Below are 57,671 nucleotides of genomic sequence, written 5' to 3'. Positions count from 1 at the left end.
TACGCCGTTCGTCAGCAGCCGGGCCCGCTTCTCGTCCACGTTCCAGCGCGGGAACGCGGCGGTGGCCGCGTCGGCGATCGGCATCACCGTCAGTTCCTGCTGCAACTGGTCGAGCGTGCGGGCCGCGTCCAGCTTGTACGGGCCGACGCGCGTCCGGCGCAGCGCGGTGAGGTGGCCGCCGACGCCCAGGTCGGCGCCCAGGTCGCGGGCCAGCGCGCGGATGTACGTTCCGGACGAGCACACCACCGACACGACCAGGTCGAGTACGGGGGTGCCGTCGGCCGCGACGGCTTCCCTGACGTCGTACACCGCGAAGGACGAGACGGTGACCGGGCGGGCCGGGATCTCGAACTCCTCGCCCTCGCGGGCCCGCTTGTACGAGCGCACGCCGTTGATCTTGATGGCGCTGACCTTGGACGGCACCTGCATGATGCGGCCGGTCAGCTTGGCGACGCCGGCGTCGACGGCCTCGCGGGTGATCCCGGAGGCGTCGGTGGAGGAGGTGATGTCCCCCTCGGCGTCGTCGGTGAGCGTGTTCTGTCCTAGGCGGACGGTGCCGAGGTACTCCTTCTCGGTCAGCGCGAGGTGGCCGAGGAGCTTGGTCGCGCGCTCGACCCCGAGGACGAGCACGCCCGTGGCCATGGGGTCGAGGGTGCCGGCGTGTCCGACGCGGCGGGTCCTGGCGATCCCGCGCATCTTGGCGACCACGTCGTGCGAGGTGAAGCCCGACGGCTTGTCGACGATGACAAGCCCGTCGGGCGTCCTGGTGTTCTGCTGCGTCATTCGGCGGTGTCGTCCTCGTCGTCCGGCTTCTTGTACGGGTCCGCGTCACCGGCGAACGCGGCGCCCGCGGACGCCTGGCGCACCTGGGCGTCGGAGGCCCGGGCCTTGTCGAGGAGGTCCTCGATCTTCTTGGAGGTGTCCGGGAGGGCGTCGGCGACGAAGGCCAGGGTCGGCGTGAACTTCACGCCCGCGGCCTGGCCGACGGCGGAGCGCAGGACGCCCTTGGCGCTCTCCAGGCCGGCGGCAGCGGCCGCCCGCTCCTCGTCGTCCCCGTACACCGTGTAGAAGACGGTCGCCTCCCGGAGGTCCCCGGTGACCCGGGTGTCCGTGATGGTGACGTGGGTGCCGAGGCGCGGGTCCTTGATCCCGCGCTGGAGCTTCTGGGCCACCACCTCTCGGATGAGGTCAGCCAACCTCTTCGCCCGCGCGTTGTCGGCCACTGGTCCGTCTCCCGTTCTTTTCTGTTCCGCGTTCCGCGTTCTGCGTTCTTGCAGGTCGTTCAGGTCGTTCAGGTCGTTCGTTTGTTCGCTAGTCGTCGTCGCCGTGGAGCCGTCGTCGTACGGACAGCAGTTCCACCTCGGGACGGCCGGCGACCAGTCGCTCGCACTGGTCCAGCACATCGGTGATGTGTGCCGTGTCGCCGGCCACCACCGCGAGGCCGATGCCTGCTCTGCGGTGCAGGTCCAGGTGTTCGACCTCGGCCGCGCTCACCGCGTACTTGCGCTGGAGTTCGGCGACGATCGGGCGGACGACGGAGCGCTTCTCCTTCAGCGAGCGTACGTCGCCGAGCAGGAGGTCGAAGGACAGAGTCCCCACGTACATGTGTGTATCCGGATGACCCGCCGGTGCGGGATCGATGGCCCCGCCGGCTGTATGGGCGGGGACATCAAGAACGGTACAGCGTACGGGGCGGTGGCTCGACGGGATTGTTCTTCGCCCCCGCCGCCCCTACCCGTCCCATCCCTGGGGGCTGCGCCCCCAGACCCCCGCTGTCGCGCTGAACGCGCTCGTCCTCAAACGCCGGACGGGCTGGTATGTCACCCTGCCCGGCATTCAAGGACAAGGCGCGCACCTCCAGCCCGTCCGGCGATTGAGGACAAGGCCCGTTCAGGGCCGGAGCGGGGGTCCGGGGGCGGCAGCCCCCAGCAGACGCCCAGCTGGCCGGCGGGGACTTCTCCCTGCCGGCCAGCCGGACTGCACGTACTACCTACCGCTTAGCCGCGCGGCTTCTCCCGCATCTCGTACGTCGCGATGACGTCGTCGACCTTGATGTCGTTGAAGTTGCCGAGGTTGATACCACCCTCGAACCCTTCGCGGATCTCGGTGACGTCGTCCTTGAAGCGACGCAGACCGGAGATGGTGAGGCTCTCCGCGATGACCTTGCCATCGCGCAGCAACCGCGCCTTGGTGTTGCGCTTGACCTCGCCGGAGCGGACCAGCACACCGGCGATGTTGCCCAGCTTGGACGAGCGGAAGACCTCGCGGATCTCCGCCGTACCCAGCTCGACCTCTTCGTACTCCGGCTTGAGCATGCCCTTGAGGGCCGCCTCGATCTCCTCGATGGCCTGGTAGATCACCGAGTAGTAGCGGACGTCGACGCCCTCGCGCTCCGCCATCTGCGCCGCGCGGCCCGCAGCGCGGACGTTGAAGCCGATGACGATCGCGTCGGAGCCGGTCGCCAGGTCGATGTCCGACTCGGTGACCGCACCCACACCGCGGTGCAGGACGCGGATGTCGACCTCTTCGCCGACGTCGAGCTGGAGCAGCGAGGACTCGAGAGCCTCCACCGAACCGGACGCGTCGCCCTTGATGATGAGGTTGAGTTCCTGCACCAGACCGGCCTTGAGCGCCTCGTCCAGGTTCTCCAGGGAGAAGCGGACTCCACGCCGGGCGAAGTTGGCGTTGCGCTCGCGCGCCGCCCGCTTCTCGGCGATCTGACGCGCCGTACGGTCCTCGTCGACGACCAGGAAGTTGTCGCCTGCGCCCGGGACGTTGGTGAGACCCAGGACCAGGACGGGAGTCGACGGAGTCGCTTCCTCGACGTTGTTGCCGTTGTCGTCGAGCATCGCCCGGACGCGGCCGTACGCGTCGCCGACCACCATCGTGTCGCCGATGCGCAGCGTGCCGCGCTGGACCAGGACCGTCGAGACGGCACCGCGGCCACGGTCGAGGTGGGACTCGATCGCAATACCCTGCGCGTCCTGCTCCGGGTTGGCCCGCAGGTCGAGCGAGGCGTCCGCGGTGAGGACCACGGCCTCCAGGAGAGCCTCGATGTTGAGGCCCTGCTTGGCGGAGATGTCGACGAACATCGTGTCGCCGCCGTACTCCTCGGCCACCAGACCGAACTCGGTCAGCTGACCACGGACCTTGGTCGGGTCCGCGCCCTCGACGTCGATCTTGTTGACCGCGACCACGATCGGCACGTCGGCCGCCTTGGCGTGGTTCAGCGCCTCGATCGTCTGGGGCATCACACCGTCGTTGGCCGCCACCACGAGGATCGCGATGTCGGTCGACTTGGCACCACGGGCACGCATGGCGGTGAACGCCTCGTGACCCGGGGTGTCGATGAAGGTGATCTTGCGCTCTTCGTCGTTGACCTGAGTCGTGACCTGGTACGCACCGATGTGCTGCGTGATACCGCCGGCCTCGCCCGCGACGACGTTCGTCTTGCGGATGGTGTCGAGGAGGCGGGTCTTGCCGTGGTCGACGTGACCCATGACGGTCACGACCGGCGGACGCGCGACGAGGAACTCCTCGCCACCCTCGTCCTCACCGAACTCGATGTCGAAGGACTCGAGCAGCTCGCGGTCCTCCTCCTCCGGGCTGACGATCTCCAGGACGAAGTTCATCTCGTCCGCGAGGAGCTTCAGCGTCTCGTCGGAGACGGACTGCGTGGCGGTGACCATCTCGCCGAGGTTCATCATCACGCCGACGAGCGACGCCGGGTTGGCGCCGATCTTCTCGGCGAAGTCGGTGAGCGAGGCACCACGCGACAGGCGGACGGACTGTCCGTTGCCGCGCGGCAGCATCACGCCGCCGACCGACGGGGCCTGCATGGCCTCGTACTCCTGGCGCCTCTGCCGCTTCGACTTGCGACCACGACGCGCGGGACCACCGGGACGACCGAAGGCGCCCTGCGTGCCACCACGGCCACCCGGACCACCGGGACGACCACCGAAGCCGGGACGACCGCCGCCACCGCCACCGGGACCACCGGGACGGCCGGCGAAACCGCCGCCACCGCCACCGCCGGGACCGGCCGGACGACCGGCGAAGCCGCCACCGCCGCCACCGGGACGACCGGCGAACCCGCCGCCACCGCCACCGGGACGACCGCCGCCACCGCCACCGGGACCACCGGGACGACCGCCACCCGCACCGGGACCGCGGCCACCAGGGCCACCGCCGGGACGCGGGCTGCCGGCAGCGGGACGCTGCGGCATCATGCCGGGGTTGGGACGGTTGCCGCCGGGGCCGCCGCCGGGACGCGGAGCGCCACCGGGACCACCCTGCGGACGAGGCATGCCGCCCGGACTCGGACGCCCGCCGCCCGCACCCTGCGGACGGGGAGCACCCTGGCCGCCGCCCGCACCCTGCGGACGCGGACCACCGGCACCGGGAGCGCCACCGGGGCCACCCTGGCCACCGGGACGCGGAGCGCCCTGCGGACGGGGCGACTGGGGACGCGCCATGCCGGTGGAGCCACCGGACGTGAAGGGGTTGTTGCCCGGACGCGGACCGGACGGACGGGCACCGCCGGGACGCGGGGCGCCCTGGCCACCCGGACGCGGGGCGCCCGGACGCTCACCACGGCCCTGGCCACGGTCCTGACCGCGGTCCTGGCCCTGCCCACGGTCCTGACCGGGACCCGAGGGACGGGCACCGGGACGCGGGGCGCCGGGACGGGCACCGGTGGTGGGACGCGGCGCCTGGGCGGCGGCCGGCGTGACCGGTGCCGACGGCGGAGCGGTGAACTCCGGCGTGGTGGGTGCCGCGGGGGCCGGCTTCGGCGCGGGCTTGGGGCCCGGCGTCGGACGTGAACCCTGCGGGGCCGGGGTCACCGGGGTGACCGGCGCACTCGGCGCGGCGGGCGCCGCGGGGCGCTCGGCCACGGCGGGCTTGGGAGCCGGCGGCCGCGGGGCAGCCGGACGGGCCGACTGCGCCGGGGAGGGCGCGCCGGGCTTGGGAGCCGCCTTGCGGGGGGCGCCGGGCTTGGCGCTGCTCCCGCCCTGGAAGGCATCTGTCAACTTGCGTACTACGGGCGCCTCGATCGTCGAGGATGCCGATCGGACGAATTCACCGAGTTCCTGGAGCTTGGCCATGACGGCCTTGCTCTCAACCCCGAACTCCTTGGCGAGTTCGTATACCCGGACCTTAGCCACTTCGCTCCTTTTAGGTCCGGGTTGCGGCCGGACCGTCGCTACTTCATGGGCGTACTCATCGCGTGCTCATCGAGTGCTCATCGCAATCTCGACCTACTTCCAACTCGCGGGGGGTACCAGAGCCGCACGGGGGTTCCGTGCGACGCGTCTTACGGTGTTGCCTGCTCGACGTACCGGCGCAACGCCGCCGTGTCGAGCGCTCCCGGGGCACGCAGTGCCCGTGGGAACGCCCGGCGGCGAACCGCCAGGTCGAGACAGACCAGGGCGGGGTGCACATACGCACCCCGGCCGGGCAGCGTACCGCGATGATCGGGGGCGCATTCACCCTCGATCGCCACGATGCGCAGCAGATCCTTCTTGGCCGCTCGCTCCCGACACCCCACACAGGTGCGTTCAGGGCATACGCGGGCACGCGTCCGGCCAGACACTCCTAAGTCTACCTCCCCGTACGGACCTCACTCATTCGAGATAAGGATCGAACGGTTGTTGTCGTGATCTCAGCCACCTGCGGCTTGGATCTATTCCCCCGCAGGACGACCCTGGCCCCGTGGCTGCTCGGCGGGCCGATCGGACGGCTGCTCGGTGTCCGGGCGGATGTCGATGCGCCAGCCGGTCAGCCGGGCTGCGAGGCGGGCGTTCTGGCCCTCCTTGCCGATCGCCAGCGACAGCTGGTAGTCGGGGACCGTCACGCGCGCGGAGCGGGCCGCGAGGTCGACGACCTCGACCTTGGTGACCCGGGCCGGGGACAGCGCGTTCGCCACCATGTCGGCCGGGTCGTCCGACCAGTCGACGATGTCGATCTTCTCGCCGTTCAGCTCGGCCATGACATTGCGCACCCGGCCCCCCATGGGGCCGATGCAGGCCCCCTTGGCGTTCAGACCGCTGCGCGTCGACCGGACGGCGATCTTCGTACGGTGGCCGGCCTCGCGCGCGATGGCCGAGATCTCCACCGAACCGTCGGCGATCTCGGGCACCTCCAGCGCGAAGAGCTTCTTCACCAGGTTGGGGTGCGTGCGCGAGAGGGTGACGGACGGACCGCGCACGCCCTTCGCCACTCGTACGACGTACGACCGCAGCCGCAGCCCGTGCGTGTAGGTCTCGCCGGGGACCTGCTCCTGCACCGGCAGGATGGCCTCCAGCTTGCCGATGTCCACGAGCACGTTCTTCGGGTCGCGGCCCTGCTGGACGACACCGGTGACGATGTCGCCCTCGCGGCCCGCGTACTCGCCGAGCGTCGCGTCGTCCTCGGCGTCGCGCAGGCGCTGCAGGATGACCTGCTTGGCGGTGGTGGCGGCGATCCGGCCGAAGTCCGACGGGGTGTCGTCGAACTCGCGTGCCTCCTGCCCCTCCTCCAGCTCCTGGGGGTCCTCCTTCGCCCACACGGTCACATGACCGGTCTCCCGGTCGAGCTTCACGCGCGCGTGGCGGCGGCTTCCCTCGGTGCGGTGGTAGGCGATGAGGAGGGCCGACTCGATCGCCTCGACCAGCAGGTCGAAGGAGATCTCCTTCTCCCGCACCAAGCCCCGCAGGGCACTCATGTCGATGTCCACGGCTACGCCTCCTCTTCTTCCGTCATGTCCTGCTTGTCTTTGGTGTCCTTGCGGTTGAACTCGACCTGGACGCGGGCCTTGTCGACGTCGCCGAAGGCGAGCCGGCGGGCGGTGGCCTTGCGGCCCTTCACGCCCGGCACTTCGAGGTCCATGCCCTCGTCGTCCACGGTCAGGATCCGGGCGACCACTTCGCCGCCGCCCTCGGTGAGCTGGAACCGCACCAGCCGCTCGACGGCGCGTACGTAGTGCCGGTGCTCGGTGAGTTCGCGCTCGGCGCCGGGGGTGCCGACCTCCAGGGTGTACTCCCCCGCGCCCATCGCGTCCGTCTCGTCGAGCTTCGCCGAGAGCGCGCGGCTCACATCGGCGATCGCGTCCAGATCGGCACCGTCGTCGGAATCGACGACGACCCGCAGCACTCTCTTGCGCCCGACGGACTCCACTGCGATCTCTTCGAGATCGAGACCCTGCGAGCTGACGAGCGGCTCCAGGAGCTCTCGAAGCCTCTCGCTCTGGGTGGTGCTCATCCGGGTGACTCCTCGGCCGCGTGTGCTGTTGTGGGTAGGTCGCGTGTCAGGTCAAAGGGTATCCGGTCCCGGGGGGTGTTGCCGTCCACCGGAACGCCCCCGGTGGCCCGGCTGCGCCGGTGGCGGGTGCCGGGCCGGGGCGCGGGTACGGTGATCACGGGCGTGCCGCCCTTCTCGTTGTTTTCCGTGGTCTCCCGTTCGTACGAGCCCTCCGAGGACGTCTGTCGTGCCGTTCCCCCCGCCCTCGCACACCCCGCCGGGAGTCCCCGCGGGTCCGCGCAGAAGAACCCTGCTCGCCTCGGCCGCGGGCGCAGCCCTCCTCGTGGGCTGCACCTCCGAGTCCGACTCGACGGCCACGAGTTCCGGCAGCCCGTCGGTGGCCGAGCGCACGCGCGCGCGTGCGGCGAGCGACAGCACCGGGCTCGCACAGCAGTACGACACGGCGATCGCCGCGTTCCCGGTGCTTGCGGACCGCCTGTCGGAGCTACGGGCGGAGGCCGTACGGCACGCGGAGGCCTTCGGGGGCGCAGAGCCGACGCCGGCATCGACACCGACCTCCGCCTCGCCTACGGCTTCGGCATCTGCGGCGCCGCCGACCGAGCAGGACGCCCTCGCCGGGCTCGCCGCCGCCGAGCGGATCCTCGTGGACCGGCGTACGAAGGCGCTCCTCGAAGTGCCGGGCGAGCTGGCGCGGCTGCTGGCCTCGGTGGCCGCCGCCGGGGCCGCGCATGTGTATCTGCTGACGGAGGGCGCGAAGTGAGCGGGGCGAAGTCGAACGAGGCCGAGAAGGACACCGCCGAGCTGACCGCGCTCCAGGCCGCCCTGGGCGCCGAACACGCGGCGGTGTACGGGTACGGGGTCGTCGGCGGGCTGATCGGCGAGGCCCGCCGGAGCGAGGCGCGGGCCGCGTACGACGCCCATCGGGCCCGGCGCGACGAACTGGCGCGCGCGGTGCGGGCCCTCGGGGGCACGCCGGTGGCGGCGGCCGCCGGGTACGCGCTGCCGTTCCCGGTGACCGACTCGGACGCCGCCGTCCGGCTCGCGGCCGAGCTGGAGGAGCGGGTCGCCGGGGTGTACTCCGACCTGGTCCGGGCAGCTGAGGGCGAGCGGCGCCGGACGGGGGCCGAGGGGCTGCGGGAGGCCGCGGTGCGGGCGGTGCGGTGGCGGGGCGGGAGCGTACCCTTCCCTGGGCTCGCCGAGCGGGCGAGCACTGTGTCGGCGTCGGCGACGCCCCCGGCGTAGGCCGGATCGCACACCCGCGTACGGACGGAAGGAAACGACTCGCGTATGGCATTCGCACCGCCGCCCCGTCTGGTGAGGGCGCTCGGCGAGACGGCACCGGACGGTGACGAGTGGCTGGCGCGGGTGCCTGCGGCGGCTCAACAGGCCGTGGATCTACGCGTGTTGACCGTGGAGCGGGTACAGGTTCCGGGTGGTCGGAGCAGTCTGGTGGTGCTGGTGCGGCGGGCGGACGGCACGCCCGCCGTTCTGAAGCTCGCGCCTCGCCGGGCCCGGCCGGAGAGTGAGCGGGCCGCGTTGGCGCACTGGGGTGGGGTGGGGGCGGTTCAGTTGCTGGAGCCGGCCGCCGGCTCCTCCGGCTCCCCCGGCTTCGCCGAGGAGGGCGTGCTGTTGCTGGAGCGGTTGCATCCGGATGTGTCGGTGCGGTCGCTGCCCGAGGCGAAGGCGTTGCTGGAGGCTGCGGGGACGTTGCGGCGGCTGTGGGTCGAGCCGCCTGTTGGCTCCGACGTCGTCTTCGAGACGGTGGCCTCGCGGACCGGGCGGCAGGCGGAGGCGATGGCGGCGAGCGCCGGTGCGGAGGTGGCGCCGCTGGTCTCGGCGGCGCTTGCCGCCCGGGAGGAGTTGTTGGTCGCGCCGGCCGAGGTTCGGTTGCTGCACGGGACGTTTCGGCAGAGCAAGGTGTTGGCCGGTGAGCGGATGCCGTGGCTGGCGGTGGGGCCGGATCCGGTGGTCGGGGAGTGTGCGTTCGATCTGGCTCGGTTGGTTCGGGATCGGGTGGAGGATCTGATCGCTTCGTCTTCGGGGGCGGCGATTACTCGGCGGCGGGTGAAGAGGCTTGCTGAGTCGTTGGATGTGGATCAGGAGCGGTTGCGGGGGTGGACGTTGTTTCGGGCTGTGGAGTCTGGGGTTCGGGCGCTTCGGGTGGGGCGGCCCAGGGATGCGGAGTTGTTGCTGGAGTTCGCGGGGTGGCTTTGAGGGTTGAGGGTTTGCTGCGGGCCGGTGGGGGCTTGTCGCGCAGTTCCCCGCGCCCCTGAGGTGGGTCACCTTGCCGTTAGTTTGAGGGCTAGGACTGGGCAGTCCGCTGCTGCTCTGCGGGCTCGTTTTGCTGTGCGGGTCGGGATCGGGGCGCCGTCTATGAGTGGGTAGCCCCACTCGTCCAAGGTGATGTGTTCCGGGAGTAGTTCGGCGCAGAGGCCGTGGGCCTGGCACGCCGTCCAGTCGATGTCGATCGTCGTCGTCTCGTGGGTCATGTCAGGTCCGGTCGTTGGGGACTGGCAGCAGGGGGGTTTGGGTCGTTGCCGTGCAGAAGCCTCTTGCGTGGGCGTCGAGTTCGGGGGCGAAGGTGGTCAGGGCCGAGCGGACCAGGCGGATCGTGCCGTCGGGGTGGTGGCAGGCGCCTCGGCCCTCGACCAGGCCCGACCAGCGGGCGACGTCCGTGCGGGTCGTGCCCTGGGGGCCGGGGGCGGCCAGGGTCTGGAAGGCGGCGGCGATTCGGGGCAGGCCGTTGAGGCAGGGGCCGCACTGGCCGGCCGACTCCAGGGCCAAGTACCGCAGGACGCGGGCGGTTTCGGCCAGGCCGCAGTGGTCGGCGGGGAGCACGGCGAGTACGCCCGCACCCAAGTAGGTGGAGGTCAGGGGGAGTTGGGCTGCCTCGGCGGCCGGGAGCCAGGTGCCGTGGTAGCCGCCGATCAGGACCGCTCCGGTGGGGCCCAGCGGCAGCAGTCTGCCTATGGGCATCCCGAACGGGGCCTCCACGACCCGTACTTCACGTCCGGGCACATGCACCGTGCACAGCGCGCTGCCGGGTTCCGAGGGTGTGCCCGCCGCGCGGAACCAGTCGGCGCCGTAGCGGGCGATCAGCGCGAGGTGGGCCAGGGTCTCGACGTTCTGGACGAGGGTCGGGGCCCGGTTCACTCCGCGTTCCCGCACCGGCGGGCTCTGGTGCTGCGGAAGGCTGGCGCCGCCGGAGACGTACGAGGTGAGGGCGGACGACTGGCCCGACAGGAACCGTTTGGGGACGCGGACGACCTTGACGGACAGGGGATCGCGGCGGCGCTCGGCCAGGGCCGCCTCCAGGTAGCTGCCGCCCGCCTCCACCGCGAGGTACGCCTCTCCGGCGCCGATCGCCTCGGCCGCCAACTGGAGTCCGTCCAGGACGAGATGGGGCGAGAATTGGAGGAGCGTCTTGTCCTTGTGGCTCGCGGGCTCGCCCTCGGCGCCGTTGGCCACGACCACCGGGGCACGGTCTGTGCGACGGCCCGCGTCAGCGACGGAGACGAGTTTGCGGTACGTGGCGAAGGCGGCTCCGCCTCGTCCGGTGAGGCCCGACTGGGCGACGGTATCCAGGAGTTGGGCCGGGTTGCCGTACGAGACGGGCCCGTACCGCTGCTCGTGCGTGCCGAAGTCGGCCGGGGCGCCGCCGGGGGCCAGCAGGCGGGGCGGCATGAAGATGTCGGTGTAGGTGGTGGTCATGAGCGGGCCCCTTCGAGCGGGCGTTCCGGTGTGCGGAGCAGGGCGGTTGGGGTCCGGTGGGAGGCGCGTACGGCGTGGGCCGTGCGGATGCCGAAGGCGGCGAGTACGGCGGCCACGCAGGACACGGTCAGCCAGGTCATCCAGTCGGCGCCGGTGTCCGTACCGATGCCGATGCCATGGACGAGGGCGATCGGCCAGGAGGCGTACGCGAGCCAGTGCACGGCACGCCAGGTGCGGTGGCCGAGACGGGCGCGGAGGAGGCTGGTGACCAGCACCGCGAGCATCAGGTCGAGGGCGACCGTGCCGAGGCCCAGCCAGAGGGGCTGGTAGTCGGAGACGAAGGGGACGACGGCGTCGAGGAGCGTGATGTCGACGTAGCCGTCGATCACGGCTGCGGCTATGTGGAGCGCGAGGAAGGCGGTGGCGGAGAGGGAGAGGGTGCGGTGGAGGGAGACCGTGCCGAATCTCGGCAGGCCGGGGAGTCTGGCTCGCAGGCGGACCGCGATGCCGAGCAGGACGACGACCGTGAAGAGGACCAGGCACACGGCGCCTGTGGCGCGGTTGGCGTACCAGAGGGTTTCGGAGGTCATGGCGTTGCCTCCGGGGGTGTGGTGGTGCGGGTCGTGCTGGGGGCTGTGCCCCCAGACCCCCCTTCGGCCTGGACGGCCTCGTCCTCAATCGCCGGACGGGCTGACAAAGGCCAACCCGGCGTCGTGACAACTGTCCCGTCACTCGTCACCAGCCGCGCCGGGAGGCCTAGCCCCGTCAGCCAGCGTTCCGCGCCCCTCCCCTTCACCAGGGCCGCCGTGCTCGCCGCGTTGGCGTCGGCGCAGTTCGCCGCCGCCACGGAGACCGTGCGCCAGGGGGTGTGGACGGGGAGGCCCGTGTCCGGGTTGATGATGTGGTGGAGGGTGTGCTCGCCCCGGCGCCAGTGGCGGGCGGCCGTGCCGGAGGTGGCGAGGCCGCCGCTGTGGAGGCCGATCGTGGCGTACGGGCCCTGCGTGGGCGCTTCGTCCACGGGGCCGGTGATGTCCTGGACGCGGATGCGCCAGCCGCCGGCCGGCGGGTCGCCCGCGACCGCCGTGTCGCCGCCCAGGCTCACCAGGACTCCGCAGCCTGCCGTCCGAGCCAGCGTCCGCGCGGCCCGGTCGGCGGCCCATGCCTTCGCGGTGGCGCCCAGGTCGAGGCGGATGCCGGACGGGACGCTGACCGTGCCGGTCGCCCGGTCCAGGTGGATCCGGCGCCAGCCGGGAACGCGCCGCACAGTGAGCCGTACCGGACGGTCGTCCTCCTGGACGAGGGTGAAGTCGCGGTCGTAGCCGAGGGCTTCCAGTGCCGAGCCGACCGTCGGGTCCACGGCTCCGTCGGTCGCCTCGGCCGCGCGCAGGGCCACCGCCAGGGCCTCGGCGAGCAGCGGGCTGACCCGGGTCGGGCGGCCGTCGGTGTCGTCCAGGGCGGAGAGTTCGGAGTCGGCGCGGAAGCGGCTGCACGTCGCGTCGACCTCGGCCAGCTGGCGGGCCAGGAGCAGATTGCAGGAGTCCAGCAGGGCCGGGTCGGTGGTGACGAGCCGGACGCTGGTCCCGAGGGCACGCCAGTCGGCGGCGGCCGTGGGGCGGACGGCGGTGGTCGTCACGACGCCCCCGAGGTGGAGTCGGCGGAGCCGCTGGAGTCGGAGGAGGTGACGCCGTCGGAGGAGGACTGGAGGTCGCTGGACGACGAGGAGTCCGAGGACTCCGAGGAGGAGCTGTCCGTCGTGGACGAGTCCGTCGACGAGGACGACGTGTCCGTACTGGTGTCGGTGCTGGTGCTCGTGTCCGTGCTGCTGCTCGAACCGGAGGACGTCGAACTGGACGTCGAGTCCGAGGTACTGCTCGCGGCCGTCGTCGCGTCCGACTCCATCGTGCCGACGAGGGCGAACACCCCGGCCGCCGCGGCCAGCGACACCGCCGCCGCCACGGCCGCCGTACGCCGTACCCCTCTGCGCACCGCCGCTGCGGCTCTCCGCTCCCGCTCCCTGACCGTCATGGCCGTTCCCCTCCCATAGGACGTGACTCTGTGTCACGCCCTACGTTCGGGGACCGGCCTGAGAGAAGTCTGTGAGGCGCCCATATGGCTCACGAGAACTTCCTGAGAGCGGGATTTAAATAATCAGGCGGTTCCGGTCAGGCGGGCGATCGCCTCGTCCACCGTCAGCTCCTCGCGCTCGCCCGTCCGGCGGTCCTTCAGCTCCAGGACGCCCTCGGCGGAACGGCGGCCCGCCACCAGGATCTTCGGTACGCCGATCAGCTCGGCGTCCGTGAACTTGACGCCCGGTGAGACGCCGGCGCGGTCGTCGACCAGGACGCGGGCGCCGGCCGCGGCCAGCTTGTCGGAGACCTCCAGGGCCAGTTCGGTCTGGAGGGCCTTGCCCGCGGCGACGACGTGGACGTCGGCCGGGGCGATCTCCTTGGGCCAGCACAGGCCCTGCTCGTCGGCGTGCTGTTCGGCGAGGGCCGCGACCGCGCGGGAGACGCCGATGCCGTACGAGCCCATGGTCACGCGGACCGGCTTGCCCTGCTGGCCGAGGACGTCGAGGCTGAGGGCGTCGGCGTACTTGCGGCCGAGCTGGAAGATGTGGCCGATCTCGATGGCGCGGTCCAGCTTGAGGCCGGTGCCGCAGGCAGGGCAGGGGTCACCTTCCTGGACGACCACGGAGTCGACGTACTCGTCGACCTCGAAGTCACGGCCCGCGACGACGTTCTTGGCGTGCAGGCCCTCCTTGTTGGCGCCGGTGATCCAGGCGGTGCCGGGGGCGATGCGCGGGTCGGCGAAGTAGCGGACCTTCTCCAGGCCCTGCGGGCCGACGTACCCGCGTACGAGGTCGTCGCGGCCGGTGAAGTCCTCGGCGGTGACGAGTTCGACGGCGGCGGGCGCGAAGTGCGCCTCGACCTTGCCCAGGTCGACCTCACGGTCACCCGGAACACCGATCGCGACGATCTCGCCGTCCACCTTGACGAGGAGGTTCTTGAGAGTGGCGGAGGCGGGGACCTCCAGATACGCGGCGAGCGTCTCGATGGTCGGGGTCTCGGGGGTGGGGATCTCTTCGAGGGCGGGGACGGCCGAGCCGTCGACCGGCCGGAGCGCGTACGTGATCGCCTCGGTGTTGGCGGCGTAGTCGCAGTTGGGGCAGTCGGCGAAGGTGTCCTCGCCGGCGGCGGCCGGGGCGAGGAACTCCTCGGACTTGGAGCCGCCCATCGCGCCCGCGGTGGCGGCGCAGATGCGGTAGTCGAGGCCGAGGCGCGCGAAGATCTTCTGGTACGCCTCGCGGTGCAGGGCGTACGACTGGGCCAGGCCCTCGTCCTCCGTGTCGAAGGAGTACGAGTCCTTCATCAGGAACTCACGGCCGCGCAGGATGCCGGCGCGCGGGCGGGCCTCGTCGCGGTACTTGTTCTGGATCTGGTAGAGGATCACGGGCAGGTCCTTGTAGGACGTGCACTGGTCCTTGACCAGGAGGGTGAAGATCTCCTCGTGGGTCGGGCCGAGGAGGTAGTCGCCACCCTTGCGGTCGTTGAGGCGGAACAACTCGGGGCCGTACTCGTCCCAGCGGCCGGTCGCCTCGTACGGCTCCCTCGGCAGCAGCGCGGGGAGCGTGACCTCCTGGGCGCCGATGGCGTCCATCTCCTCGCGGACGACCCGCTCCACATTGGCCAGGACCTTCTTGCCGAGCGGCAGCCAGGACCACAGACCGGCGGCGGTACGGCGTACATAACCGGCCCTGACCAGCAGCTTGTGGCTGAGCACCTCGGCGTCGGCGGGGTCGTCACGCAGTGTCTTGACCATCAAACGGGACATGCGCTGGACCTGGGCCTGGGCCATGATTCTCGACTCCTGCTGCGTAAGGGTGATGGCAGGAGGTTAGCCGGGGGGTGCGGGGCTGTGGAAATCGACCGGACGGTCCCGCTACCGCCTGCGCAGGGGAAGGGGGGCGCCCATCACCGCGTACGGCTTCGGGGCGCTGGGGAAGAGGACCTGGCGGGCCAGGTCCTCGTAGCCGAGGGAGTGGTAGAGGCCGCGGGCCGGGCTGTCGGTGTCGATCGCGGAGAGGATCGAGCGGGGTTCGGCGGCGCTGTCGGTGATGGCGGTGATCAGGGCGCGGCCCACGCCGACGTTCTGGAAGCTCGGGTGGACGTGCAGTTCGGTGATCACGAAGGAGTCGTCGAGCCAGCCGTCGTGGCCCTGTCTGCGCAGATACGGCTCGACAACCGTGGACCACCAGTGCGTACGGTCGTTCGGCATGCCGTAGACGAACCCCGCGAGCCGTCCGTCGGGGGTGGTCGCGCCGAGTGCGCGGGCCCCGGGATAGGTCAGGTGCCGCAACACGATCTGCCTGCGTACGGCGACCTCGTCCGCGCCGAGTCCGAACGCCACGGCCTGGACGGCGAGCGCCTCGTCGACCCGGGCGGTGAGGTCCAGGGGGCCGACGACCACGTCGTGGGGGCGGGGGTGATGGCGGCCATGACCCGGGAAGCGCGGCATGTCGGGAGACTACAGGGGGTGCGGAGGGCGCCGTTCGGAAGAGTCGGGTCGCTGTCGGGTAGCTGTCCGGTCGCTTCGGATCAGGATCAGAACAGGACGCTCATGAACGCGCCGACTTCCTGGAAGCCCACCCTCAGGTACGTCCTGCGGGCGGGGGTGTTGAAGTCGTTCACGTACAGGCTGACCACCGGGGCCACGTCCGCGAGGGCGTAGCGCAGTACGGCGGCCATGCCGGGGGCGGCCAGGCCCTGGCCCCGGTATTCGGGGGCCACCCAGACGCCCTGGATCTGGCAGGCCTGAGAGGTCGCGGCGCCGATCTCGGCCTTGAAGGCGACCCTGCCGTGCTCGTCGAGGCGGGCGAAGGAGCGGCCGGAGCCGACCAGTTCGGCGACCCTGGCCTGGTAGAGGAGGCCGCCGTCACCGGCGAGTGGCGAGATTCCGACCTCCTCGGTGAACATCGCCACGCACGCCGGCATGATCGTCTCCATCTCGTCCTTGCGGACGCGGCGGACGTACGGATCCGGGGCGACGAGGGCAGGGTCGGGCAGGCGGTCGGTCACCATGAGGGGCTGGTGGCGGCGGACCTCGCGGGCGGGGCCCCAGCTCGGTTCGAGCAGCCGCCACAGCTGGGTGGTGGCCTCGGCGGGGCCGACGATGGAGGAGCAGCGGCGGCCCGCTCGCCTGGCTCGGTCGGCGAAGGCGCGTACGGCGCGGGGGGTGGCGCAGATCGGGACGAGGTTGGCGCCCGCGTAGCAGAGGCTGGTGAGCATGCCGTCCTCGTACCAGCCCCACATCTCGCCGCCGAGGCGCCAGGGGTCGAGGCCCGCGATCTGGACACGGGAGGTCACGAAGGCGTTCGCCACCGGCTCGCGGCCGAGGACAGCGAGTGCGGCGTCCAGGTCGCCCGGTTCGAGCACCCGGGAGGTGGTCTGCGTCAACACGTGCGGGCCTCACCATGCGGTCTGCTGATCTCCGCACTGTACCTGCGGAAGCTGAGCGGCGCCGCCCTGTCTTTGGCGCCGCCTGCTTGCCGGTGACCGTGGGATCGACCCGCCGTCCCTGGGGGCTGCCGCCCCCAGACCCCCGCTCCGGCCCTGAACGGGCCTTGTCCTCAATCGCCGGACGGGCTGGGTGGCTCAACCTGTCCGGCGTTCAAGAGGCACCGCCGGTCCACCCCAGGCCGGGGCATTTCAGCCCGTCCGGCGTTTGAGGACGAGCGCGTTCAGCGCGATAGGGGGGTCTGGGGGCGCAGCCCCCAGGGATGGGAACGGGTAGGGGCGGCGGGGGCGAAATCAACCCGCCACGGACACCGACGGCTCGCCGGAAGCGATTCCGTCCGCCTCCATCTGTTCGGCGATCTTCATCGCCTCCTCGATCAGCGTCTCCACGATCTTCGACTCAGGGACCGTCTTGATGACCTCGCCCTTCACGAAGATCTGCCCCTTGCCATTGCCGGAGGCGACACCCAGGTCCGCCTCCCGAGCCTCGCCGGGGCCGTTCACCACACACCCCATGACCGCGACCCGCAGCGGGACCTCCATGCCCTCTAGGCCCGCCGTGACCTCCTCGGCCAGCTTGTACACGTCGACCTGGGCCCGCCCGCACGACGGACACGACACGATCTCCAGGCCGCGCTGGCGAAGGTTCAGCGACTCCAGGATCTGGTTGCCGACCTTGATCTCCTCGACCGGCGGCGCCGACAGCGAGACCCGGATCGTGTCCCCGATGCCCTCGCTGAGCAGCGCGCCGAAGGCCACCGCCGACTTGATCGTGCCCTGGAAGGCGGGACCGGCTTCCGTCACGCCCAGGTGGAGGGGGTAGTCGCACGCCGCTGCCAGCTGGCGGTAGGCGTTGACCATGACCACCGGGTCGTTGTGCTTGACCGAGATCTTGATGTCCCGGAAGTCGTGCTCCTCGAACAGCGAGGCCTCCCAGAGGGCCGACTCGACGAGTGCCTCCGGCGTCGCCTTGCCGTACTTCTGAAGCAGTCGGCGGTCCAGCGAACCCGCGTTCACGCCGATACGGATCGGCGTGCCGTGGTCCTTCGCGGCCCGCGCGATCTCCTTCACCTGGTCGTCGAACTGCTTGATGTTGCCGGGGTTGACGCGGACCGCCGCGCAGCCCGCCTCGATCGCGGCGAACACGTACTTCGGCTGGAAGTGGATGTCGGCGATCACCGGGATCTGCGACTTGCGGGCGATCGTCGCCAGCGCGTCCGCGTCGTCCTGCGTAGGGCACGCCACCCGCACGATCTGGCAGCCGGACGCCGTCAGCTCGGCGATCTGCTGAAGCGTGGCGCCGATGTCCGACGTACGCGTCGTCGTCATCGACTGCACCGACACCGGCGCGTCTCCGCCCACGGCCACCGAACCGACCTGGATCTGCCGGCTCTTCCGGCGTTCGGCGAGCTTGGTCGGAACGGACGGCATGCCGAGAGAAATCGCAGTCATCTGCTGTGCAACCCCAAGTTGTGGTTCAAGGTCCGGTCCCGGGAACGGCGGGCTCCGGCCTTCGAGATTACGGCACCCGCCCAGACCCGAGCACATCCCGCACCTAAACCCACCCATTGGGGAACGGCCGGGCACAGTGGGTCGCGCCCACTGTGCCCGGCCGTCGTGAACCTCGCGGCGAACCCCGGGTGGCTACGAGATGCGCACCGGGTTAACCACGTCCGCCACCAGCACCAGCAGCGTGAAGCAGATGAAGATGCCCGCCACCACATAGGCCACCGGCATCAGCTTCGCCACATCGAACGGGCCCGGGTCCGGGCGCTTCAGCACCTTCGCCGTGTTCCGTCGCAGCGCCTCCCACAGCGCGCCCGCGACATGGCCGCCGTCGAGCGGCAGCAGCGGGAGCATGTTGAAGAGGAACAGGGACAGGTTGAAGCCCGCCACCAGCATCAATGCCATCGCGAGTTGTTGGGTCGGCGGGATGTCCAGGGTGAAGATCTCGCCGCCCACGCGGGCCGCGCCGACCACGCCCATCGGGGAGTCCGCCTCGCGTTCGCCGCCGTCGAAGGCCGCGTTCCACAGGGCGGGGATCTTGCCGGGCAGGCTCGCGATGGAGTCGACGGCCTCGCCCATGCGGTCGCCCATCCAGGTCAGCGAGTCGCCGAAGTCCTGGCGGACGATGCCGGTGGCCGCGCTGAAGCCGAGGAAGCCGGCCGTGACGTACTGGCCCTGGACGATCTGGCCGCTGGAGTCCTTCTTCGCGACCTGGTTGGTGGCGATCTTCGCGTTCAGGGTGACCTGCTCGCCCTTGCGTTCGACGACGATCGCGACGTCCTTGCCGGGGTTGGCGCGGATCTCGTCCGAGAGCTTGTTCCAGCTGTCGACCTGGACCCCGCCGAAGGAGAGGATCTTGTCGCCCGCCTGGAGGCCGGCCGCGGCGGCCGGGGAGGCCGCGTCGGTCTTGCGGCAGTCGTCGCGGCCCTCGCTCTGGGCGATGACGCACTTGGAGACCGAGCTGACGCTGGTGGTCTGCTGGGAGACTCCGAAGCCCATCAGGACGGTCAGGAACAGGGCCACCGCGAGGATCAGGTTCATGAACGGGCCCGCGAACATCACGATGACCCGTTTCCACGGCTTGCGGGTGTAGAACAGGCGCTTCTCGTCGCCCGGGAGCAGTTCCTCGAAGGACTGGGCGCGCGCGTCCTCGATCATCACGCGCCAGGGGGAGGTCGAGCGGGCCTCGATCCGGCCGTCCGGGCCCGGCGGGAACATCCCGATCATGCGGATGTAGCCGCCGAACGGGATCGCCTTGATGCCGTACTCGGTCTCACCCTTCTTGCGCGACCAGATCGTCGGGCCGAAGCCGACCATGTACTGCGGTACGCGGATGCCGAAGAGCTTCGCCGTGGAGAGATGCCCCAGCTCGTGCCAGGCGATCGACACCAGCAGGCCGATCACGAAGACGACTATGCCGAGAATCATCATCAGTGCCGTCATGCACGGGCCTCCGCCATCGTCTTCGCCTGTCCTGTCAGTTCTCGGGCCCTCGCCCGCGCCCAGGTCTCCGCCTCAAGGACGTCCGCCACGGTCAGGGAAGTTCCCGTACGAGGGGTGCCGTGCTCCTCGACCACCCGGGTCACGGTCTCCATGATCCCGTTGAAGGGCAGTCCGCCGCTCCGGAACGCCTCCACGCACTCCTCGTTCGCCGCATTGAACACTGCCGGAGCCGTGCCCGCGAGCTGCCCCACGTGTCGGGCGAGGCCGACCGACGGGAACGCCTCTGTGTCGAGCGGGAAGAACTCCCACGTCGACGCCTTGCTCCAGTCGAACGCGGGTGCGGCGTCCGGGACGCGCTCCGGCCAGCCGAGGCCGATCGCGATGGGGCCGCGCATGTCTGGGGGCGTGGCCTGGGCCAGTGTCGATCCGTCCGTGAACTCAACCATCGAGTGGACATACGACTGCGGGTGCACGACCACCTCAATGCGTTCGAAGGGAATGTCGTAGAGGAGGTGTGCCTCGATCACCTCCAGCCCCTTGTTGACGAGGGTCGCGGAGTTGATCGTGATCACCGGGCCCATCGCCCAGGTGGGGTGCGCGAGCGCGTCCTCGACCGTCACGTCGGCCAGCTGTGCCTTCGTACGGCCGCGGAAAGGGCCGCCGGACGCCGTGACCACAAGCTTGCGCACATCGGACCGGGTGCCGGCCGCCAGGGCCTGGAACAGGGCCGCGTGCTCGGAGTCGACCGGGATGATCTGGCCCGGCTTGGCGAGCGCCTTGACCAGCGGGCCACCGACGATGAGCGACTCCTTGTTGGCGAGCGCTAGGGTGCGGCCCGCCTCCAGGGCGGCGAGGGTCGGGGCGAGGCCGATGGAGCCGGTGATGCCGTTCAGCACCGTGTGGCAGTCGGCCGCGGCGAGGTGGGTGGCCGCGTCCGGTCCGGCGAGTATCTCGGGGAGCGGCTCCCCTGCGCCGTACCGTGCGCTCAGTGCCTCGCGCAGGGCCGGTACGGCGTCCTCGCGGGCGACCGCGACCGTGCGCACGCGCAGCCGGTGCGCCTGCTCGGCGAGGAGCTCGACCCGGCCGCCCGCGGCGGAGAGCCCGCTGACCCGGAAGCGGTCCGGGTTGCGCAGCACGAGATCGATGGCCTGGGTGCCGATCGACCCGGTGGAACCGAGGATCGCCACGTCCCGCGGGCCGTCTCCGGCGACGGGGTCGAAGACGAGGTGCGGGTCTGCGAGGGGGGCTGGACTGTCGGTCATCTCTCCATTGTGGCCGCAACCACCGACAGTGAGGACAGTGCGTCCCTCGGGTGAGCGTCCATAAGTGAAACTGACATACAGATCATGTGATATCACTTCTGCCCTGACCGGTGGACGACCGGTCAGTCGTGGACGAAATCCTGGGGGGATCTCGATGCGCATCCGACGTACAGCCCTGCCCGCGCTCGCGGGCGCGGTCGCCCTGACCGGCGCGGTTCTCAGCACTCCGGCCGAGGCGGCCGGGGGTGTGGTCATCCGGCATGTGTGGTTCGACAGTCCGGGCTCGGACAACGGCTCCAACGCGTCCCTGAACGGGGAGTGGGTGGAGATCAAGAACACCAGCTCGGCGTCCATCTCGCTCAAGGGCTGGATCCTGAAGGACGTCGCCAATCACAAGTACACCTTCGCCAATCTGAAGATCGGCGCGGGGAAGACGATGAAGATCCGGACGGGCAAGGGGACGGACACGGCGGCTACCAAGTTCCAGAAGCGGAGCTGGTACGTGTGGAACAACACGAGTGACACGGCGATTCTGACCAGAGCGAACGGGTCGAAGGTGGATGACTGCAAGTGGACGACCAGTGATCCCAGTGACAAGAAATGCTGACAGGTAGTTCGTTGGCTGCCGGCCGGTGGGGGCTTGTCGCGCAGTTCCCCGCGCCCCTTTAGGGGCGCTTGCGCGCATCCCGCTCCACTACCCCGTCCGCCGTGTCCAGTGTCGGGGCGCTGAAGTGGAGGGACTCCGTGCGGTGGGGGTCCGGTTGTAGGTCGGTCGGGGTCGTTTCGATCTCCAGGTTGAAGACGAAGCCGACCGACTCCTCCTTGATGGCGTCCGTCATCGCGCCGAACATGTCGTAGCCCTCGCGTTCGTACTCCACGATCGGTTCGCGGCCGAGGGTCCAGCGCAGGCCGATGCCGTCGCGCAGGTAGTCCATCTCGTACAGGTGCTCGCGCCATTTGCGGTCCAGGACCGACAGCATCACGCGGCGTTCCAGTTCGCGGGTCGTGTCTGAGCCCAGTTCCGCCTCGCGGTCGTCGTAGCGGGCGTGGATGTCCGCCACGACCGCGTCGGCCAGGTGGTCGGCGGTCAGGTTGGCGAGGCCGTCGTACTCCTCCTCCAGGTCCTCCACCGTCAGCTTCGCCGGGTAGAGCTGGCGGAGGGCGCCCCAGAGGCGGTCCAGGTCCCACTCCTCCGGGAAGCCCTCGCTCGTCTCCTGGCGGACGTACGCCCGGACGGTGTCGTCCATGAAGTGCTGGAGCTGTTCGCGCAGGTCACCGCCCTCCAGGACTCGGCGGCGCTCTGCGTAGATCAGGGTGCGCTGGCGGTTGAGTACCTCGTCGAACTTCAGTACGTCCTTGCGGGACTCGAAGTGCTGGCGTTCGATCTGGGCCTGGGCGGAGGCGACGGCACGCGTGACGACCTTGTTCTCGATGGGGACGTCCTCGGGGAGGTTCGCCGCCGACATCACCCGGTCGACCAGCTGGGCCTGGAAGAGGCGCATCAGGTCGTCCTGGAGGGAGAGGTAGAAGCGGGACTCACCGGGGTCGCCCTGGCGGCCGGAGCGGCCGCGGAGCTGGTTGTCGATACGGCGGGAGTCGTGGCGTTCGGTGCCGAGGACGTACAGGCCGCCGAGGTCGGTGACCTCCCGGCGTTCGGCGGCGACCCGGTCGAGCACCGCCTGGCGGGCCTCGGGGCTCGCGTCCTCGGGCAGCTCGGCCTCCACCAGCGCCTCCGGGTTGCCGCCGAGCATGATGTCCGTACCCCGTCCGGCCATGTTGGTGGCGACCGTGACCGCTCCCCTGCGGCCCGCCTGGGCGACGATCATGGCCTCCCGGTCGTGCTGCTTGGCGTTGAGGACCGCGTGCCGGATGCCCCGCTTGGCGAGCCGGCGCGAGAGGTACTCGGACTTCTCAACCGAGGTCGTGCCGACCAGGATCGGCTGGCCCTTCTCGTGCTTCTCGGCGATGTCGTCGACAACCGCCTCGAACTTCGCGACCTCGGTGCGGTAGATCAGGTCGGAGCGGTCGGTGCGGACCATCGGGCGGTTGGTGGGGATGGGGACGACGCCGAGTTCGTAGATCTGGTGGAACTCGGCGGCCTCCGTCATGGCCGTACCCGTCATGCCGGAGAGCTTGTCGTACAGGCGGAAGAAGTTCTGGAGGGTGACCGTCGCCAGGGTCTGGTTCTCCTCCTTGACCCGGACGCCCTCCTTGGCCTCGATCGCCTGGTGCAGCCCCTCGTTGTAGCGGCGGCCGGCGAGCATACGGCCCGTGTGCTCGTCGACGATCATGACGTCGCCGTCGACGACCACGTACTCCTGGTCCCGGCGGAACAGCTCCTTCGCCTTGAGGGCGTTGTTGAGGTGGCCGATGAGGGGGGTGTGGTCGGCTTCGTAGAGGCTGTCGATGCCGAGCTGGTCCTGTACGTGTTCCACGCCCCGGTCGAGGATCGCGACCGTACGTTTCTTGGGGTCGAACTCGTAGTCGTACGCGGCCCGCAGCTCCTTCAGGCGCTCCTTCTCCTCCAGCCTGATGAACTGCTCCTCCTGGATGGCGGTGCCCCGCATGGTCTTCACGATCCGGGCGAACGCCTCGTACCAGTGGGTGGCCTGGTCGGCGGGGCCCGAGATGATCAGCGGGGTGCGGGCCTCGTCGATGAGGATGGAGTCGGCCTCGTCGACGATCGCGAAGTGGTGGCCGCGCTGCACGAGTTCGTCCTTCGACCAGGCCATGTTGTCGCGCAGATAGTCGAAGCCGAACTCGGTGTTGGTGCCGTACGTGATGTCGCAGGCGTACGCCGCCCGCCGGTCGGCCGGGGTCGACTCCGAGCGGACCACACCGACCGTCAGGCCCATGAAGGCGTACGCCCGCCCCATCCACTCGGCGTCGCGCCGGGCCAGGTAGTCGTTGACCGTGACGAGGTGAACTCCCTTGCCCGACAAGGCGTTCAGGTAGGCGGGGAGGGTGGCGACCAGAGTCTTGCCCTCGCCTGTGTGCATCTCGGCGATGTTGCCCTCGTGCAGGGCCGCGCCACCCATCACCTGGACGTCGAAGTGACGCATGCCGAGGGTGCGCCGGGCCGCCTCACGCATGGCGGCGAATGCCTCGGGGAGCAGCTCGTCGAGGCCGGCGCCGGTGGCGTGGCGGTCCTTCAACTCCGGTGTCACGGACGCCAGTTCCTCGTCGGTCATGGACTCGAAGTCCGCTTCGAGGGATGCCACCTGTTCGGCGGTGCGCTGCAGCCTGCGCAGCACCCGCCCCTCGCCGGCCCGCATGATGCGGCCGGTGATGTTGTCGAGCCCGAGAGACGGCACTGGAATTACCCCCACTACACCGATCTTTGTTTTGCTATACGGCGTCCGTCAGCATGCTGATCCAGTGGTTGGCCCGCTGGAGAATATGGACGCCCTGCTGATTCGCTCTGATCACTTCGCGCAGGACGGGGTCCTTCACGTAATCCGCGGCGCTGCGGAAGAGTTGTTGGATCACGGGCCGTTCGCCCGGCCGTCCGGCGTCGAGCAGACCGTCGAGGTCACGGATGTCGATGCGCCGGACGGCCGGCGGTTCGAAGGTGGGCAGCGGTGCCCTCGGTTCGCCGTCGACCACGGCGAGCGCGCAGTCGTTCAGGAGGACAGCCAGTTCGTCCCGGTGCAGGTCGAGGGCGTCCGGCTGGGTCGCGCGCAGCTTCTCCGCGAGGGGCAGCACCTCGTTGCGAACCGTCCGCAGTGCCCCCACGAGATCCGCCTCGACGAGCTGCCGGCGGGCATGCGTGAGCAGACCCGGAAATCCATGAGCGAATTCCTCGCCGATCCCTTTCCCCGTGCCTTGGCGCATCTGCCGTCCCCGTTCGCCATCCTTTTCATTGTTGACGCACCTGTTCGGTGTGGCAAGCAACAGAATGACGGCGGGGACGACAGTGAATTCCCGGGAAAAGAAACACCGCCTGGCAGGAGTCAGCGGATGGGACGGTGCACGTTCTCCTGTTTCGCCGGGCCCGGTGTGGCGTCCGCGATCCAGGGGCCCTCTCCCGAGAGGTCGACGACGCCCTCCTCCAGCCAGGTGTACGTGCCGGCGAGGACGCCCTTGACCACCGCGCGGTCGACGTCGTCGGTGTTGGTCCACAGGCGGCCGAAGAGTTCCTCGACGCGGACGCGGGCCTGGCGGCAGAAGGCGTCGGCGAGTTGGTAGGCCTCGCGGCCGTTCTCGCCCTGGGCGCGCAGGAGTTCGGCCCGTACGCAGGCCGCGCTCATCGCGAACAGTTCGGCGCCGATGTCCACGATCCGGCCGAGGAAGCCCTGCTTGGTCTCCATCCGGCCCTGCCAGCGGGACATGGCGTAGAAGGTGGAGCGGGCCAGCTTGCGGGCACTGCGCTCGACGTACCGCAGATGCGGCGAGAGATCGACCTCGTGCTTGAACTCGGCGTACGAGCGCGGCAGTTGACCCGCGCCCGTGACGAGCTTCGGCAGCCACTTGGCGTAGAAGACCCCGGCGTTCGCGCCCGCCTTCGCCTTGTCCGACAGCGACTTGTCCGGGTCGATGAGGTCACCCGCGACCGTCAGATGGGCGTCGACCGCCTCACGCGCGATCAGCAGATGCATGATCTCCGTCGAGCCCTCGAAGATGCGGTTGATCCGGAGGTCGCGCAGCACCTGTTCGGCGGGGACCGCCCGTTCCCCGCGGGCGGCGAGCGACTCGGCGGTCTCGAAGCCGCGTCCGCCTCGGATCTGGACGAGTTCGTCGGCCATCAGCCAGGCCATCTCGGAGCCGTACAGCTTCGCGAGGGCGGCCTCGATGCGGATGTCGTTGCGGTTCTCGTCGGCCATCTGGGAGGAGAGGTCGAGGACGGCCTCCAGGGCGAAAGTGGTGGCCGCGATAAAACTGATCTTCGCGCCGACCGCCTCGTGCAGCGCGACCGGCTTGCCCCACTGCTCCCGTACGGCCGACCACTCCCGCGCGATCTTCAGGCACCACTTCCCGGCGCCCACGCACATCGCGGGCAGCGACAGCCGGCCCGTGTTCAGGGTGGTCAGGGCGATCTTGAGGCCCGCGCCCTCGGGGCCGATCCGGTTGGCGGCCGGGACGCGCACCTGGTGGAAGCGGGTGACGCCGTTCTCCAGGCCGCGCAGGCCCATGAAGGCGTTGCGGTGTTCGACGGTGACGCCCTCGGAGGCGGTCTCGACGACGAACGCGGTGATCCCGCCCTTGTGCCCCTCGGACTTCGGGACGCGGGCCATGACGACGAGGAGGTCGGCGACGACCCCGTTGGTCGTCCAGAGCTTGACCCCGTCCAGGACGTAGTCGTCGCCGTCCGGTACCGCGCTGGTGGCGAGCCGCGCCGGGTCCGAGCCGACGTCCGGCTCGGTGAGGAGGAACGCGGAGATGTCGGTGCGGGCGCAGCGCGGCAGGAACTCGTCCTTCTGTTCCTGGGTGCCGAAGAGTTTCAGCGGCTGCGGTACGCCGATCGACTGATGGGCGGAGAGCAGCGCGCCGAGCGCCGGGTTCGCGGAGCCGACCAGGGCGAGGGCCTTGTTGTAGTACACCTGGGTGAGGCCGAGGCCGCCGTACTTGGTGTCGATCTTCATCCCGAGGGCGCCCAGCTCCTTGAGCCCGTTGACGACCTCGTCGGGGATCCGGGCCTCGCGTTCGATGCGGGCGGCGTCGATCTTCGTCTCGCAGAAGTCGCGCAGTGCGGCGAGGAACTCCTCGCCGCGCCGCGCGTCCTCGGTGGGCGGGAGCGGGTGCGGGTGGATGAGGTCGAGCCGGAAGCGGCCGAGGAACAGTTCCTTGGCGAAGCTGGGCTTTCGCCAGCCCTGTTCCCGGGCGGCCTCCGCCACCTGGCGGGCTTCCCGCTCGGTGACGGTGGGTTTGGCCGAGGGCTGGGCTGACGGCTGGGCTGAGGGCTTGACTGGGCTTGCGGACATGAGGCACACCTCGCCGCGAATCGGGATCTTGAGGACCGTACGTTACTGATCGGTGCTACTCGATCGTTGGTACCCGATTACGGGCGACCTCACCAGTCCTCGCGCGGCCGGTCGGCCGTACAGCCCCTGCACACCCCCCGCCCGTCAGCCGATGTCGACCGAGTAGGCCTTGGTGTCCAGCCGGCCCGTGCCCTTGAAGACCTCGGTGCCCGCCTCGATGCCGGAGACGTACTTGTCGTTGGTGAGCAGCTTGCGGCGGACCAGGGCCTGGGTGAAGTCGTCCAGGTTGAGGGTGGCCTTGGTGGTGTTGGCGCGGCGGACGAAGGAGTGGACCTTCCAGCCGATGTCGCCCTCGTAGATGTCCCACATCGCGCCGCCGAGGCTGACGCTGGACGTCTTGGTGCCGAGGGGGCCCGCGCCGCCCTGGCGGTTGAGCCAGATCATGATCTCGTCGGTGGGCTGGTCCTGCCAGTCCGCGGTGTTCTTGCCGTGCAGCCACAGGTCGTAGGCGACGTTCATGACGCCCGGGTTCGAGCTGACCGTGAAGTCCCAGGTGGTCTTGACCTGCTTGCGGTCGCCGACGCGGATCGGCAGCTGGGTGGCGGCCTTGTCGGTCTTCCAGCCCCAGTGCCAGCCGAGGACCGAACTGGCGTACGTCTTGACGTCGTAGTCCTTGCCGGTGGCACTGTTGGCCCAGCTGTAGTTCGTGCCCCAGGAGATGGTCGAGCCGGACCGGGAGTTGTCCCAGACGCACTGGGAGCCGACGGCCTTCTCCTGGTTCCACAGGTTGTTGTTGACGTAGTACTTGCCGAGCGTGACGGTGTCGAAGGCCGCGCACTTCTTGCTCGACTCGCCCGCCTGCGCGACGGTGACGCCGGCGGCGGCCGCCAGGGCGACCAGGGCGGAGGCGATGGTTTTCGCCTTCTTCGAGAGACGCGGTCTGCGGTGTTGCATGGGGGTCCTTCCGGGCGACGATTCGCGGAGCACTCCTCAGTGGCCGCCGCCGGGTGGGAAAGTTGCCATGTTGGCCGAGATGGATGCGAGAAAGCCCCGAAAAACGTTGTCGAAGCGCTTCGACAACATATGGACACCCACCCCTGGTGGGGTTACTGTCGTTCCACCCTCACTCGCCGGTATCCGTCGCCGTCATCCGTTACGCGCACTGTCGAAGCGCTTCACACAATGCTTGGAGAGCTGGATGGTCACCCTCGCCGAGGTCGCCCAGCACGCCGGAGTCTCGGCGAGCACGGTGAGCTATGTCCTCAGCGGCAAGCGGTCCATCTCCGCGGGCACCCGGCAGCGGGTCGAGCAGAGCATCCAACAGCTCGGCTACCACCCGAACGCGGGGGCCCGGGCGCTGGCGAGCAGCCGCTCCAACATCATCGCCCTGATGGTCCCGTTGCGTACGGACATGTACGTGCCGGTGATGATGGAGATCGCCATCGCGGTCGCCACCAACGCCCGCACGCACGGGTACGACGTCCTGCTGCTCACCGGCGAGGAGGGTCCCGACGCCGTGCGCCGGGTCACCGGCAGCGGGCTCGCCGACGCGATGATCCTGATGGACGTCGAACTCGACGACGAGCGGCTGCCGTTGCTGCGCGGCACGGACCAGCCGTCCGTACTGATCGGCCTGCCGGCCGCCACCGAGGGCCTGACCTGCGTCGACCTCGACTTCGGGGCCACGGGTGCGTTGTGCGCCGAGCACCTGGCGAAGCTCGGTCACCGTGACATCGCTGTCATCGGCGAGGCGCCCGCGGTCTACGAACGGCACACCGGTTTCGCCGAGCGGACGCTCGACGGACTCCGGTCCCGGTCACGGGAGTTGGGGGTGCGGGTGCTGCACCGGCCGTGCGAGGGCGGGTACGACGCGATGACCGTGACGCTGGCCAGGATCTTCGACGAACGGCCGGGCACCACCGGGTTCGTCGTGCAGAACGAGTCGGCGGTCGAGCCGCTGCTCGCGCTGCTGCGCCAGCAGGGGCGGGCGGTGCCGGAGGACGTGTCGGTCATCGCCGTCTGCCCGGACCAGGTCGCCACCCAGGCCTCGGTGCGGCTGACGTCCGTCGCCATTCCCGCGCAGGAGATGGGGCGGCGCGCGGTGGAGCTGCTGATCGCGAAGCTCGAAGGAAGCGGGGGCGACGAAGTCTCGCTGATCGCACCCGAGTTGACGGTGCGGGCCAGTACGGGCCCGGCGCCGGCCCCAGCCACTTCCTGAACCCCCGGCCTGATCACCACAACCGACCATCACGCTCCAACGCCCGGACATCCGACGGGCGTTGGAGACCCCTGCCTGTCCCGGTCCGGCCCGCGAAAGCCGCGCCGGGGTCCCCCACAATCACTCCCCCACTCCTTCCTTCAGGAGCCGCCACGTGAACCAGCCCGCCGAAACCCCGCCCCCGTCAGGCGCGGTCAGCCTCGCGCAGTCCTCCCCCACCGTCGGTACGTTCCGTGAGCGGGACGGTGCGCTGGAGTGGAGCGGCCGTCAGGAGACCGTACGGGTCGAGCCCTGGGGTCCGGACGCGGTCCGGGTCAGGACACGGCTCGGCGGGCCGGTCCTGGAGGGGCTGCCGGGTGCCCTGCTCGACGAGCCGCCGTCGACGGCGTACACCGTCAAGATCGAGGACGGGCAGGGGCAGTTGACGGTCGGCGCCCTGACCGTCGAGGTGAGCGCCGAGGGCCTGATCCGGTTCCTGCGGACCGACGACTCGGCCGAGCTGCTCGCCGAGGAACGGGCGCACTTCTGGTGGCCGGGCTCGCGTCTCTACACGGCCGTCGGCAACGGCTACCACCGCCTTGAGCAGCGGTTCGCCGCCTACGAGGACGAGAAGCTGTACGGGCTCGGCCAGCACCAGCACGGTCTGTTCGACCAGAAGGGTGTCGTGCTGGATCTGGTGCAGCGCAACGCCGAGGTGTCCGTGCCCGTGCTCACCTCCAGCCGTGGCTACACGCTGCTGTGGAACAGCCCGGCGATCGGGCGGGTGGAGCTGGCGGGCAACGGAACGCGCTGGGTGGCGGATTCGGCCCGCCAGATCGACTACTGGATCACCGCCGGGCAACCGGCCGACGCCCAGCGGCGCTACAGCGCGGTGACGGGCCGTACGCCGATGCTGCCGGAGTGGGCGGCGGGCTTCTGGCAGTGCAAGCTGCGCTACCGGACCCAGGACGAACTCCTGAGCGTGGCACGGGAGTACAAGCGGCGCGGGCTGCCGCTGCGGGCCATCGTGTGCGACTTCTTCCACTGGACGCATCTCGGAGACTGGAAGTTCGACCCGGCCGAGTGGCCCGACCCGGCCGCCATGGTCGCGGAGTTGGCGGAGATGGGCGTCAAACTCGTGGTCTCCGTGTGGCCTTCGGTGTCGCCGCTCTCCGAGAACCACGAACTCATGGAGCAGCGCGGCTACTTCATCGGCACGCAGTACGGCCCGATGGCGCACGCCGACTGGCCGGACAAGGGCGTCGCGTCCACCGTCCAGGTCGCCTTCTACGACGCCACGAACCCCGAGGCCCGGGACTTCCTGTGGTCGAGGATCCGCGACAACTACCTTGCCCCGTACGGGATCACGGCCTTCTGGCTGGACGCCTGCGAGCCGGAGCTGAAGCCGGGCTTCCCGGAGAACCTGCGGTACTGGGCGGGCCCCGGCCTTGAGGTCGGCAACCTGTACCCGGTCGAGAACGCCCGCACGTTCTACGAGGGCCTGATCGCGTCCGGCGAGGACGAGGTGATCAGCCTCAACCGCTCGGCGTGGGCAGGCAGTCAGCGGTACGGCGCCGCCCTGTGGTCCGGTGACATCGGCGTCGACTTCCCGACCCTGCGGCGCCAGATCGCGGCCGGGCTCAACACCGCGCTGTCCGGAATCCCCTGGTGGAACACCGACATCGGCGGCTTCCACGGCGGCGACCCGGACGATCCCGCGTACCGCGAAGTCATGGTCCGCTGGTTCCAGTTCGGCGCGTTCTCGCCGCTGATGCGGCTGCACGGTTTCCGGGATCCGGGGATGCCGTTGGGGCCCGACATGACCGGGGGGCCCAACGAGGTGTGGTCGTACGGGGAGGAGGCGGGCGCGATTCTGGAACGGTACGTCCGGCTGCGTGAGCGGCTGAAGCCGTATGTGCTGCGGGTGATGCGTGAGGCGCACGAGGAGGGGTTGCCGGTGATGCGGCCGCTGTTCCTGGAGTTCCCGGACGACCAGGCGGCGTGGTCGGTCGACGACTCGTATCTCTTCGGGCCTGATGTGTTGGTCGCGCCTGTGCTGACCGCTGGGGCGACTGCGCGTACTGCGTATCTTCCGGCGGGAGTTGACTGGACGGATGCGTGGACTGGTGAGGTGTATGAGGGTGGGGCGGCTGTGACTGTGGATGCGCCGCTGGATCGTATTCCGGTGTTTTTGCGGGATGGGGCGAGCCTTCCGATCGCAGGGTAGTGGGGCAGGAGGTTCAGGAGCGGGTGCGGGTGCTTCGTGGCTTGTCGCGCAGTTCCCCGCGCCCCTTTGGGGCGCGCACTCGTTCGGTACGTTTCCTCTGTCCCCTGCGGAAAGGAACCCCGCCCGTGTCTGGCACCAACCTCCCCCTCACGCTGGCCAATCTGCTGCTGCGGCCCGCGTTCGGTTCTCGGCGTGATCCGGAGCGGGTTTTCGAGCGGATCGTGGGCAAGGCGGGGCCGGTGGACGGGGACGAGTGGTTCGTCGACAGCTTCCGGCCGTTGCTGCGGGAGTGGGCGGGCGATGAGGAGTTGTCGCCGGTCGGGTGGCAGTCCGCGCAGGCCCATGTGCGCAGGCATCTCACCAACCGGGCCCGGATCCGGCGGCTGATAGCCGAGAACCCCGCCATCGCCCAAGAACCCGTCGAGAAGCCGGTGTTCGTGGTGGGGCTCCCACGTACCGCCACCACGCTCACCCATGGCGTGCTGTCCCTCTCCGACGAGCACCGGTGCCCCCGGCTGTGGGAGTTGCTCGCCCCCGGGCTCGAACCGGCGCCCCGTGAGCGGAAGAAGGCGGTCACGGCCGCGCGGCGGACGCTCGACGGGACGTATCTGCTCTCCCCGCGCTTTCGCGAGATCCACCCCATGACCGCCGAGGGCCCCGAGGAGGACACCTTCCTCCTGCCGCACGCCCTGGTGCCGCTGTCGCAGGCCCGGCTGCCCGAGTACCACGCCCGGCAGTTCGAGCGGGACTTCGTCCCCGACTACCGTCATCTCAAGGAGTGCTTCCAGGTGCTCCAGTACGGTCGCCCCCGGCGCCGCTGGATCCTCAAGTCCCCCATGCACACCGGGAATCTGGACGCCCTGCTCAGGGTCTTCCCCGACGCCACGCTCGTGTGGACCCACCGCGACCCGGCGACCGCCGTCGCCTCGTTCTGCAGTCTGGTCGAGTGCGGGATGGCCATCTCCCGGCGCAGGATCGACCTGCACACCCTCGGCGCGACCTGGCTCGACCTGCTGAGCCGCTCCGTGCGGCGCGGGCTCGCGGCCCGGGACGGGTTCCCGCGCGAGGCGGTGGTGGACGTGCCGTACTCCTGGCTCGGCACCGACCCCGCCGCGGGCGCCCCGAAGCTGTACGGGGCTGTCGGCGCCCGCTGGACCGACGCGGACGCGGCCCGGCTCCCCACGGTCGCCACCCACCTCAGGGGCAGCCGCCCCCACCGCTACGACCTGGCCCGCTACGGCCTGACCAAGGCCGACGTCGAGGCGGCCTTCACCGAGTACAACGCATTGCGGGCCGAGGTCGACCGCACCTGAACGGCGCGACCGACCTCGGCTTCTGTCGGACCGTCAGCTGCTGCTGACGGTCAGGTTGTTGGTGGCGAAGTCCAGACCGCCGGAGGACGAGGTGATCTCGAACCCGAACTGCACGTCACCGATGGTCTCGTTGCCGAACCAGCCCTTGGTGTCCTTGATCCACTTGAGGATCGGCAGGACGTTGACGGTCCCGGAGGTCGAGTCCGACGTGCGCAGGAACGAGAAGACCTCGTTGGCACCGTTGTTGCCCTTGTAGACGGTCCAAGTGTGGCCGCCCAGCGTGACGTTGCCCTGCGAGGTGCCCAACGGGCCGACAGCGCCGTTGTAGTTGACCCAGAGCATGATCTCGTAGTCGTAGTCGGTGTCCCAGATGTCGTACGACGTGTTGTACGCACCGGACGACGGGACGGTGACGTTGTAGCTGCTGGACAGCGAACCGAGCGAGGTGATCGTCTTGTTGATCACCTTCTTGGAGTTGGGGTACGACTTGATGCCGCCCGTGTTCGGGTGGTTGGCCCAGACTCCCCAGTTGGTACCGGAGTTGGCCCAGATGCACTGACTGCCGGCGCCGGAGCCCCAGATGTTGTTGTAGAGGGTGTAGCCGTTCAGGCTCGTGTTGCCCCACTGGTCGCAGGAGTTCCAGACGGCGGCCGAGGCGGGGGCGGAGGCGAGACCGATGGTGGCGCCGAGCGCGAGAGCGGGGGCCAGCAGGGCCTTGGTGATCCAGCCCAGCGTGCGGGTGCGGGTGCGTGTTGCCATGGGGTTGCGTTCCTTCCATGGGTGGGGGGAGATGCGGGTGGTGGGGGGTTTGTGTGCTGTTGTCGGCTGCGCTGTTCCTCGGTGCGGTTACCGCGGTCCCAGATCGAGGACGCGGTCTTCTCCGGCGACGAGGTCGAGCGTGCGTGCGCCGGAGGAAGTCCTGAGGTCGATGCGGTGGGTCCGGGTGGGGCGTACGACGGCCCGGCCCCGCCCCGGTCCCCAGTCGAGGTCCACCTCCGCGCCGAACCGCGTGCGTACGCCCCGGAGTTGGCCCGTGGGGCAGGTCGCCGGGACCGCGGGCAGGAGGACCAGCCGGTCGGGGGTCGACTGGATGAGCGCCTCGATCAGCACGGCGGGCAGGGTGTGCGCGGCGTCCGCGTTGTAGACGTCCCGTTCCGGGTAGTGCGCGCTCATCAGGGAGGTGTGGAAGAAGTCGCCGTCGAGCACCTGACCGAGGGCCTGGGTGACCCGTTCGCCGTCGCGGAGGCGGGCCGCGATCAGGGCGTGGTGCAGGTGTCCGTGGGCCGAGTCGTTCTCGGCGCCCCGGAGTTGGAGGGCACGGTACGCGGCTGCGGCGAGGTCGGGGGTGTCGTACGGGTTGATCTCGTCGAGGGGCCAGACACCGTAGAGGTGACTGAGGTGGCGGTGGTCGTAGGTGTCGTCCAGGCCGGGCCAGGCCCATTCGGCGAGGGCTCCGTCGGCGTTGATGCGGTGTGGTGGGAGCCGGTCGGCCAACGCCCGCCAGCGATCCGCCCGTTCAGGGTGGTACCTGGCGGCGGTGAGCAGGGCGTGCCTGGCCGCCGATAGGTCCATCGCCGCGTTGATCGCACCCCAGCTCGCGTTGGCCGGACGGTTCTCGGGCGAGTACGAGGGGACGACGACCAGGTGACCCTCGGCGTCGGTCCGCGTAAGGAAGTCCTCGTAGAACAGGGCGACTTCGGCGAGGGCGTGTGCCGTGCGCACGTCCTGCTCACCACGGGTCTCGTCGTGGTCGACGAGCGGCTTGAGCAGCCAGTCGGCGCCGGCCGTCCAGAGGTGCAGCGGATACTCGCGGCTGAAGTGGTAGGTCAGCCCGGACTCGCCGTCGGTGTGCGCGGGCGCCATGACACCTCGCGCGCCGAAGACGGTGCGGGCGTTCTCGCGCCAGTCGTCGAGCTGACCATGGATCAGGGAGGCCAGGGCTTCCGTGACTTCGGGGAGAGCGCCGGGCGCTGCCGATGCGGTCTGGAGGTTGACGTTGGCGTCGTTGGTGAACGCTCCCGCCCACGCCGTGTCCCAGTCTCCGGTCCACAGGCCGACCAGGCGGGGCGGGAACATTCCGCTGGCGGACAGCAGGTGGTAGCGGCCGGCGGCGAAGAGACGTTCCATGAGGGCCGGGCTCTTGGTACGGGTGAGCAACTCGGCGCCGGACAGGGCACGTTCGGCTTCGTCGGCGGCGAGGTCCAGGGTGACGCGGTCGTAGGCGGTGCGGTGGAGGGGGGTGTGGCGAGCGAGGAGACGGTCGTACGTCCGCTCTCCCGACGGCTGCTCGTCGTCCGCGTCCGGGAGCAGCTCACGCAGGGCGTGGGCGATGTTCTCCGTGTCCGGTTCGCCGACGTGCCGGACGACTCGCGTCAGCAGCAGCACGGACTCCGCGCCCTCCACCCGGACGCCGGGCGGGGTGAGGGTCGTACGGCCGCCGGTGGGGACGACGAGCGTCACCCCGGTGTACGCACGGTCGCTGTCGGGATAGCGGGCGCGGAGGGTGAGCAGGGCGCCCTCGGGGGTGCGCACCACGCTCTGGCCGACGCCCAACTCGGCCGGGGCGCCCGGGAGTCGGTGGTCGAGATCGATGTCGAGGGTGAGACCCGGGATGCCGGGGGCGGCGGGGCCACCGGATCCTCCGGTGACGTACTGGACGATGACGTCGTCCGCGCGGGACACGAAGACCCGGCTGCGCCAGCCCTCGCACCCGGCCTCGACGACCCCGGTGGTGAAGTCGACGGACCGGCGGTAGTCCCGTCGGTCCCCCGTCGGACCTCCTCCGCGCAGCCGCACCTGGAACGCCGGATGGAAGGGCTGCACCCATTGCAGCTCCCGCCCGTCGGTGAAGCTCTCGGCGGCCGTGGTGTCCCCGGCCAGCAACCGGTCCTGGAGGTTGGCCAGTTGGTCCGCGAGCTGCGGCGGGCGAGCGTGCTCGCCGCCGTTCGGGCGGACCAGGCTGTGGTGCGTGACGATGATCCGGTCGCTGTCCGCGTCGCCGAACATCAGGGCGCCATGGCAGCCGTTGCCGCTCAGGTAACCGTCCTCCCAGCGGACGGCGGGGAGCGGCTCCCAGGTTCCGTGAACGGGTCCGCCGACGCTCATGGCTTCAGCACCGCCACTCCGTACCGGCCGAGTTGGACCGCGTCCGTGACGGTGTCCCTGGTCAGCAAGTCCCGGTGGACACCGGGCACTTGGACGGTCACCGGGTCGGTGCCGTGGTTGAGGAGGAAGAGCAGCTCACCTCGCCGGACCGCCTCTACTCCATCGGGCAGCGCGTCCAGCACCGGCCGGACGCCCACGCCGGCGCCGATCCGGGTGAGGAGTTCCCGGAGCGCGTCGGGCTCGGGGAGCGTGGAGACGTACCAGGCACGCCCCTTGCGCAGCACCGCCGGGAGCCCGTCGAGTTCGCCGCCCTTGTAGGGGGTGACCTCGTCGGCGCCGTCGGCCTCCAGCTCCTCGGACCACAACCGGCCCCGGAATCCTTCGACTTCGACGCTCTCCCCCGCGTCCAGCGGCCACCACTCGTGCAGGGTGCGCAGCCCGAACAGCTCGCGCAGCCGTGCGTCCATGCCGCCGGGGCGTACCCGGTCGTCCTCGTCGGCGACTCCGGTCAGGAAACCGCAGACGAGGGTGCCGCCGTCGCGTACGTACGCGAGGAGGTTGTCGATCGCCGCGTCCGTGAGCAGGTACAACTGCGGTACGACGACGAGCCGGTAGGCCGAGAGGTCGTGTTCGGGGTGGGCGAAGTCCGTCGCGAGGTGTGCCTCCCACAGGGCCCGGTGCCAGGCCCGTACGACCTGCGGGTAGTCCACCTCGGAGGAGAGCCGCCCGTCCTGGGCGCCGCCCCACCAGGCGTGCCAGTCGTGGAGCACGGCGATGTCGTTCGGGGTGTGACTGTCCGTCACCTCGCCGCCGATGGCGGCGAGTTCGGCACCGAGCTGCTTGACCTCCTGGAACGTACGGCCCTGCTCACCGGCGTGGCTGACCATTCCGGAGTGGAACTTCTCGGCGCCCTGCCTGGACTGGCGCCACTGGAAGTAGCAGACGGCGTCGGCGCCGCGTGCCACCGCCTGGAGCGACCAGAGGCGGTTGAGGCCGCGCGGCTTCGGGTGGTTCACACCCCGCCAGTTGACCGGACCGGCCGCCTGTTCCATCAGCATCCACGGGCCGCGTGCCTGCGAACGCGTCATGTCCTGCACGAGCGCGGCCTGTTGGGCGCCGAGCGGGTCGCGTGGGTCGGGGTAGAGGTCGACGGAGACGAGGTCCTCCTCCTGGACCCAGCGCCAGGCGTCCTGGCCCGCCCACATCGGCATGAAGTTGGTGGTGACCGGGATGTGCGGGGTGTGGCGCCGGACGATGTCGCGTTCCGCGAGGTAGCACTCCAGGAGGGCGTCGGACGTGAAGCGTTTGAAGTCGAGCACCTGGGTCGGGTTCCGCATGTAATGCGGGAGGCGCGGCGGCAGGATCTCGTCCCAGTCGCCGTAACCCTGGCTCCAGAAGGCCGTACCCCAGGCGGTGTTGAGAGCGTCCAGCGCCCCGTACTTCCCCTGGAGCCAGCGGCGGAAGGCGGCGGCCGACTCGTCGCCCCAGTCGTAGGTGCAGTACTCGTTGTTGATGTGCCACATGGTGAGGGCGGGGTGGCCGCCGTAGCGGGCGGCGAGATCCTCGGTGATGGCGGCGGCGTAGCGGCGGTAGGTGGCGCTGGAGTGCGCGAAGTGCTGGCGCCCGCCCCACCATTCGATCCGGCCGTCCTCGGCGACGGGCAGGGTCTCGGGGTGCAGCCGGCCCATCCAGGGCGGCGGCGAGGAGGTGGGCGTGGCAAGGACCACGCCGATGCCGTTGTCGTGCATGAGATCCATCAGCCGATCCAACCAGCCGAGCTCCCTTGCCCCGGGCCGGGGTTCGAGCTTCGCCCAGGAGAAGACGCCGAGCGTGACGGAGTTGACGCCGGCGTCCTTCATCAGCCGGACGTCCTCGGGCCAGGTCTCCTCGGGCCACTGTTCGGGGTTGTAGTCGCCGCCGAAGAGGATGCGACCACGGGTGGCGTCGGCGAGGCCGGGGCGGCCTTCGAGCCTCTCGGGTACGGACATCAGACGGGCTCCCCGTACTGGATGCCCCGCCCGTTGGTGGCGAGGTAGACGCGGCCGTGGATGCGCGGGTCACCGGTGATCACCTCGCCGGTCCACCCCCACTGATGGGCGTCGTCGTTGATCCGCGTCCAGGTCTTCGCCTCGTCGTCGGAGCGGTAGACGGCGGTGATCGTGTCGGTGGAGCCGACCATGTAGACCGCCGGGTAGGCGGCGCCCTCGGCGGCCCGCCCGAACCCGAGCGTGTACGAGGCCCAGCAACTGGCGACCTTGGTGAAGGTGACGCCGCCGTCGGTGGACCGGTGTAGGCCGTTCCACTTGACGCTCAGCCACAGGTCACCGGACCTGCCGGGCGCCGCGACCAGCTCGAACTGGCTGTCGCCGGAGGGCAGCCCGCCCGCACGGGCAGTGAACGAGAGGCCACTGTCAGTGCTGGCGTATAGCGTTCCTGTGTCGGTGTCGTACGCGTAGAAGAGCGTCGGGTCGGCCGGGTCGGCGACCGGCGTGGCGCCCTTCGGAATGGAGGAGATCTCGGACCAGGTCGTGCCGTTGTCCGTGGAGCGGTGGGCTGGGTACTTCGTGCCGTCCCAGTGCACGAAGGTCCACAGCAGCACGCTGCCGTCGGCGTTGGTGGCGATCGGCCCCGGTGCGTTCTTGGCGATGTCGGGCTGGGCAGCGAAGGGCGCCCAGCTCCGCCCGCCGTCGTTCGAGAAGGCGCCGTTGCCGTTGTCGCCCCACCCTGTCCGGACGACGTACGACGGCTTGGCCGCGGCCTGGGCGAGTCCCGTCGCCGACCCGAACACGGGGTTCGACGCCATGCCGCGCGACGGAGACGCCGTGAGCCGCTCGTGGTACATCACGCCGATGTCCCCGAGTCCGCTGAGCAGGTGCGCCTCCCCGACCGGGGGCGAGATCAGCTGGCGCACGGACGTCTCCTCCAGGCCACGGATCTGCGGGGCCCAGTGCTTGAGGTCACGGGTGCCGTAGAGGGTCGCGCCGGTCCCGTACACGAGGTGCCGCGAGTCGTACGGATCGAGCGCGAGCGCCTGGATCCACCAGCCGAACTTGGGGGCATCGCCGCCCCACTTGAGGAAGGGAGTCTCGGAGACGTCGAACACAGCGGCGTCCTTGAGGGACGTCCAGGTACGGCCGCCGTCCGTGGAGCGGAACAGGGTGTCGATGTCGGCCCAGCGGTTGTTGGTGGAGACGACGACGGTGCCGGCCCGGCAGGCGTCGACGGCGACTCCGCCATAGGCGAAGGTGTCGGCGGAGCCGTCGGAGGTGGTCCCGCCCGGCTCGACCGGGGTCACGTCCGTCCAACGGCCGGTCGTGGTGCGCAGCTTGTGGACGCTGCCGTCGGACTGGCCGTTGGGCCCGGGCGCGTTGCCGTACGTCACGTACAGGTCGCGGGTGTGCCGGTCGTAGGCGGCGCGGATCGGGACCTTGGCGGAAGTGGCGCCGACGGGCTGTCCGGGCACGGCTTCCCAGGTCGTGCCGTCGGAGGTGCGATACAGGTTGGCCGTACCGGCGGTCCCGTTGCCGTCGCCGTCACCCCATCCGGCGTAGACGGCACGGCCGACGGCGACCAGGAAGGTGACGCCCTGGCCGGTCGCGCTCGGGGCGGCCGGAAAGGCGCTGACGGCTGCCCAAGTGGCACCCCGATCGGTGGACTTGAGCAGCCCGTCGTGCCGCGTACCCAGCCACAGCGTGTCACTGTCCCGCGGATCGACGAGCAGCCGCTCGCCGGCTCCCCGCCCGTCCTCGTTGGCCCCGAGCTTGACGGCGAGGTCGGTCCGGGCCCAGGTCGCTCCCCGGTCCTCGGACCGCAGAACGGCACCGTTCCCGGCCCACGACTGGGCGTAGGCACCGAGGGAGAGGTAGACGCGATTGGGGTGCGCCGGATCGACGGCGATGGCCTCCACCCCGAGCAGATTCCAGTCGTCCCAACCGAGGTGATCGGTGAGCGCGGTCCAGCGCGCGGCCCGGTCGTCCCACCGGTAGGCACCGCCGATGTCGGTACGGGCGTAGGCGAGCCCGCGTACGGACGGGTGGAACAACACCCCGGTGACGAATCCGGTGCCGCCGATGACGGCGTTACGCCACCGATAGGCGGGGGCAGTAGCTGCTGCCTGGGCAACCGCGCCGGAAACGGACACGGCGGAGAGCGCACCAACGGCAGCGGCCCCGGCAAGAACCACACGTCTACTCGGACGGGACGACGAAGACATGACGTACCTCGATCTGAAATGAGAGGGGGAGGAGACGCGCCCCAAAGGGGCGCGGGGAACTGCGCGACAAGCCACAACGCACCCGCAGCCGCCAACGGACAGCAAGAGGCACCCCATACGGCGAAACCTGACCGTCAGCCCTTGATCGCCCCGGTCAACATGCCCTTCTTGAAGTGCCGCTGCACGAAGGGCGAGAGAACCGCCACCGGCACCAGCGCCAGCACCATCACCGCCATCTGAACAGCCAGCGGAGACAGCTGCCCCGTGTTGATCTGGGTGGCCAGACCGACCGGCCGTTCCTGCTTCTGGACGAGCTGGATCATGACGTTCTGCAGCGGCATCATGTCCTGGTCGGACAGATAGATCGACGCGTTGAACCAGGCGCTCCAGTATCCGACCGCGTAGAAGAGCGCGATCACCGCGAGGACGGCACGCGACAGAGGCATCACGATCTTCCAGAGGATCCGCCAGTCCCCGGCCCCGTCGATGCGGGCGCTGTCGATGAGTTCCGGCGAGATGCCCATGAAGAACGAGCGCAGGACGAGGATGTTGAAGACGCTCACCGCACTGGGCAGGATCAGCGCGAGGTAGCTGTCGGTCAGCCCGAGGCCCTGGACCAGCAGGTACGTCGGGATGAGACCGGCGCCGAAGAACATGGTGGCGAGCAGCAGCATCAGGAACCAGCGGTGCCCGAGGGATCCGGTGCGCGAGAGGCCGTACGCGGAGAGGACGGACACCGACATGCTGAACAGCGTGCCGATCAGGGTCACGCCGACGCTGACCAGGGCGGCGCGCTGGACCTGGCCGCCGCTGAGGAGTTCCTGGTAGGCGATGAAGGTGATGTCCTTGGGGATCACCACCAGGCCGCCGGTCGCGTCGATCGTCTTCTTCGACGAGAGGCTGGTGACGACGACGATCCACAGCGGGAAGAGGATCGCGAAGCACGCCAGGGTGAGGACGACCCCCTTGCCCGCGAGGCCCGCCCTGGAGGGCTCCTCCTCCCAGGCCGGCCGGGCCGGGGCCGCCCAGGGGCTGGGCCTGGACGCGGCCCGGTCGGGCCTGTGGCTCTGTTCGGTGAAGGTGCTCACTTCTTGTACACCCCCTGCTCACCCATGAGATGGGCGACCTTGTTCGCGGTCAGCACGAGGGCCAGACCCACCACGCCCTTGATCAGGCCGGCCGCCGCCGCGTAGCTGAAGTCCTGGTTGCGGATGCCGTTCCACCACACGTAGGTGTCGAGAACCTCGGAGGCGCCCGGCCCCACCGAGTCGCGTTGGAGCAGCAGTTGCTCGAAGCCGACCGTGAGCGCGTCGCCGACCCGGAGCACCAGCAGCAGGGCGATCACCGGACGCAGCGCGGGAAGCGTGATGTGCCACATGCGGCGCCAGCGTCCCGCACCGTCCATCGCGGCGGCCTCGTACAGGTCGTTGGAGACGGCGGAGAGCGCGGCGAGGAAGACGATGATCCCCCAGCCCGCGTCCTTCCAGACACCCTCGGCGGTCACCAGGAACTTGAAGATCCCCGGGTCGGTCATGAGGTCGAAGCCCTCGTACCCGTGCTGGCGCAGGGTCTGGGCGATGATGCCCGCGCCGCCGAAGATCTGCTGGAAGACGGTGACGACCAGCACCCACGAGAAGAAGTGGGGCAGGTACATGATCGCCTGGGCGACCGCCCGCACCCGGGGCCTGATCACACTGTTGATGACCAGCGCGAGCAGGATCGGGATGGGGAAGAACAGCACCAGCTGGAGGGAGAACAGCACGAAGGTGTTCTGCAGCGCGTGCCAGAAGCCGGAGTCCTGGAATATCCGCTCGAACTGCTCGAAGCCGACCCAGGGGCTCTCGAACATCGCGACGAAACCGTTGTCGCTGAGATATGGGTCGTAGTCCTGGAACGCGACCACATTGCCGAAGATCGGTATGTAGTTGAAGACCAGGAGCAGCAGGACCGCCGGCAGGCTCATCAGGATCAGCGTGCGGTCGCGTCTGAATCTGAGCCGGAGACTCAACTTTCCCTGGCGCCGCCTGCCGTGGGGGCCGGTGGCGCCGTCGTCGGACGCCGGAGCCTGCGCGTCGGTCTTCTCGTCGGTCTTCTTCGCCTCGGCCCTGCTCCGAGGCACCGTGCTGTGGGACACGGCGTTCTCCTTGCCTCGGCCCTGGGTCAGTTGGCCGCGGAGCCGTTGTCGTCGAGCAGCTTCTTGTACCAGTCGCGCAGCCCGTCGCCGCCCTTGGACTTCCAGTCGGACACCGCCTGCTGTACGTCGCTGATCTTCTTGCGGCCGCGGACGACGTCGTCCTCCAGCTGCTCGAAGTCGTTGGCGAGGTTGGTGTAGCGGTTGGGCTCGGTGATGGTCAGACCGTAGAAGGAGGACTTCTTGGTGAAGGCGCCCATGCGCTGCTGCCACTCGACCTGGAGCTTGGCGATCTCGGGAAGGTCGGGGTGGGCGAGGTAGGAGGCCGGGTCGCCGGTGTAGTCGTAGGCGCCGAAGACCTCGTTGTTGCCCTTGGTGGTCTTGACGGGCATACCGTCCTTCAGCGTGTAGTCGGTGCCCTCGACGCCGTAGACGGTGAGCATGTACTCCTTGGTGCCGTACGGCGAGGCGCAGTAGTCGGCGAGTGCCAGGAAGTCCTTGATCTGCTGCTTCGACGCCTTCTTGCTGACGAAGGTGAAGATGCCCGCGGGCTGCGTCGCCCACAGCGTGGGGTCGCCGCCGTCGGGGCCGAAGATGTCGAACGCGCCCATCTCGAAGCCGGTCTTCTGGATCTTCTGTTCGGCCGTCGAGGCGTACCAGTAGGAGATGTCACCGTTGAAGACCAGGGACTGGCCGGCGGTGAAGCGGTTGGACGCGTCGCCCTTGACGGCCTTGGCGTCGGGGTGGACGACGTCAGCGGCGTACAACTTCCGCATCCATTCGAGGGCTTCGAGGTACTCGTCGGTCTCGATGCGGTTGACGAGCTTGCCGTCCCTGAGGTCCCACCACAGCGCCTTGTCACTGCCGTTGAGGACGCCGTAGATGTTGAAGGCGGTCCACTTGAGGTCGTCGCAGGCCCACACCTTGCCCTTGGCGTCGGTGGCCTCCTTCGCCCAGGCGAGGAACTCGTCGGGCGTCTTGGGGAGTTCGTAGCCCTTCGCCGTGAAGATGTCCTTGCGGTAGAAGGGCACGATGTTCGTGACGTAGGAGGCCGGCATCGGGATGGCGCGCAACTGGCCGCCGAAGATGGAGCGTTGCCAGGCATCCGTCGGTACGGCCGCGAGGTTCGGGTACGCCTTGACCTTGTCGCCGGACAGATAGGGGCCGAGGTCGGCGAACTTGGCGTTGATGGCGCTGGGTATCTTGCCGTTCAGGTTCCAGCCCGGGACGACCACCACATCCGGGATGTCGCTGGAGGCGAGGACAGCGCCCAGCTTCTCGTCGTAGGTGTTGCCGTCCTGGTTCTGCCAGGTGGCCTTGACACCGATGGCGTCGTTCATGGCCGTGTAGTACGGGTTGTCGTTGGACGGCGGGCTGCCCCACATCGGCGCCATGATCTTCAGCGAGCCGCCGCTGCCGAGCTTCTTCGGCACCGCGGTCTTCAGGGAGTTCAGGTCGATCGCCTTGGTGAAACCGGCCGACGATCCGTTCTTCGAGGGAAGGTCCGGCACGACGACGCTCGACGCCACGAACGCCGGGAGGATCTTCTCGGCTGCTTTCCCGGAGGTCGTGCCCTCCTTGTTCCTCTCCTGCGAGCCACCACAGGCGGCGAGCAGCGGCATTCCGCCCGCCACCGCGGCGGCGGCGACCGCCGTGGAGGCGAGGAAGCTTCTCCGGCTCGGTGCGGAGGAGGCGGAGGAGGCATTCGGCGTCATTGCGTCAACCCTTCATGGCGCACCAGGACACCCGGCGGTGGAGCCGTCGGCTGCGGTGTCTTGTGTGTAACTGGCGTGACTGGCCGGAACGAGGGAGTCCTCGGAGGACTGCGGAGGACCGCTCTTCCCGGATGGCGTTCCAGGAGGTGCTCCCGGTGGCTCCCAGTTAGTCGAAGCGCTTCGATGTTGCTGCGAGGTTAAGTGAACACCTGAGGGTGCACAAGGGTCGGCCCCAAGATTCCTCCGAGGTGTGGGGCCCTGCCGGGCGGCCCGAACCGCCCCCCTATGCCGCTTGACATCACGGGAGGGAAACGGAGTTGTTGCGCCTGGGTCTCTTGACACCCACCCCCACGTCGAATGAGCATCGAAGCGCTTCGAATGTGCCTCGCCGCCAGATCGCAAAGGGAACCCCACGTGACCGCACAAACGCCGTCTTCGCCGCCATTCCGCGATCCGCAGCTGCCGACCGCGAAGCGCATCGACGATCTGCTGTCGCGCCTGACCCTCGACGAACGGGTGGCTTTCCTGCACCAGTTCGCGCCCGCCGTGGAGCGCCTCGGCATCGCCGCCTTCCGCACGGGCCAGGAGGCGCTGCACGGGGTCGCCTGGATGGGGCCGGCGACGGTGTTCCCGCAGGCGGTCGGTCTCGGCGCGACCTGGAACGAGGAACTCGTGCACCGCGTCGGCGAGGCGGTGTCCAAGGAGGTCCGCGCGATGCGCGCCCGCGACGACCGCGTCGGCCTCAACGTCTGGGCGCCGACGGTCAATCTGCTGCGCCACCCCCTGTGGGGCCGCAACGAGGAGGGCTACTCGGAGGACCCGAGGCTGACCTCGGCGATCGCCACCGCGTACACGCGCGGTCTGCGCGGCGACCATCCGGCGTACTGGCGTACGGCCCCGGTCCTCAAGCACTGGCTGGCCCACAACAACGAGACGAACCGCGACACGACCTCCTCGTCGGTCCGCCCGCGCGTCCTGCACGAGTACGACCTGCGCGCCTTCCGCGAAACGGTCGAGGCGGGTGCGGTGGCCGGGGTGATGCCCGCGTACAACCTGGTCAACGGCCGCCCCAACCACGTCTCGCCGCATCTGCGCGAGCAGTTGCGCACCTGGACGGACGCCGACCTGCTGGTCTGCTCGGACGCGGCGGCCCCCTCCAACCTGGTCGACTCGGAGCACTACTTCGACACCCACGAGGAGGCGACGGCCGCCGCGCTGATCGCCGGCGTGGACAGCTTCACGGACCACGGAACGGACTCCACGAAAATCATCGCCCGCCTCCAAGGAGCCCTGTCCCAGGGCCTGTTGACGGAGGCGGACATCGACAGGGCGGTCCGCCGCCAGCTCTCGGTCCGCTTCCGCCTGGGCGAGTTCGATCCGCAGTACGACCCGTACGCCGACACCAAGGACTTCGACACCCCGGCCCACCGCGCCCTCGCGCAGGAGGCGGCGGAGCAGGCGATCGTCCTGCTCAAGAACGACAACGCCACGCTCCCCCTGGCCCACGACACCCGAATCGCGGTCGTCGGCCTGCTCGCCGACGAGTGCAAGGCCGACTGGTACAGCGGCACCCTCATCCACCGCTCGACACCGCTGGAGGCCCTGTACGAGCGTTTCGGCGCCGAGCGCGTCGAGTTCGCCGAGGGCGTGGACCGCGTACGGCTGCGCACGTCGACGGGTACGTTCCTGCACGTCCCGCCCGCCGAGGACGCGCCGGACGTCGCCCGGGGCGCCGAGGGCGCGCTGGACCCGGCCCTCCTCGCGGGCCGCACCGACCTGCCCCCACTCACCGCCGGGGCCGAGGGCACAGAGTTCGCGCTGATCGACTGGGGCGAGGGCATCCTGACGCTGCGGGCCCCCGACGGCCGCTATCTCTCGGTGGCGGAGGACGGCTACGTACGGGCGTCGGCGGACCAGCCCGGCGGCTGGGTGGTCCAGGAGACGTTCCGCCTGGAGCGGCACAACTCCCCTCATTCGCATGAAAACCACCACCTCCTCCGGCACGTCGGTACGGGTCGCCACGTCTCTGTCGCCGCCGACGGCGTGAAGGTTGCCGACGAGAAGGAGACGCCTCCGGAGATCTTCGAACTGATCGTCACCGAACGCGGTGAGGAGTCGGTGAAGAGAGTGGCCGCGCGGGCGGACGTGGTCGTGGTGGTCGCGGGCAACGACCCGCACATCAACGGCCGCGAGACGGAGGACCGCACGACCCTCCGCCTCCCCGCCCACCAGGAGCGACTGCTGCGAGCGGCCCACGAGGCGAACCCCCGAACAGTCCTGGCGCTGACCTCGGCATACCCGTACGCGGTGGACGTCACGGATCTCCCGGCGGCCCTGTGGACCGCGCACGGCGGCCAGGCGGCGGGCACGGCGCTGGCCCGCGTCCTGGCGGGCGACGTCTCACCGGCGGGCCGCCTCCCCCAGACCTGGTACGCGGCCGACGCCGACCTCCCCGACCTGCTGGACTACGACGTGATCGGCGCCCGGCAGACGTACCTCTACTTCGAGGGCACCCCCCTGTTCCCCTTCGGCCACGGCCTGTCGTACGCGACGTTCGCGTACGGCGACCTGACGGCGGAGGTGGTGGACGACGAGACGCTCCGGGTGTCGTTCACGGTCGCCAACACCGGATACGTCACGGCGGACGAGGTGGCGCAGCTGTACACGAGGGCGCCGGAGTCACCGGTGACCCGCCCGCGCAGGGAACTGGTGGCCCACCGCCGAATCACCCTGTCACCGGGAGAATCGGCGACCATGTCCTTCGAACTCCCGCTGAGCTGCCTGGAGTTCTGGGATGTGGCGGTCGGTGGATGGCGCTTGGCCCCCGGCCCGTACGAACTCCTGGCGGGCGCGTCGAGCGAGGACATCCGTGCTCGTACGACGGTCGAGGTGACCGGCACACCGTCGACGCCTCGCCCGGTACGCCAACTCGGCCTGGCGGCGGCCGACTTCGACGAGCAGAGGGGCGTCGAGATCGTCGACCGTACGAAGGTGTCGGGCGACGCGGTGACGCCGGCGGGCGACGGAGAGGCCGAACTCGTCTACCGGGACTGCGACTTCGGGGCGGAGGTCACGGAGGTCACGGTGACGACGGCGGGCGAGGGATCAGCGGAGGTGGAGGTGGAAGTCGTACTGGACGACCGCGCGGTGACGGCCGTACTGACACCGACGCCGACCGGGGGACCGTACGACTACACGACGGGGCGGGCGGCGCTGGCCGTCGACGGTGTGCGCGACGTACGGGTGAGGCTGCGCGGCCCGGTGCGGCTGGCGCATGTCGGCTTCTCCGGCTGAGGGTCCGGAGAGGCCGACGCATGAAAGGGGGCATGGAAGGGGCCCGGCACCGGAAGGCATCGGTGCCGGACCCTTTCGTGACGGCGCGTTCGCGTCATCGGCGAGTGTATGTGAAAACGGTTCCCATTAGCTAGAGGGCAAGGCCGGTCAGTACGAGGACGCGCTCGTACGTGTAGTCGTCCATCGCGAACTTGACGCCCTCGCGGCCGACCCCGGACTGCTTGGCGCCGCCGTACGGCATCTGGTCGGCGCGGTAGGAGGGCACGTCGCCGATGACGACACCGCCGACCTCCAGGGCGCGGTGGGCACGGAAGGCGGCCTGGAGGTCGTGGGTGAACACGCCTGCCTGGAGGCCGTACTTGGAGTCGTTGGCGGCGGCGAAGGCCGCGCTCTCGCCGTCCACCTTCTGCACGGTGAGGACCGGCCCGAAGACCTCCTCGCAGGAGACCGTGGTGTCGGCGGGTACGTCGGTGAGAACGGTCGGCGCGTAGGAGGCACCGTCACGCTTACCGCCCGCGAGGAGGTTCGCACCGGCTCGCACGGCCTCGTCGACCCAGGTCTCGACCCGCTTGGCGGCGTCCTCGCTGACCAGCGGGCCGACGTCGGTGGCGCCGTCGGCCGGGTCGCCGGTCACCTGGGCCTCGACGGCGGCGACGATGCGGGGCAGCAGACGGTCGTACACGGAGGCGTCCGCGATGACCCGCTGCACGGAGATGCAGGACTGGCCGCCCTGGTAGTTGGAGAACGTGGCGATACGGGTCGCCGCCCAGTCGAGATCGGCGTCGGAGGCGTAGTCGGCGAGGACGACCGCCGCGCCGTTGCCGCCGAGTTCGAGGGTGCAGTGCTTGCGCGGCACGGAGTCCATGATCGCGTAGCCGACCTTCTCCGAACCGGTGAACGAGATCACGGGCAGGCGCGGGTCCTGTACGAGGGCGGGCATGCGGTCGTTGGCGACCGGGAGGATGCTCCAGGAACCGGCGGGCAGGTCGGTCTCGGCGAGGAGTTCGCCGATGACGAGGCCGGAGAGGGGGGTGGCGGGGGCCGGCTTCAGGATGATGGGCGCGCCTGCCGCGATCGCCGGGGCGATCTTGTGGGCGCAGAGGTTGAGGGGGAAGTTGAAGGGCGCGATGCCGAGGATGGCGCCCTTGGGGAAGCGGCGGGTGAGGGCGAGGCGCCCCTGTCCGCCGAGGTCGGTGTCGAGGCGCTGGGCCTCGCCGCCGTTGAAACGCCGGGCCTCCTCGGCGGCGAACCGGAACACGGAGACGGCTCGGCCGACCTCGCCGCGGGCCCACTTGATCGGCTTGCCGTTCTCGGCGGAGATGAGCTGGGCGATGTCTTCCGTGCGCTCGACGAGGCGGCGGCTGACGTGGTCGAGGGCGGCGGCGCGGAGGTGGGCCGGGGTGGCGGCGAACTCGTCGCGGACGGCGTGGGCAGCGGCGACGGCTTCCTCGACCTGGGCCTCGGTCGGCACGCCGACCTTGCCGACGAGGCGTCCGTCCCAGGGGGAGGTGACGTCGAAGGTGGTCTCGCCGGTGGCCTGACGGCCGGCGAGCCAGAAGGCGTGGGTGGCAGTCATGGGTACACCGTAGGGCGGGGATGGCGGGGTGTTGTTTGTCCGGGGTGGAGTGGTGGGGGTGGGGGGTGCGACGATTTGGCGGGGTGTTTCCTCGCCCCCGCCGCCCCTACCCGTCCCATCCTCGGGGGCTCCGCCCCCGAACCCCCGCTCCTCAAACGCCGGAGGGGCTGAAATACCAACCCCGGCCAGGACTTGATCTTTTAGCCCGTCCGGCGTTTGAGGACAAAGGGGGGTCTGGGGGCGCAGCCCCCAGGGATGGGAACGGGTAGGGGCGGCGGGGGCGAAAACAAACCCCCTACTCCCCCACCGCCGCCGTGGTCTTCAACGCCAGCCACAGCTCCATCCGTACATCCGGATCATCCAGCGACCGCCCCAGAATCTCCTCCACCCGCCGCATCCGGTACCGCAACGTATGCCGATGCACCCCAAGATCCGCCGCAGCCGCATCCCACTGCCCGTGCCGGGACAGCCACGCCCGCAACGACGCCACCAGATTCCCCCGCCCCGTCGCGTCATGCTCGTTCAGCGGACGCAGCAACCCGTCCGCGAACGCCCGCACCGCATCGTCCGCGAGCAACGGCACCACGGACCCGGCGGCCAACTGCTCATGCCCGACCAGCACCCGCCCCCGCCGCCGGGCCACCGACAACGCCTGCTCGGCCTGCTTGTAGGCGGCCGCAGCGGCGATGGGCCCGGCAGGCCCGGACATCCCCACCACAAGCTCGTCCTCGTCACCGGAAGAAGGACCGGAGGAAGAAACCGGCGCATCCCCCCGCCCCCTCTCCCGACCCTCAGCCCGAGCCCCCTCCACCGCCGCCGCGAACTCCCCACAAGCCGCCTCCGCCGCACCCCCGTCCACCGCGAGCACGACCAACCGCTCCCCCTCAGGCACCACCAGCACCGCCTCCCCCGCCCGCGCGGCAGCGGACTCCAGGCACTCGGCGAGCCCACCCAGCGGATCCCCGTTCGTGTCGGCGGCGACAAGAGCACCAGCCGTCGGCCTGGTCAGCGCCCCAACCGGCACCCCCTGCCCCACCGGCGGAGAAGCCGACTCCGCGACGACGATCCGGAACGGCGCGTCGAGCAGCTCGCCGTACAGCCCCCCGGCGACGGCCCGCGCGTGATCGGGCTCACCGGCCAGCAGCATCCGCAGCACAGCCGCCCCGATACGCTGCTCGGCGGCCTGTAGGGACCGGGACCTCTCGGTCGTCAAGGTCAGCAGCGCGATGGCCGAATGAAGGGCGTACCGCTCCGCCGTACCCAGTGCGGCAGCGGTCCCCACCGCCAATGCGGCGCGCGGACGGCGCCCCGTACCGAGCGAGTGCAGCTCGACCCGGTCCTGTTCCTCGCCCCCGCCGTCCGCACCCGCGCCCACCACCGCACTGGCCGGCGCCGGCCGCTCCCGCAGCCGTTCCACCTCGGCCGTGAGCCGTGCCGCCCGCCGCCCGGCCCACTCCGGCGCGGTGGCGACGACGGCGCCCGACGCGTCGTACAGCGCGGCCCAGCCGTCGACCTGCGAGGCGAGCGCGGCGAGCAGGCCCTCCGGGCCGTCGCTCAGCGCCTGCCGGGTCAGTTCCCGCTGCGCCGCGAATCCGGCCGTCACCGCCCGGTACTGGTCGGCGGCGATGGCGGCCGACACCGCCTTGCTGATGGCGAGGAAGGGCGTGCGGCGCGGGACTTCGAGGAGTGGCAGCCCCTCGTGCTCCGCCGCTTCCACCAGCGCCTTGGGGATCTCCGCGTAGTTGACCCCGACGGCGAAGCCGAGTCCGACGACGCCCGCCCCGGCCAGCCGCTTCACATAGCGCCGCATGGCCTCGGGGTCCTCGGCGTCCAGCTTGAGCGCGGTGATCAGGAGCAGCTCCCCGCCCTCCATGTAGGGGACGGGATCGGCCAGTTCGCTGGCGTGCACCCAGCGCACAGGGACGTCCAGGCGGTCCCCGCCCGCCCGCACGGTCAGCCTGAGCGCGGAGTGGTGGAGGAGCGAGGCGAGCGTCGGGGGCATGGGGCCTTCAGATCTGTGTGGACTCCGTGAAATTTTGGCCGCCACGTATGAACGGCCTGTGCCGATTCTGCCTCACCGTACGTACCGCTGGCCCTGCTTACCCCCGCAGATCCACCAGCAGCGGCGGCGCGTGCTCGCCCTCGACGGTCGTGAGGGACAGCACCGCGTGTCCCGGCGGCACCTCGTGCGCCAGTTCGGACGCCGACCAGCGCTCCCGTTCGACCGTACGTACTGTCACGGCGTCGGTCGTGACGGCCTTGCCGGTGACCAGCTTGCGCAGGGCGTGGATGGCGCGGGTCATGGGCTGATCGGCGAAGACGGTGTGCTTGGCCACGTCCCGTGTCTCCACCCAGGCCGTGCCCCAGGCCTGGGCGAACCGGCCGCCGTCCCAGGTCGTCACACCGGAGAACGCCATCCGGCAGCCGACGGCGCCGTACAGCGGCCCGTGCAGCGCCTCCGGAACGTCCCCTATCGTCCGCAGGGCGAGAACGACGCCCGCGTTCTGGGAGCGCATCCGCTGGATACGGCGTACGGAACCGGCGGTGACCGTCCCGGTCGCGTCGTCGAGCACCAGGCAGGCGAAGTGCGCGCGCCGTCCATCGCGTACGACGGCACTGAACTGCGCGAGGACGAGCCGCGTGATCAGCCGCGCGGCCTCCTCGTGACCGTGCTCCGGCAGATCGACGCGGACGCGCAGCGGATGCTGGGTGAGTGAGCGCAGGGAGAAGGGCCGAGCGGCACCGCCCCCGCCGAAGAAGCCGTCGAAGACGGGCCGGTTGAGCAGCGAGAGCCGGTCCGCGACGATCCGGCCGACGTCCGCCGGGCTCGCCGACTGCCGGATGCGTACGTCGAGTTCGCGCCGCATGACGGTGAACTCGTCCCCCGCGAGGGCGTCCCGCAGGGCGGTCAGCGCGGCGGGGTCGCTCTCCAGCAGCTCCCGCAGCACCGGCAGGGCAGGGAAACGGCCGTGCGCGGCTCGGTAGGGGCCGAGCACCTGGGCGAGCGCGGTGGCGGCACTCTCGGTACCGACGGTGTCGAGGTCGCCGACCAGGGCCTCGGCGAGGAACGCGGCGGCCTCGTCGGGGTCGTCGGAATCGGCGTACGGATCGAGGTCATGGACGGAGTCACGATCCCCGATCCGTACGACGACGTCGAACGCGGAGTCGGCGGCGAGGGGCGTCCCCGGTGCGGAGACGGCGACGAAGGCGCACTGCCCGGTGAGCGCCCGCAGGGCCAGCGCCTCGGTCACGGGTTCGATGAGCTGCCGTGTCTTGCCCGCCCCCGACGGCCCAACGGCAAGCAACGAGGTGCCGAGCACCTCGGGCCCGAGCGCGGCGCCGGCGCCGTGATAGACGAGCGGCGCCCGCTCGGCCGCCACCCACCGCCCGATACGCACCTGCCCCACGGACAGATCGTGCTGCGCGGTACGCCGGGCCAGGTCCCGCGCTCCGGAGGGATGGCTCCAGGCAGCAGCCCCCTGCCGCAACACGGCGTCCCGAAAGCCCGCGAGCGACCCGTCACGCCTCGCGACCACCCACGCGTGCTCGACCCGGGCGCAGTCCACGTCGTTCATACGACCGCCGGTGACCTCGGCGGTGAGCAGCTCGGCGGCCTCGTACTGCCCGGCCTCGCGGAGGTCGGGCCACTGCTCACGGGGCCGGTCGGCGGGCGCGGGCCCGGTGGGCCCGGCAGCGGCCTTACGTGCGGCGAGCCGCTCCTTGGCGTACGGCCACCAGCCGCCGATCCGGGCGAACGGCCAGACAACAAGCAGAGTGATGACGGTGTACAGCCCGACCTTGAACACGGTCGACCCGAACACGTCGAACCCGCCGGAGATCAGGGCGACAAGGGCGACAACGGCGTCGACGATCGGCAGGGCGTCCCAGCCGACGCCCGGAAAGGCGTTCGGAAACACGAAACTGAGCGTGACAACAGCGCCGAGCAGCGCGAGCAGAGCCCGAGCGGGCTGCGGCCGGCGCGCGACGAAGTGCCGGGCGATGTCGGGCCAACTGCCGAGCCGCCCCATGGCATAGAGCAGCACAAGAAAGAAAACACCGTTGTAGACAAGGACGGCGGCATTGCCCTCCCACCCCTTGGGCGAGACGGTGCCACCCCACCACCAGTCCTCAGGCGTGAACAGCTTCAGCAGCACGGACTGGTAGGGCATGGCGCCCCGCCGCCAGAGCGACCACAGGAACAACCCGACAACGAGCGGAACGAGTATCCCGACGACGGTGACCGGGGAGAGACGTTCCGCCGCCTGCGCCCCCTTGGGCAGCCGGTACCCGTACCGCCAGATCCCCGGCTTCGCCGCAGGCCGAGGCGCATTGAGCCACTCGGCGACGGACACCCGAGCAGGCACCCCCTGCTCGACGGGCCCCGGCGCGCGCACCGGCCGAGGCGGCACGGAGGGCACGCCCGGCGGCCCCGCCGGACGCGGCACAGGATTCGCATGCGTACCCCGCGCGTCCTGCGTCCCGTCGCTGTCCATCGCCTTGCCCCCTGACCAGCCGTTCCGTCCATCATCAGCCATCAGGCGTCAATCTAACGCCCCGACAAGGGGAGTTCACCGCTTGACCGGCCCTGGACTCCGAGTATCTGTACGGATGGTGGTGCGCGAGGGGCTTCGACGGGTACCCCCGCCCGAACAGTCGCCGGGCAGGAAGCACACTCAGTCAAACCTGTTGAGCGGCCGACCAGTCCAAGGGTCCACACCCGCGTCGAGAAGACGCTCCTCATCTCGAATATTGAGAAATCGCGCCCTCTGGATTCCCCACAAGGCTTCGTCACTCACGGGGCACTCGGGGAAATCACCCTGCAACAGCCGAAGAAGGAACTCAGTGATCCCGCAGCCATGAACTTTCCACCCGCCCGCCTGCCGCTCCCACACCGCGACAGGCCATCGGTCCGGGTCGGGGTCCGCCGTCACCCAGCACAGGCTGTCCGCACTGTTCGTCTGCCCCCAGACGAGCATGTCCTCCAGCCGGTACCGAGAGCCGTTACCGGACTCCTGCCACACTCCCATCGAATTGGACCGCAGGGCGGCCTCCGGCAACCGCCCCACCGTCAGCGGCGTGCTCACCGCTCCGGGGCGTGGGATCGACACGAAAAGACTCTCCTCGATCGATCCCGCACCGAAGGCAGAGACGAATTCCTGGTAGTCGTCGGGAAAAGACGTGACACCGAGCGTGACCGCTGAGGCCTCCCAGTCCACTGCGTCCCCCGCCACCCCTCCCTCATCGAGCAGAGACACGATTCCCCTCAACTGCCTCAATTCATTACGCATGGCGCCTTCCTCGTCCAGCAGATCATCGCATTGGTTCCGGCCCTCGGACTCCCAGGCCCTCTACGGTGTTGCACCCGTCGGCACAGGAACGCCCTGGTACGTTCCCATACCAATGTTTCTCCAGTTCCTGAACTTGTTGCTGTACATCAGGTTCGGAACCACTTGCGCCAGGGCCAGGCCGGGCTTGCCGTTGAGAGTGCCCTTCGCGCTTATCTCGTAGGAGACCGGTACGGTCCTCGGCCCGTAGTACACCGGGGTCACTTCATAACGCACGACCTGCCCCTGGCCGACTGCGGCCCTCACCTGGCTCTCATAGGAAGCCATGTGATCGTCGACCCCGGGATCATTCATAGAGATGGCACTGGCGTTGGCCGAACGTGCGCATGTGGAAAGGTTCTCCGCCTTCAGGCCGTCGCCACTCAGGCTCTTACCAAGGAGATGGCAGGCATTGACCCATTCCCCGGGGGGCCGGTTTCCCAGGTAGGCGGCATAGTCACGGGCCCATTCGTACCCCGAAGGAGCAACCTTCTTCCAGTCGGTCGCGGATCCCGAATTGGCTGCAAGGTAGGCACTGTCCAAGCAGGCTTCCACTCCCGTGGCACGGTTGCCGTTCGCAGCATCCGAGTCGCCGTAATCGACCCATCCTCCGCCTCCCCGACGGCAGTCCGAATTATTCCGAGTGCCGGTCCCGCTGTCCGATCCACCGGAGAGAGTTGCATTCGGAGCCAGCGACTCAACCGGGATGAAGTAGTGCTCGCTTGCCTCCAGCACCATCTCGATGACCGCACTCTGGTCCACAGCCACAGCCCGTTCCAACGTCTGCTGCTGCACCCGAGCAACATCCACCCGCGGCTTCGGCACCGGCCGGGTAGGTGCCGGTGTCGGGTTCTTGCCGCGGTTCGGGTTCTGGGGTGTGGGCGGCTTGGGCGGACGGGTTGTGCCGCCGCGGGAAGTGCCGTTGCCCCGGGTTGTTCCGGTGTTGCGATACGTCGTGGAGGTCGAGCAGCCGTACGTGCAGCCGCGACCGCTGCTGCCTCCGCGTCCACTGCCGGTGCGCGTCTTTCCGGAGTACCGCGTCTCCAGACGCCGCAACTCCGTGTTGTTTCTGCGTGTCTGGGACCGCGTGCTGCTGTTGAACCGGCGGCTGCCCCCACTCACGGAAGTACTGCGCCCTCGGGTACTCGGACTGCGGGAGACATACCCCTTCGGAGCGATGTCGGAGCCCCTGCCGCCAACCCCACGCCGGTTGCCCGAGCCCGCGGCCCTGGCGCTGTAGATGTTGCCGCCACCGCACGCGCAGACATGTCCCGTCGGGTCCGTCCCGTTCACGGGGTCCCCGTTCGCGTAGCCCTGCCGGTTGGCCTGGGCGGACGGGCTCGGGTCCAGCTGCCACGTGTCCCGCGACGCGAACGCCCCCGTCCCCGGCTGATACCACCGCGCCGCCATGTTGACGTCACCACTGGTCGGATCCGTCCACCCGGACTGGTAGCCGATCTCCGGAGTCGTCCCGTTGGTCGCGGTCTCCGTGCCGAACGGGTCGTAGGACGTGGAGCCGGTGACCTGGGTCGCGTCGGTGTTCAGGCCCGCGACCAGGTCGGTGTGCCGGTCGGTCAGGGCCAGTTGGGCGGTGGTCCCGGTGGCGAAGGAGAGGAGGTTGCCCTCCGGTGTGCGGTTGTACGTGGTCGTGCCGTCGTTCGCGAGGTTGTTGGAGCCTCCGTCGTAGGTGAGGGTCGTCGAGCCTCGGGTCTGGGCCCGGTCCAGGGAGTCGTACGTGTACGACGTCCCGCCGTCCGTGACCTTGCGCTCGAAGGCGTCGAACACCAGGTTGCGCAGCGTGCCCGTGCCGTTGTCGACGGACGACAGCGTCCCGCGCGCCGTGTACGTGAACGTCTTCGCCCCGTCCGTCAGTCGGCGGTTGCGGGCGTCGAAGGTCGACGTCGTCGAGCCGGCCTTGGTGCGGTTGCCCGCGGCGTCCCACTCGTACGACGTGGTGGTGCCGTCCTTCGTCCAGGAAGTCAGGCGGCCTGCCTGGTCGTAGCCGTAGGACTGCCGGCCCGCGCCCGCCGTGCCCGTCGTCTGCTTGGACGTCAGGTTGTCGTCGAGGTCGTAGCCGTAGGCCGTGGACGCGACCGTCGCCGCGCCGTCGGGAGTCGTGACGGCATCTCCGCTCAGGCGGCCGAGTGCGTCGTAGGTGTAGGTGCGCTTGGCCGTGACCGTGTACGACGCGCCGCCGTCGACCTTCGAGGCGTACTGCTCCAGCCTCGGGCGGCCCGCGGCGTCGAAGTCGTACCAGATGTCCTTCCCGGTGACGGAGTCCCAGGCCCAGTCGACGTAGCCGGCGCTGTCGTAGCCGTAGGCGGTGGAGGACTGGCCGGTTCTGCGCTCCGTCATGTTGCCGTCGGCGTCGTAGGTGTAGCTCGCGGCGCCGCCCGGGCCTGCGGCTGTCAGGAGCTGGCCGCGGTCGTCGTACGTGTAGATGTTGTAGGTCAGGGCGTCTGCCGTGCCGGTCGCGGTGAGGCGACCCGCCAGGTCGTACTCCAGAGTGCGGTCGGTGGTGGTCGACTCCGCTCCGGTGCCGGTTTCGTGGGTGAGGCGGCCGAGGGCGTCATACGTGCTGGTGCACTGGACACCGCCCGGGAGCAGTTCCGTCACCGCCTGTCCGGCCTTGTCGTAGACGGTCGTCCAGGTGCGGTCGGCGGCGGCCGGATGCGCTGTCGTGGCCGGCTCGATCGTGGACTCGGGCAGGCCCCAGCTGTTGAACGTGTAGACGGTCTTGTTGCCCCGGCCGTCCGTCAGCCTGGTGCGGTTGCCGGCCGCGTCGTAGCCGAACGCCGTCGTGATCGACCCGGTGGCGGAGACCGGCTCCGTCTGGGTCGTCAGGCGGCCCTGTGCGTCGTACGCGTACGTCGTGCGCGCCCCGGTCTGCGGGGAGACCGCGACCGTGCGGTTGCCATCGGCGTCGAACTCGGCGGTGACGGTGCGCAGTACGGTGCTGCCGGTGCCGTAGTCGGTGGCCGCCGTGGTGTTGCCGAGGGCGTCGTACGTGGTCGTGGTGCGGCGGTTGGTGGCGTCGGTGGTTTCGGTGGGGCGGCCCAGGCCGTCGTAGGCGTAGCTCGTGGTGCCGGCCGGGTCGGTCACCGAGGTGGGCTCGCCCGCCGGGTTGTGAACGGCGGAGGTGGTCCGGCCCGCAGGGGTCCGTGACGCGGTCTGGTTGCCCGCGTCGTCCCAGGTGTAACTGCTGGTCAGATTGGTCGTGCTCGGGAAACGCTCGACCGTGGTCGCCGTGAGCTGTCGTCCGAGTTCGTCGTACGTGGCCTCCGTCCGGGCACCCGTCGGGTCGGTGGCCGAGAGCTGGAGACCGGTGGGGCCCAGGTGTAGCGGGTGACGCCGCCGCCGTCGGTGCTCGCGGAGGCGAGCAGGTCGGGGTCGGTCTCCGCCGTCGTCGCGGCTGCGGCGTCTGCGACGGGATCCGTCTGGCTCGTGACCTGGCCGAACTGGTCGTACCCGTAGCGGGTGACGCGGCCCAGCGGATCGGTGACCGTCCGGGGCAGGCCCAGCGGCGTGTAGGCGGTACGGGTGGTCGCGGTGAGGGTGCCGGCGACGCCCGGCGGGGTGTAGTCCGGCAGCGTCACGGCGACCGTGCGGCCGAGCCGGTCGACCTCGGCGCGGGTCACCTTCCCCCGCGCGTCCTTGGTCTCCGTGGCCTCGCCGAAGGTGTTGTAGCCGATGAGCGTGACCGGACTGACCGTGGCGCCCGTCGCCCCGTTCTCCTCCGCCGTCACCGCCGCCGCGGTCTCCTGCACCGGGCGGCCCAGCGCGTCGTAGCGGTAGGCGGTCGTGAACGCGGCCGGGTCGGCGCCGGTGACGTTGCCGCGCGGGCTGACCGAGGTGAGCGGCAGGCCACGGTCGTCGTAGGTGTGCGTGGTGGTATGGGTGCTGGTGCCGTCCGTGACCGACTGGCTGGTCACATTGCCCGCGGAGTCGTACGCCGACGTGGTGGTCAGCTTCTTGTCCGCG

Annotated in this window: 42 protein-coding genes and 1 pseudogene (2 of these 43 only partly in view); 9 read left to right on the top strand and 34 right to left on the bottom strand. The window is 70.0% G+C overall.

The features are described from left to right. The 7 genes from truB to rimP all read right to left on the bottom strand — a co-directional run. On the bottom strand, positions 1-783 hold the 5' portion of the coding sequence (gene truB, locus ACFYXF_RS33880; protein WP_389355465.1) for a tRNA pseudouridine(55) synthase TruB. It extends 126 nt beyond the left edge of the window; only the first 783 of its 909 coding nucleotides appear in the window; its start codon is at positions 781-783; its stop codon lies beyond the left edge, outside the window. Beyond that, a complete protein-coding gene (gene rbfA / locus ACFYXF_RS33875) occupies positions 780-1,223 on the bottom strand; it encodes a 30S ribosome-binding factor RbfA (protein ID WP_235474474.1) in 444 nt (147 codons plus the stop codon). Before rbfA ends, truB begins: the two co-directional genes overlap by 4 nt. A gap of 88 nt (positions 1,224-1,311) precedes the next feature. Continuing rightward, a complete protein-coding gene (locus ACFYXF_RS33870; protein WP_369035550.1) occupies positions 1,312-1,605 on the bottom strand; it encodes a DUF503 domain-containing protein in 294 nt (97 codons plus the stop codon). 392 nt (positions 1,606-1,997) lie between these two features. Next, positions 1,998-5,165, bottom strand: coding sequence for a translation initiation factor IF-2 (infB, locus tag ACFYXF_RS33865; protein ID WP_389355462.1), 3,168 nt, complete (start codon positions 5,163-5,165; stop codon positions 1,998-2,000). A 149-nt stretch (positions 5,166-5,314) separates the two neighbouring features. After that, positions 5,315-5,593 (bottom strand): YlxR family protein, encoded by a 279-nt coding sequence (locus ACFYXF_RS33860; protein WP_235474477.1) that lies wholly within the window; start codon positions 5,591-5,593, stop codon positions 5,315-5,317. Between the two features lie 90 nt (positions 5,594-5,683). Beyond that, positions 5,684-6,715 carry a transcription termination factor NusA gene (gene nusA / locus ACFYXF_RS33855; RefSeq protein ID WP_389355460.1) on the bottom strand — a complete coding sequence of 344 codons (1,032 nt, stop codon included), beginning with the start codon at positions 6,713-6,715 and terminating at the stop codon, positions 5,684-5,686. Positions 6,716-6,717: 2 nt separating this feature from the next. Continuing rightward, positions 6,718-7,239, bottom strand: a complete 522-nt coding sequence (gene rimP, locus ACFYXF_RS33850) for a ribosome maturation factor RimP (RefSeq protein WP_389355458.1) — start codon at positions 7,237-7,239, stop codon at positions 6,718-6,720. 226 nt (positions 7,240-7,465) lie between these two features. On the opposite strand from rimP, the gene ACFYXF_RS33845 reads away from it, so the two are divergent. From ACFYXF_RS33845 to ACFYXF_RS33835, 3 genes are read left to right on the top strand one after another with little or no spacing between them, the layout of a single operon-like run. Further along, positions 7,466-7,999: a hypothetical protein gene (locus ACFYXF_RS33845; protein WP_389355456.1), complete on the top strand. Its 534-nt coding sequence runs from the start codon at positions 7,466-7,468 to the stop codon at positions 7,997-7,999. Further along, positions 7,996-8,481, top strand: a complete 486-nt coding sequence (locus ACFYXF_RS33840) for a ferritin-like domain-containing protein (protein WP_389355454.1) — start codon at positions 7,996-7,998, stop codon at positions 8,479-8,481. Before ACFYXF_RS33845 ends, ACFYXF_RS33840 begins: the two co-directional genes overlap by 4 nt. A 45-nt stretch (positions 8,482-8,526) precedes the next feature. Next, entirely contained in the window at positions 8,527-9,453 is a 927-nt protein-coding gene (locus ACFYXF_RS33835; RefSeq protein WP_389355451.1) for an aminoglycoside phosphotransferase family protein, read from the top strand. Between the two features lie 65 nt (positions 9,454-9,518). On the opposite strand, the gene ACFYXF_RS33830 is transcribed toward ACFYXF_RS33835, so the two are convergent. The 4 genes from ACFYXF_RS33830 to ACFYXF_RS33815 are packed head-to-tail and all read right to left on the bottom strand — an operon-like array spanning position 9,519 to position 12,583. Beyond that, positions 9,519-9,728, bottom strand: coding sequence for a ferredoxin (locus ACFYXF_RS33830; protein ID WP_389355449.1), 210 nt, complete (start codon positions 9,726-9,728; stop codon positions 9,519-9,521). Between the two features lies 1 nt (position 9,729). Continuing rightward, positions 9,730-10,950: an NADH-ubiquinone oxidoreductase-F iron-sulfur binding region domain-containing protein gene (locus ACFYXF_RS33825; RefSeq protein ID WP_389355447.1), complete on the bottom strand. Its 1,221-nt coding sequence runs from the start codon at positions 10,948-10,950 to the stop codon at positions 9,730-9,732. Continuing rightward, positions 10,947-11,540 carry a ferric reductase-like transmembrane domain-containing protein gene (locus ACFYXF_RS33820; protein ID WP_389355446.1) on the bottom strand — a complete coding sequence of 198 codons (594 nt, stop codon included), beginning with the start codon at positions 11,538-11,540 and terminating at the stop codon, positions 10,947-10,949. The genes ACFYXF_RS33825 and ACFYXF_RS33820 overlap by 4 nt, the downstream gene beginning before the upstream one ends. After that, positions 11,537-12,583: an FAD:protein FMN transferase gene (locus tag ACFYXF_RS33815; protein ID WP_389355444.1), complete on the bottom strand. Its 1,047-nt coding sequence runs from the start codon at positions 12,581-12,583 to the stop codon at positions 11,537-11,539. The genes ACFYXF_RS33820 and ACFYXF_RS33815 overlap by 4 nt, the downstream gene beginning before the upstream one ends. A gap of 12 nt (positions 12,584-12,595) precedes the next feature. On the opposite strand from ACFYXF_RS33815, the gene ACFYXF_RS33810 reads away from it, so the two are divergent. Beyond that, on the top strand, positions 12,596-12,994 hold the full coding sequence (locus tag ACFYXF_RS33810; RefSeq protein WP_389355442.1) for a hypothetical protein: 399 nt from the start codon (positions 12,596-12,598) through the stop codon (positions 12,992-12,994). Between the two features lie 104 nt (positions 12,995-13,098). Here ACFYXF_RS33810 and ACFYXF_RS33805 read toward each other — a convergent pair whose 3' ends face one another. The 6 genes from ACFYXF_RS33805 to dxr all read right to left on the bottom strand — a co-directional run bounded on the left by ACFYXF_RS33805 (position 13,099) and on the right by dxr (position 20,674). Further along, positions 13,099-14,805, bottom strand: a complete 1,707-nt coding sequence (locus ACFYXF_RS33805; protein ID WP_389355440.1) for a proline--tRNA ligase — start codon at positions 14,803-14,805, stop codon at positions 13,099-13,101. An 84-nt stretch (positions 14,806-14,889) separates the two neighbouring features. Continuing rightward, positions 14,890-15,465, bottom strand: a complete 576-nt coding sequence (locus ACFYXF_RS33800) for a GNAT family N-acetyltransferase (RefSeq protein WP_389355438.1) — start codon at positions 15,463-15,465, stop codon at positions 14,890-14,892. 86 nt (positions 15,466-15,551) lie between these two features. Beyond that, positions 15,552-16,406: a GNAT family N-acetyltransferase gene (locus ACFYXF_RS33795; RefSeq protein ID WP_369035536.1), complete on the bottom strand. Its 855-nt coding sequence runs from the start codon at positions 16,404-16,406 to the stop codon at positions 15,552-15,554. A gap of 351 nt (positions 16,407-16,757) precedes the next feature. Further along, entirely contained in the window at positions 16,758-17,915 is a 1,158-nt protein-coding gene (ispG, locus tag ACFYXF_RS33790; RefSeq protein WP_105974985.1) for a flavodoxin-dependent (E)-4-hydroxy-3-methylbut-2-enyl-diphosphate synthase, read from the bottom strand. Positions 17,916-18,107: 192 nt separating this feature from the next. After that, positions 18,108-19,400 (bottom strand): M50 family metallopeptidase, encoded by a 1,293-nt coding sequence (locus ACFYXF_RS33785; protein ID WP_389355507.1) that lies wholly within the window; start codon positions 19,398-19,400, stop codon positions 18,108-18,110. A gap of 8 nt (positions 19,401-19,408) precedes the next feature. Further along, complete coding sequence (dxr, locus tag ACFYXF_RS33780) at positions 19,409-20,674, bottom strand: 1-deoxy-D-xylulose-5-phosphate reductoisomerase (protein ID WP_389355435.1); 1,266 nt, start codon at positions 20,672-20,674, stop codon at positions 19,409-19,411. Positions 20,675-20,828: 154 nt separating this feature from the next. On the opposite strand from dxr, the gene ACFYXF_RS33775 reads away from it, so the two are divergent. After that, on the top strand, positions 20,829-21,281 hold the full coding sequence (locus tag ACFYXF_RS33775; protein WP_389355434.1) for a lamin tail domain-containing protein: 453 nt from the start codon (positions 20,829-20,831) through the stop codon (positions 21,279-21,281). Positions 21,282-21,465: 184 nt separating this feature from the next. Here the strand turns inward: ACFYXF_RS33775 and secA are convergent. The 4 genes and pseudogenes from secA to ACFYXF_RS33755 all read right to left on the bottom strand — a co-directional run. Next, positions 21,466-23,949 (bottom strand): annotated as a pseudogene (gene secA, locus ACFYXF_RS33770) (preprotein translocase subunit SecA); the annotation flags it as partial. Between the two features lie 73 nt (positions 23,950-24,022). Next, positions 24,023-24,508, bottom strand: coding sequence for a hypothetical protein (locus ACFYXF_RS33765; protein WP_389355432.1), 486 nt, complete (start codon positions 24,506-24,508; stop codon positions 24,023-24,025). Positions 24,509-24,627: 119 nt separating this feature from the next. Beyond that, complete coding sequence (locus ACFYXF_RS33760) at positions 24,628-26,595, bottom strand: acyl-CoA dehydrogenase family protein (protein WP_389355430.1); 1,968 nt, start codon at positions 26,593-26,595, stop codon at positions 24,628-24,630. 144 nt (positions 26,596-26,739) lie between these two features. Beyond that, positions 26,740-27,549: an endo-1,4-beta-glucanase gene (locus ACFYXF_RS33755; protein WP_389355428.1), complete on the bottom strand. Its 810-nt coding sequence runs from the start codon at positions 27,547-27,549 to the stop codon at positions 26,740-26,742. A 244-nt stretch (positions 27,550-27,793) separates the two neighbouring features. Between ACFYXF_RS33755 and ACFYXF_RS33750 the strand changes: the two genes are divergently transcribed. The 3 genes from ACFYXF_RS33750 (at position 27,794) to ACFYXF_RS33740 (ending at position 32,332) form a co-directional block, all read left to right on the top strand. Beyond that, positions 27,794-28,813 (top strand): LacI family DNA-binding transcriptional regulator, encoded by a 1,020-nt coding sequence (locus tag ACFYXF_RS33750; protein ID WP_389355505.1) that lies wholly within the window; start codon positions 27,794-27,796, stop codon positions 28,811-28,813. 154 nt (positions 28,814-28,967) lie between these two features. Further along, positions 28,968-31,019, top strand: a complete 2,052-nt coding sequence (locus ACFYXF_RS33745) for a TIM-barrel domain-containing protein (RefSeq protein ID WP_389355427.1) — start codon at positions 28,968-28,970, stop codon at positions 31,017-31,019. A gap of 125 nt (positions 31,020-31,144) precedes the next feature. Continuing rightward, positions 31,145-32,332 (top strand): sulfotransferase family protein, encoded by a 1,188-nt coding sequence (locus tag ACFYXF_RS33740; RefSeq protein WP_389355426.1) that lies wholly within the window; start codon positions 31,145-31,147, stop codon positions 32,330-32,332. Between the two features lie 33 nt (positions 32,333-32,365). On the opposite strand, the gene ACFYXF_RS33735 is transcribed toward ACFYXF_RS33740, so the two are convergent. The 7 genes from ACFYXF_RS33735 to ACFYXF_RS33705 form a co-directional block, all read right to left on the bottom strand. After that, positions 32,366-33,091 carry a hypothetical protein gene (locus tag ACFYXF_RS33735; protein ID WP_389355424.1) on the bottom strand — a complete coding sequence of 242 codons (726 nt, stop codon included), beginning with the start codon at positions 33,089-33,091 and terminating at the stop codon, positions 32,366-32,368. A gap of 87 nt (positions 33,092-33,178) precedes the next feature. After that, on the bottom strand, positions 33,179-35,437 hold the full coding sequence (locus ACFYXF_RS33730) for a glycoside hydrolase N-terminal domain-containing protein (protein WP_389355422.1): 2,259 nt from the start codon (positions 35,435-35,437) through the stop codon (positions 33,179-33,181). Next, positions 35,434-37,425, bottom strand: coding sequence for a beta-galactosidase (locus ACFYXF_RS33725; protein ID WP_389355420.1), 1,992 nt, complete (start codon positions 37,423-37,425; stop codon positions 35,434-35,436). Before ACFYXF_RS33725 ends, ACFYXF_RS33730 begins: the two co-directional genes overlap by 4 nt. Beyond that, positions 37,425-39,650 carry a 1,4-beta-glucanase gene (locus ACFYXF_RS33720; RefSeq protein WP_389355418.1) on the bottom strand — a complete coding sequence of 742 codons (2,226 nt, stop codon included), beginning with the start codon at positions 39,648-39,650 and terminating at the stop codon, positions 37,425-37,427. Before ACFYXF_RS33720 ends, ACFYXF_RS33725 begins: the two co-directional genes overlap by 1 nt. 134 nt (positions 39,651-39,784) lie before the next feature. Continuing rightward, positions 39,785-40,738, bottom strand: coding sequence for a carbohydrate ABC transporter permease (locus ACFYXF_RS33715; protein WP_389355416.1), 954 nt, complete (start codon positions 40,736-40,738; stop codon positions 39,785-39,787). Then, positions 40,735-41,784 (bottom strand): ABC transporter permease, encoded by a 1,050-nt coding sequence (locus tag ACFYXF_RS33710; protein WP_369035524.1) that lies wholly within the window; start codon positions 41,782-41,784, stop codon positions 40,735-40,737. Before ACFYXF_RS33710 ends, ACFYXF_RS33715 begins: the two co-directional genes overlap by 4 nt. 26 nt (positions 41,785-41,810) lie before the next feature. Continuing rightward, on the bottom strand, positions 41,811-43,496 hold the full coding sequence (locus ACFYXF_RS33705) for a Tat pathway signal sequence domain protein (RefSeq protein WP_389355414.1): 1,686 nt from the start codon (positions 43,494-43,496) through the stop codon (positions 41,811-41,813). Positions 43,497-43,910: 414 nt separating this feature from the next. On the opposite strand from ACFYXF_RS33705, the gene ACFYXF_RS33700 reads away from it, so the two are divergent. Next, entirely contained in the window at positions 43,911-46,790 is a 2,880-nt protein-coding gene (locus ACFYXF_RS33700) for a glycoside hydrolase family 3 C-terminal domain-containing protein (protein ID WP_389355412.1), read from the top strand. Positions 46,791-46,920: 130 nt separating this feature from the next. Here the strand turns inward: ACFYXF_RS33700 and ACFYXF_RS33695 are convergent, their stop codons facing one another. From ACFYXF_RS33695 to ACFYXF_RS33670, 6 genes are all read right to left on the bottom strand, one after another. Next, positions 46,921-48,366, bottom strand: coding sequence for an aldehyde dehydrogenase family protein (locus ACFYXF_RS33695; protein WP_389355410.1), 1,446 nt, complete (start codon positions 48,364-48,366; stop codon positions 46,921-46,923). A 295-nt stretch (positions 48,367-48,661) separates the two neighbouring features. Beyond that, positions 48,662-50,368 (bottom strand): PucR family transcriptional regulator, encoded by a 1,707-nt coding sequence (locus tag ACFYXF_RS33690; RefSeq protein ID WP_389355408.1) that lies wholly within the window; start codon positions 50,366-50,368, stop codon positions 48,662-48,664. Positions 50,369-50,465: 97 nt separating this feature from the next. Further along, the gene (locus ACFYXF_RS33685; protein WP_389355504.1) at positions 50,466-52,859 is read right to left on the bottom strand and encodes an ATP/GTP-binding protein; all 2,394 of its coding nucleotides are present in this window, start codon (positions 52,857-52,859) and stop codon (positions 50,466-50,468) included. A gap of 180 nt (positions 52,860-53,039) precedes the next feature. Then, positions 53,040-53,654, bottom strand: coding sequence for a hypothetical protein (locus tag ACFYXF_RS33680; RefSeq protein ID WP_389355406.1), 615 nt, complete (start codon positions 53,652-53,654; stop codon positions 53,040-53,042). A gap of 60 nt (positions 53,655-53,714) precedes the next feature. Further along, positions 53,715-56,792 (bottom strand): RHS repeat-associated core domain-containing protein, encoded by a 3,078-nt coding sequence (locus tag ACFYXF_RS33675; RefSeq protein ID WP_389355404.1) that lies wholly within the window; start codon positions 56,790-56,792, stop codon positions 53,715-53,717. 104 nt (positions 56,793-56,896) lie between these two features. Next, on the bottom strand, positions 56,897-57,671 hold the 3' portion of the coding sequence (locus tag ACFYXF_RS33670; protein ID WP_389355403.1) for a LamG-like jellyroll fold domain-containing protein. It continues 6,533 nt past the right edge of the window; only the last 775 of its 7,308 coding nucleotides appear in the window; the start codon falls outside the window, past its right edge — the gene reads right to left on this strand; it ends in the stop codon at positions 56,897-56,899.

The sequence above is a fragment of the Streptomyces sp. NPDC002680 genome (assembly GCF_042889145.1).
GTDB classification, from domain to species: Bacteria; Actinomycetota; Actinomycetes; order Streptomycetales; family Streptomycetaceae; genus Streptomyces; species Streptomyces adonidis.
This window is presented reverse-complemented; position numbering and strand designations above follow the sequence as displayed.

Excerpts from the sequence above, each read along its gene's own strand:
- ACFYXF_RS33870 (WP_369035550.1), bottom strand. The coding sequence starts at position 1,605 with ATGTACGTGGGGACTCTGTCCTTCGACCTCCTGCTCGGCGACGTACGC.
- rimP (WP_389355458.1), bottom strand. The coding sequence starts at position 7,239 with ATGAGCACCACCCAGAGCGAGAGGCTTCGAGAGCTCCTGGAGCCGCTC.
- ACFYXF_RS33835 (WP_389355451.1), top strand. The coding sequence starts at position 8,527 with ATGGCATTCGCACCGCCGCCCCGTCTGGTGAGGGCGCTCGGCGAGACG.
- ACFYXF_RS33830 (WP_389355449.1), bottom strand. The coding sequence starts at position 9,728 with ATGACCCACGAGACGACGACGATCGACATCGACTGGACGGCGTGCCAG.
- ACFYXF_RS33825 (WP_389355447.1), bottom strand. The coding sequence starts at position 10,950 with ATGACCACCACCTACACCGACATCTTCATGCCGCCCCGCCTGCTGGCC.
- ACFYXF_RS33820 (WP_389355446.1), bottom strand. The coding sequence starts at position 11,540 with ATGACCTCCGAAACCCTCTGGTACGCCAACCGCGCCACAGGCGCCGTG.
- ACFYXF_RS33805 (WP_389355440.1), bottom strand. The coding sequence starts at position 14,805 with ATGGCCCAGGCCCAGGTCCAGCGCATGTCCCGTTTGATGGTCAAGACA.
- ACFYXF_RS33800 (WP_389355438.1), bottom strand. The coding sequence starts at position 15,465 with ATGCCGCGCTTCCCGGGTCATGGCCGCCATCACCCCCGCCCCCACGAC.
- ispG (WP_105974985.1), bottom strand. The coding sequence starts at position 17,915 with ATGACTGCGATTTCTCTCGGCATGCCGTCCGTTCCGACCAAGCTCGCC.
- ACFYXF_RS33785 (WP_389355507.1), bottom strand. The coding sequence starts at position 19,400 with ATGATGATTCTCGGCATAGTCGTCTTCGTGATCGGCCTGCTGGTGTCG.
- dxr (WP_389355435.1), bottom strand. The coding sequence starts at position 20,674 with ATGACCGACAGTCCAGCCCCCCTCGCAGACCCGCACCTCGTCTTCGAC.
- ACFYXF_RS33775 (WP_389355434.1), top strand. The coding sequence starts at position 20,829 with ATGCGCATCCGACGTACAGCCCTGCCCGCGCTCGCGGGCGCGGTCGCC.
- ACFYXF_RS33765 (WP_389355432.1), bottom strand. The coding sequence starts at position 24,508 with ATGCGCCAAGGCACGGGGAAAGGGATCGGCGAGGAATTCGCTCATGGA.
- ACFYXF_RS33760 (WP_389355430.1), bottom strand. The coding sequence starts at position 26,595 with ATGTCCGCAAGCCCAGTCAAGCCCTCAGCCCAGCCGTCAGCCCAGCCC.
- ACFYXF_RS33755 (WP_389355428.1), bottom strand. The coding sequence starts at position 27,549 with ATGCAACACCGCAGACCGCGTCTCTCGAAGAAGGCGAAAACCATCGCC.
- ACFYXF_RS33750 (WP_389355505.1), top strand. The coding sequence starts at position 27,794 with ATGGTCACCCTCGCCGAGGTCGCCCAGCACGCCGGAGTCTCGGCGAGC.
- ACFYXF_RS33735 (WP_389355424.1), bottom strand. The coding sequence starts at position 33,091 with ATGGCAACACGCACCCGCACCCGCACGCTGGGCTGGATCACCAAGGCC.
- ACFYXF_RS33730 (WP_389355422.1), bottom strand. The coding sequence starts at position 35,437 with ATGAGCGTCGGCGGACCCGTTCACGGAACCTGGGAGCCGCTCCCCGCC.
- ACFYXF_RS33725 (WP_389355420.1), bottom strand. The coding sequence starts at position 37,425 with ATGTCCGTACCCGAGAGGCTCGAAGGCCGCCCCGGCCTCGCCGACGCC.
- ACFYXF_RS33720 (WP_389355418.1), bottom strand. The coding sequence starts at position 39,650 with ATGTCTTCGTCGTCCCGTCCGAGTAGACGTGTGGTTCTTGCCGGGGCC.
- ACFYXF_RS33705 (WP_389355414.1), bottom strand. The coding sequence starts at position 43,496 with ATGACGCCGAATGCCTCCTCCGCCTCCTCCGCACCGAGCCGGAGAAGC.
- ACFYXF_RS33695 (WP_389355410.1), bottom strand. The coding sequence starts at position 48,366 with ATGACTGCCACCCACGCCTTCTGGCTCGCCGGCCGTCAGGCCACCGGC.
- ACFYXF_RS33690 (WP_389355408.1), bottom strand. The coding sequence starts at position 50,368 with ATGCCCCCGACGCTCGCCTCGCTCCTCCACCACTCCGCGCTCAGGCTG.
- ACFYXF_RS33685 (WP_389355504.1), bottom strand. The coding sequence starts at position 52,859 with ATGGACAGCGACGGGACGCAGGACGCGCGGGGTACGCATGCGAATCCT.
- ACFYXF_RS33680 (WP_389355406.1), bottom strand. The coding sequence starts at position 53,654 with ATGCGTAATGAATTGAGGCAGTTGAGGGGAATCGTGTCTCTGCTCGAT.